At 62.3% G+C, this 56,406-nt stretch carries 53 protein-coding genes (2 of these 53 only partly in view); 27 read left to right on the forward strand and 26 right to left on the reverse strand.

From position 1 onward, the window contains the following. From MOV63_RS06665 to MOV63_RS06690, 6 genes are all read right to left on the reverse strand, one after another. Positions 1–276, reverse strand: partial view of an extracellular solute-binding protein gene (locus MOV63_RS06665; protein WP_247032834.1) — the 5' portion only. The gene continues 963 nt to the left of window position 1, outside the view; only the first 276 of its 1,239 coding nucleotides appear in the window; it begins with the start codon at positions 274–276; the stop codon falls past the left edge of the window. A 42-nt stretch (positions 277–318) separates the two neighbouring features. Beyond that, complete coding sequence (locus MOV63_RS06670; protein WP_293404999.1) at positions 319–1,389, reverse strand: ABC transporter ATP-binding protein; 1,071 nt, start codon at positions 1,387–1,389, stop codon at positions 319–321. Positions 1,390–1,407: 18 nt separating this feature from the next. Further along, on the reverse strand, positions 1,408–2,025 hold the full coding sequence (locus MOV63_RS06675; RefSeq protein ID WP_247032835.1) for an HAD-IA family hydrolase: 618 nt from the start codon (positions 2,023–2,025) through the stop codon (positions 1,408–1,410). A 691-nt stretch (positions 2,026–2,716) separates the two neighbouring features. Continuing rightward, the gene (locus MOV63_RS06680) at positions 2,717–3,496 is read right to left on the reverse strand and encodes an ATP-binding cassette domain-containing protein (RefSeq protein WP_038588066.1); all 780 of its coding nucleotides are present in this window, start codon (positions 3,494–3,496) and stop codon (positions 2,717–2,719) included. A 2-nt stretch (positions 3,497–3,498) separates the two neighbouring features. Continuing rightward, a complete protein-coding gene (locus tag MOV63_RS06685; RefSeq protein WP_038543895.1) occupies positions 3,499–4,563 on the reverse strand; it encodes an ABC transporter permease in 1,065 nt (354 codons plus the stop codon). A 141-nt stretch (positions 4,564–4,704) separates the two neighbouring features. Then, a complete protein-coding gene (locus tag MOV63_RS06690) occupies positions 4,705–5,730 on the reverse strand; it encodes a sugar ABC transporter substrate-binding protein (protein WP_038588060.1) in 1,026 nt (341 codons plus the stop codon). Between the two features lie 316 nt (positions 5,731–6,046). On the opposite strand from MOV63_RS06690, the gene MOV63_RS06695 reads away from it, so the two are divergent. After that, complete coding sequence (locus MOV63_RS06695; RefSeq protein WP_247032836.1) at positions 6,047–7,288, forward strand: ROK family transcriptional regulator; 1,242 nt, start codon at positions 6,047–6,049, stop codon at positions 7,286–7,288. Between the two features lie 64 nt (positions 7,289–7,352). Here MOV63_RS06695 and MOV63_RS06700 read toward each other — a convergent pair whose 3' ends face one another. Both MOV63_RS06700 and araD read right to left on the reverse strand, forming a co-directional pair. Next, positions 7,353–8,078: a ribonuclease activity regulator RraA gene (locus MOV63_RS06700; RefSeq protein WP_247032837.1), complete on the reverse strand. Its 726-nt coding sequence runs from the start codon at positions 8,076–8,078 to the stop codon at positions 7,353–7,355. 11 nt (positions 8,079–8,089) lie between these two features. Next, the gene (araD, locus tag MOV63_RS06705) at positions 8,090–9,820 is read right to left on the reverse strand and encodes an L-arabinonate dehydratase (RefSeq protein WP_247032838.1); all 1,731 of its coding nucleotides are present in this window, start codon (positions 9,818–9,820) and stop codon (positions 8,090–8,092) included. Between the two features lie 187 nt (positions 9,821–10,007). Here araD and MOV63_RS06710 point away from each other — a divergent pair, with 187 nt between their 5' ends. The 9 genes from MOV63_RS06710 to MOV63_RS06750 all read left to right on the forward strand — a co-directional run bounded on the left by MOV63_RS06710 (position 10,008) and on the right by MOV63_RS06750 (position 18,774). Next, on the forward strand, positions 10,008–10,676 hold the full coding sequence (locus MOV63_RS06710; protein WP_038543887.1) for a GntR family transcriptional regulator: 669 nt from the start codon (positions 10,008–10,010) through the stop codon (positions 10,674–10,676). 25 nt (positions 10,677–10,701) lie between these two features. Continuing rightward, positions 10,702–11,610: a dihydrodipicolinate synthase family protein gene (locus MOV63_RS06715; RefSeq protein WP_247032839.1), complete on the forward strand. Its 909-nt coding sequence runs from the start codon at positions 10,702–10,704 to the stop codon at positions 11,608–11,610. 107 nt (positions 11,611–11,717) lie between these two features. Next, positions 11,718–12,920, forward strand: coding sequence for a mandelate racemase/muconate lactonizing enzyme family protein (locus MOV63_RS06720; protein WP_247032840.1), 1,203 nt, complete (start codon positions 11,718–11,720; stop codon positions 12,918–12,920). Further along, on the forward strand, positions 12,920–13,792 hold the full coding sequence (locus tag MOV63_RS06725) for an SMP-30/gluconolactonase/LRE family protein (RefSeq protein WP_247032841.1): 873 nt from the start codon (positions 12,920–12,922) through the stop codon (positions 13,790–13,792). The genes MOV63_RS06720 and MOV63_RS06725 overlap by 1 nt, the downstream gene beginning before the upstream one ends. A gap of 29 nt (positions 13,793–13,821) precedes the next feature. After that, positions 13,822–14,712, forward strand: a complete 891-nt coding sequence (locus MOV63_RS06730; protein ID WP_247032842.1) for a hypothetical protein — start codon at positions 13,822–13,824, stop codon at positions 14,710–14,712. A gap of 210 nt (positions 14,713–14,922) precedes the next feature. Continuing rightward, positions 14,923–15,834, forward strand: coding sequence for an ABC transporter substrate-binding protein (locus MOV63_RS06735; protein WP_038543879.1), 912 nt, complete (start codon positions 14,923–14,925; stop codon positions 15,832–15,834). Positions 15,835–15,932: 98 nt separating this feature from the next. Continuing rightward, positions 15,933–17,099: an ABC transporter permease gene (locus MOV63_RS06740; protein WP_247032843.1), complete on the forward strand. Its 1,167-nt coding sequence runs from the start codon at positions 15,933–15,935 to the stop codon at positions 17,097–17,099. Next, positions 17,096–18,034, forward strand: a complete 939-nt coding sequence (locus MOV63_RS06745; protein ID WP_247032844.1) for an ABC transporter ATP-binding protein — start codon at positions 17,096–17,098, stop codon at positions 18,032–18,034. The genes MOV63_RS06740 and MOV63_RS06745 overlap by 4 nt, the downstream gene beginning before the upstream one ends. Beyond that, complete coding sequence (locus MOV63_RS06750) at positions 18,031–18,774, forward strand: ABC transporter permease (protein WP_247032845.1); 744 nt, start codon at positions 18,031–18,033, stop codon at positions 18,772–18,774. Before MOV63_RS06745 ends, MOV63_RS06750 begins: the two co-directional genes overlap by 4 nt. Here MOV63_RS06750 and MOV63_RS06755 read toward each other — a convergent pair. The 10 genes from MOV63_RS06755 to murA form a co-directional block, all read right to left on the reverse strand. After that, a complete protein-coding gene (locus tag MOV63_RS06755) occupies positions 18,771–19,691 on the reverse strand; it encodes a DMT family transporter (RefSeq protein WP_247032846.1) in 921 nt (306 codons plus the stop codon). The two genes, MOV63_RS06750 and MOV63_RS06755, sit on opposite strands and share 4 nt — an antisense overlap. Before the next feature lie 48 nt (positions 19,692–19,739). Further along, on the reverse strand, positions 19,740–20,855 hold the full coding sequence (locus MOV63_RS06760; RefSeq protein ID WP_247032847.1) for an anhydro-N-acetylmuramic acid kinase: 1,116 nt from the start codon (positions 20,853–20,855) through the stop codon (positions 19,740–19,742). Positions 20,856–20,865: 10 nt separating this feature from the next. Then, positions 20,866–21,891, reverse strand: a complete 1,026-nt coding sequence (locus tag MOV63_RS06765; RefSeq protein WP_247032848.1) for a serine hydrolase — start codon at positions 21,889–21,891, stop codon at positions 20,866–20,868. A gap of 12 nt (positions 21,892–21,903) precedes the next feature. Then, on the reverse strand, positions 21,904–23,649 hold the full coding sequence (locus tag MOV63_RS06770) for an ABC transporter ATP-binding protein (RefSeq protein ID WP_247032849.1): 1,746 nt from the start codon (positions 23,647–23,649) through the stop codon (positions 21,904–21,906). Continuing rightward, positions 23,646–24,485 carry an ABC transporter permease gene (locus tag MOV63_RS06775; RefSeq protein ID WP_038543861.1) on the reverse strand — a complete coding sequence of 280 codons (840 nt, stop codon included), beginning with the start codon at positions 24,483–24,485 and terminating at the stop codon, positions 23,646–23,648. The genes MOV63_RS06770 and MOV63_RS06775 overlap by 4 nt, the downstream gene beginning before the upstream one ends. Beyond that, positions 24,485–25,447 (reverse strand): ABC transporter permease, encoded by a 963-nt coding sequence (locus tag MOV63_RS06780; protein WP_247032850.1) that lies wholly within the window; start codon positions 25,445–25,447, stop codon positions 24,485–24,487. The genes MOV63_RS06775 and MOV63_RS06780 overlap by 1 nt, the downstream gene beginning before the upstream one ends. A gap of 36 nt (positions 25,448–25,483) precedes the next feature. Continuing rightward, positions 25,484–27,004, reverse strand: coding sequence for an ABC transporter substrate-binding protein (locus MOV63_RS06785; protein ID WP_247032851.1), 1,521 nt, complete (start codon positions 27,002–27,004; stop codon positions 25,484–25,486). Between the two features lie 77 nt (positions 27,005–27,081). After that, a complete protein-coding gene (murQ, locus tag MOV63_RS06790) occupies positions 27,082–28,005 on the reverse strand; it encodes an N-acetylmuramic acid 6-phosphate etherase (RefSeq protein WP_247032891.1) in 924 nt (307 codons plus the stop codon). Positions 28,006–28,186: 181 nt separating this feature from the next. Beyond that, positions 28,187–29,071, reverse strand: a complete 885-nt coding sequence (locus MOV63_RS06795; protein WP_247032852.1) for an N-acetylglucosamine kinase — start codon at positions 29,069–29,071, stop codon at positions 28,187–28,189. Then, a complete protein-coding gene (gene murA, locus MOV63_RS06800) occupies positions 29,068–30,324 on the reverse strand; it encodes a UDP-N-acetylglucosamine 1-carboxyvinyltransferase (protein WP_247032853.1) in 1,257 nt (418 codons plus the stop codon). Before murA ends, MOV63_RS06795 begins: the two co-directional genes overlap by 4 nt. Positions 30,325–30,552: 228 nt before the next feature. On the opposite strand from murA, the gene MOV63_RS06805 reads away from it, so the two are divergent. Then, entirely contained in the window at positions 30,553–31,404 is an 852-nt protein-coding gene (locus MOV63_RS06805; RefSeq protein WP_038543847.1) for a MurR/RpiR family transcriptional regulator, read from the forward strand. A gap of 9 nt (positions 31,405–31,413) precedes the next feature. Here MOV63_RS06805 and MOV63_RS06810 read toward each other — a convergent pair whose 3' ends face one another. The 5 genes from MOV63_RS06810 to MOV63_RS06830 form a co-directional block, all read right to left on the reverse strand. Beyond that, positions 31,414–32,064: a class I SAM-dependent methyltransferase gene (locus tag MOV63_RS06810; protein ID WP_247032854.1), complete on the reverse strand. Its 651-nt coding sequence runs from the start codon at positions 32,062–32,064 to the stop codon at positions 31,414–31,416. Between the two features lie 94 nt (positions 32,065–32,158). Continuing rightward, positions 32,159–32,779: a 2-dehydro-3-deoxy-6-phosphogalactonate aldolase gene (locus MOV63_RS06815; RefSeq protein ID WP_247032855.1), complete on the reverse strand. Its 621-nt coding sequence runs from the start codon at positions 32,777–32,779 to the stop codon at positions 32,159–32,161. Positions 32,780–32,791: 12 nt separating this feature from the next. Further along, on the reverse strand, positions 32,792–33,721 hold the full coding sequence (locus MOV63_RS06820) for a 2-dehydro-3-deoxygalactonokinase (RefSeq protein ID WP_247032856.1): 930 nt from the start codon (positions 33,719–33,721) through the stop codon (positions 32,792–32,794). Positions 33,722–33,723: 2 nt separating this feature from the next. Further along, entirely contained in the window at positions 33,724–34,647 is a 924-nt protein-coding gene (locus tag MOV63_RS06825) for a 2-dehydro-3-deoxygalactonokinase (protein ID WP_247032857.1), read from the reverse strand. Positions 34,648–34,659: 12 nt separating this feature from the next. Continuing rightward, on the reverse strand, positions 34,660–35,811 hold the full coding sequence (locus MOV63_RS06830) for a mandelate racemase/muconate lactonizing enzyme family protein (RefSeq protein ID WP_247032858.1): 1,152 nt from the start codon (positions 35,809–35,811) through the stop codon (positions 34,660–34,662). Positions 35,812–35,953: 142 nt separating this feature from the next. Between MOV63_RS06830 and MOV63_RS06835 the strand changes: the two genes are divergently transcribed. The 8 genes from MOV63_RS06835 to MOV63_RS06870 all read left to right on the forward strand — a co-directional run bounded on the left by MOV63_RS06835 (position 35,954) and on the right by MOV63_RS06870 (position 45,007). After that, positions 35,954–37,678, forward strand: coding sequence for an SMP-30/gluconolactonase/LRE family protein (locus MOV63_RS06835; RefSeq protein ID WP_247032859.1), 1,725 nt, complete (start codon positions 35,954–35,956; stop codon positions 37,676–37,678). Between the two features lie 17 nt (positions 37,679–37,695). Continuing rightward, positions 37,696–38,790: an ABC transporter ATP-binding protein gene (locus MOV63_RS06840; protein ID WP_247032860.1), complete on the forward strand. Its 1,095-nt coding sequence runs from the start codon at positions 37,696–37,698 to the stop codon at positions 38,788–38,790. After that, positions 38,787–39,593 carry an SDR family NAD(P)-dependent oxidoreductase gene (locus MOV63_RS06845; RefSeq protein ID WP_247032861.1) on the forward strand — a complete coding sequence of 269 codons (807 nt, stop codon included), beginning with the start codon at positions 38,787–38,789 and terminating at the stop codon, positions 39,591–39,593. Before MOV63_RS06840 ends, MOV63_RS06845 begins: the two co-directional genes overlap by 4 nt. Before the next feature lie 85 nt (positions 39,594–39,678). Then, complete coding sequence (locus MOV63_RS06850; RefSeq protein ID WP_247032862.1) at positions 39,679–40,950, forward strand: ABC transporter substrate-binding protein; 1,272 nt, start codon at positions 39,679–39,681, stop codon at positions 40,948–40,950. Positions 40,951–41,136: 186 nt separating this feature from the next. Next, positions 41,137–42,069, forward strand: a complete 933-nt coding sequence (locus MOV63_RS06855; RefSeq protein ID WP_247032863.1) for a carbohydrate ABC transporter permease — start codon at positions 41,137–41,139, stop codon at positions 42,067–42,069. A 1-nt stretch (position 42,070) separates the two neighbouring features. Then, positions 42,071–42,907: a carbohydrate ABC transporter permease gene (locus MOV63_RS06860; protein ID WP_247032864.1), complete on the forward strand. Its 837-nt coding sequence runs from the start codon at positions 42,071–42,073 to the stop codon at positions 42,905–42,907. Further along, on the forward strand, positions 42,904–43,815 hold the full coding sequence (locus tag MOV63_RS06865) for a dihydrodipicolinate synthase family protein (protein WP_247032865.1): 912 nt from the start codon (positions 42,904–42,906) through the stop codon (positions 43,813–43,815). Before MOV63_RS06860 ends, MOV63_RS06865 begins: the two co-directional genes overlap by 4 nt. A 10-nt stretch (positions 43,816–43,825) precedes the next feature. Further along, a complete protein-coding gene (locus tag MOV63_RS06870; protein ID WP_247032866.1) occupies positions 43,826–45,007 on the forward strand; it encodes a mandelate racemase/muconate lactonizing enzyme family protein in 1,182 nt (393 codons plus the stop codon). Between the two features lie 66 nt (positions 45,008–45,073). Here MOV63_RS06870 and MOV63_RS06875 read toward each other — a convergent pair whose 3' ends face one another. Then, entirely contained in the window at positions 45,074–45,733 is a 660-nt protein-coding gene (locus MOV63_RS06875) for an SGNH/GDSL hydrolase family protein (RefSeq protein WP_247032867.1), read from the reverse strand. A gap of 107 nt (positions 45,734–45,840) precedes the next feature. Between MOV63_RS06875 and MOV63_RS06880 the strand changes: the two genes are divergently transcribed. From MOV63_RS06880 to msrA, 8 genes are all read left to right on the forward strand, one after another. Next, positions 45,841–46,872: a LacI family DNA-binding transcriptional regulator gene (locus MOV63_RS06880; protein ID WP_038543825.1), complete on the forward strand. Its 1,032-nt coding sequence runs from the start codon at positions 45,841–45,843 to the stop codon at positions 46,870–46,872. 14 nt (positions 46,873–46,886) lie between these two features. Then, positions 46,887–48,488, forward strand: a complete 1,602-nt coding sequence (locus tag MOV63_RS06885; protein WP_247032893.1) for an FAD-dependent oxidoreductase — start codon at positions 46,887–46,889, stop codon at positions 48,486–48,488. 51 nt (positions 48,489–48,539) lie between these two features. Next, entirely contained in the window at positions 48,540–49,811 is a 1,272-nt protein-coding gene (locus MOV63_RS06890) for a sugar ABC transporter substrate-binding protein (RefSeq protein ID WP_247032868.1), read from the forward strand. 11 nt (positions 49,812–49,822) lie between these two features. Further along, a complete protein-coding gene (locus MOV63_RS06895) occupies positions 49,823–50,755 on the forward strand; it encodes a carbohydrate ABC transporter permease (protein ID WP_247032869.1) in 933 nt (310 codons plus the stop codon). Beyond that, positions 50,745–51,587: a carbohydrate ABC transporter permease gene (locus tag MOV63_RS06900; RefSeq protein ID WP_247032870.1), complete on the forward strand. Its 843-nt coding sequence runs from the start codon at positions 50,745–50,747 to the stop codon at positions 51,585–51,587. The genes MOV63_RS06895 and MOV63_RS06900 overlap by 11 nt, the downstream gene beginning before the upstream one ends. Positions 51,588–51,636: 49 nt before the next feature. Continuing rightward, positions 51,637–52,689 (forward strand): ABC transporter ATP-binding protein, encoded by a 1,053-nt coding sequence (locus tag MOV63_RS06905; RefSeq protein WP_247032871.1) that lies wholly within the window; start codon positions 51,637–51,639, stop codon positions 52,687–52,689. Between the two features lie 8 nt (positions 52,690–52,697). Continuing rightward, positions 52,698–53,390 carry a hypothetical protein gene (locus tag MOV63_RS06910; protein ID WP_247032872.1) on the forward strand — a complete coding sequence of 231 codons (693 nt, stop codon included), beginning with the start codon at positions 52,698–52,700 and terminating at the stop codon, positions 53,388–53,390. Positions 53,391–53,464: 74 nt separating this feature from the next. After that, the gene (msrA, locus tag MOV63_RS06915) at positions 53,465–53,986 is read left to right on the forward strand and encodes a peptide-methionine (S)-S-oxide reductase MsrA (RefSeq protein ID WP_046625719.1); all 522 of its coding nucleotides are present in this window, start codon (positions 53,465–53,467) and stop codon (positions 53,984–53,986) included. A 59-nt stretch (positions 53,987–54,045) separates the two neighbouring features. Here the strand turns inward: msrA and MOV63_RS06920 are convergent, their stop codons facing one another. Together MOV63_RS06920 and MOV63_RS06925 are read right to left on the reverse strand one after the other, a co-directional pair. Then, a complete protein-coding gene (locus tag MOV63_RS06920; RefSeq protein WP_247032873.1) occupies positions 54,046–55,479 on the reverse strand; it encodes an aldehyde dehydrogenase family protein in 1,434 nt (477 codons plus the stop codon). Positions 55,480–55,547: 68 nt separating this feature from the next. Next, positions 55,548–56,406: the 3' portion of a TRAP transporter large permease gene (locus tag MOV63_RS06925; protein WP_247032874.1), read on the reverse strand. The gene runs 422 nt beyond the window's last position; the window shows 859 of its 1,281 coding nt (coding positions 423–1,281); its start codon lies off the right edge, out of view; the stop codon is at positions 55,548–55,550.

Below are 56,406 nucleotides of genomic sequence, written 5' to 3' on the forward strand. Positions count from 1 at the left end.
CGTTTCCATGCCGCCATAGGTGCGGGTGAACATCAGGTCCGGTCCCGAACCGCCAGCAAGCGCGGTCGACAGGATCGTGTTGTAGTTCGTCGCTTCGAACGTTTCGAACTTGACTGTGATGCCCGGGTTCTTCGTCTCGAAAGCGGAGATAAATTTCTGGTACTGGGCTTTATCTTCCTGCCGCCAGCTCCAGAAGGTCAATTCCTGCGCCATTGCCGGCAAAGCTGTCGCCAGGGCTCCCAAGGCTACTATCGTGCTGCAAACTAGCTTTTTCATCTGGTTCCATCCTCTTGGTATTTATAGGAGACGAAAGTGCTTTCAGGCCGCCAACCTCTCCCTCGTTGCGCGACTGAAATAGTGGATTTCCTCTGAAGCCACCGTGATGACGACCGGCGTGTCCGGAGGCAGGTCGACCGAGGCCGAGGACCGGATGCCGACCAGCGTGCCGTCGCCGAGGCGCACATACACATATGTGTTCTCGCCCAGATATTCCGTGTAGACGACGCTGCCCTTGAAACCCTCAGTGCTTTCGTCCGTGGAGACCGTCATCGCATCCGGCCGGACGCCGATCACGAGATCCCGCTCGTCCGATTGCGGCAGGCGGGAAACATTGATCGATCCCGATCCGGGAAGGCCGAGATTGTTGCTGTCGCGTTCAACATTGAGAAGCGACATTCGGGGCGAGCCGATGAAGGTGGCGACGAACGTGTTGGCCGGCCGTTCGTAGAGTTCGCGAGGGCTGCCGAACTGTTCGACCTTGCCGTTGTTCATTACGACGATCCGGTCGGCAAGCGTCATCGCCTCGACCTGGTCGTGGGTGACGTAGATGGTGGTGCCGCCGATTTCGCGGTGAAGCCTGGCGATTTCCAACCGCACGTCGGAGCGCAGCGCGGCGTCGAGATTGGACAGCGGCTCGTCGAGAAGCAGGACCTTCGGCTTTCTGACCAATGCGCGGCCGATCGCGACGCGCTGACGCTGGCCGCCGGAAAGTTCGCGCGGCTTGCGCTTCAGGAGCGGATCGAGCCGCAGCATCTTGGAGGCTTCGTCGATGCGCTTTTCGACTTCGTCCTTTTCGAGGCCCATCAGCCGTGCGCCAAAAGCCATGTTTTCGTAGACATCCATATGCGGATAGAGCGCATAGGACTGAAACACCATGGCGATGCCACGGCGCGACGGGGCGACGTCGTTCATCCGGCGGTCATCGAGGTGAAACTCGCCGGAACTGATCGTATCAAGGCCCGCGATCAATCTCAGCAGGGTCGATTTTCCGCATCCCGACGGGCCGACGAAAACGACGAATTCCCTGTCGGAAATCTGGAGGTCGATACCGTGCAGCACGTCGACGGATTTGAAGCTTTTCTTGATGCCGCTGAGGGTCATTCGAGCCATGCCGAAACTCCGTACTCGTCAATTCAAAGTGTGCTCGGCGGCAAACGCCGTGAGCAATTCAGCCGTTTCAAACGGATCGCGATGAAGGATGCAATTCTGCCATCCGAGCTCGCGCGCTGCCACGACGTTTTCCTCGATGTCGTCGATGAAGATGACATCCTTTTCCGAACATCCTTCGACTTCCGACACCGCCTGAAAAATCATCCGGTCCGGTTTTTCAAGGCCCATGTCCTGGGAGAGGTATTCGTGATCGAAATAACCAGCGCCCAGGAGGTTGTCGCTAATATAGCGCCAGTGGATCGGCTGATTGTTGCTGAGGCAGACGACGCGATGATTTTTCCTGAGCTTGCGGACGAAACCGATGAATTCGTCAAAACCTTCGGCGACATAGGCATGTTCGGCTTCATAGACGCTTTCGGCCGGCACGCCGAATATTCCGGCGAGCGTCTGCACGTAATCGGGCTCCGTCGACCGCCCCAGCCGAAAATCGCGGAAGATCGCCTCCGGAACGTCGCTATACCGCAGGGACGGACCTGCGCCGCCGGGCTTCGATACCGCGCGGTCGCGGGAAGCCGGATCGAGCTTCACGAACACGCCGCCAATATCAAAAATGAAGAGCTTTTCGCGTTTCTTCATGAGCCGGTTCCAGCACCACTCCCTCATCCCTTAAGTGTTAACAACCTATTAGATAATTCCGCCCTGTCAATTAAGGATGGAATTTTTTATTCGTATCAGATGTTTTCAACAGGCTGTTGCCGCCTTCGCTTCATTTTGGTCGGGGATCTACTATGGGTATTGGTGCGGGATGTAATGAGCCGCAGGCGATAAGGCCTTAGAAATACGCCTGATTTGCGGGTGAGTCGGTCATCTCGCAACGGCAATGCCGCGTGGCGGAATGGAATATAAAATTCTTTATGTTTTTACTGATGGGAATTTTCTATCGTAATCGTTTTGGTCACAAGGATCGCCGATCGAACGATCGGCGGGAAGACCGATATTTGGGTGGCCGGCATCATAATGGCAGGCGGTTGATTGTGTTGGGGAAGCGCGGCCGCTCGGATGTTAGCGGCAGGACGGTCGTCGGTGGTGTTCGTGGCAGACGTCGTGTGTGAGAATGGCCTGTAGCCATCCCAGGACCACTACAGTCGGGCTGGCCAGGGGGCACGGCTGCTTCTCAAGGTCCGCAGCAGAATGCAATCGCCCTCCGCCGCGAGCGGGCCGCGGTGGAGAGGGCGGCGGAATATTATCGTGGGGTACCCGATCGCCTGTATCTCTTGGACCAGGCGACCGGAGGACGGCTCCGACGGGAGCTTGGTCGGGGCGATCGTTACGCCGCGACCGGCTGGGCGGGCGCCTTGGCGCCGGTCATGAAGGCGACGGCGTCGGACATCGTGTATTCCTTCGGATCGATCACGGTCAGCCGTCGTCCAAGCCGATGAATATGAATGCGGTCGGCTACTTCGAACACATGCGGCATGTTGTGCGAGATGAGCACAATCGGAATGCCGCGCGAGCGCACGTCGAGGATAAGCTCCAGAACTTTCCGGCTTTCCTTGACGCCGAGTGCGGCGGTTGGTTCGTCGAGGATGATGACCTTGGAACCGAAGGCGGCGGCCCGGGCCACCGCAACGCCCTGACGCTGGCCGCCAGACAGGGTCTCGACGGCCTGGTTGATGTTCTGGATCGTCATCAGCCCGAGTTCTGTGAGCTTGTCTCGGGCCTGCTTTTCCATGGTCGGTCGGTCGAGCATACGAAACCACTGTCCGAGCATGCCCGGTTTGCGGATCTCACGCCCGAGAAACATGTTATCGGCGATGGATAGCGCCGGTGAGAGCGCGAGGTTCTGGTAGACGGTTTCGATGCCCGCATCGCGGGCTTCGAGCGGCGACTTGAAGTGCACCGGCCGGCCTTCCAGGGTGATTTCGCCCTCGTCGGGCCGCACCGCGCCGGAGATCGCCTTGATCAGCGAGGATTTGCCGGCGCCGTTGTCGCCGATGACGGCGAGGATTTCGCCGGGGTAGAGATCGAAATCGGCGTTGTCGAGAGCGGTCACGCGTCCGTAACGTTTGACCAGGCCGCGGGCTGTGAGGATGGGTTCGACACTCATGATTACACCGAGACCTTTCTGATCCACTGATCGATGGCGACGGCGGCGATGATGAGCCAGCCGGTCAGCATGACTTTCCATTGAGGATCGGCACCGAGCATGTTGAGCCCCATCGACATGACGCCGACGAGCATGGCGCCGAACAGCGTGCCGAGGATGGAGCCGCGGCCGCCGAACAGCGAGATGCCACCGATCACCGTCGCGGTGATCGCCTGCAGGTTATAGTCGGTCACCGCGGAGGAGGGGGATATCGAACCGTTGCGGCCGATCGAAACCCAGGCGGCGAAGGCGGCGATGATGCCGGCGATCGTGTAGACGCTGAGCAGAACCTTGCGGGTCTGGATACCGGAGAGTTTTGCCGCTTCCGGATCGTCACCGACGGCGTAGACATGCCGTCCCCAGGCCGTATGGTTGAGGATGTACCAGAGCACTGCGACGAGCAGGACCATGGCGATGACGCCCAGCGTCAGGATTGCGCTGCCTACCTTGAAATTGAGAGCGAAGAGATGGAGGAGCGGCGCCTTTTCATCCACGTCGGTGTCGCGGATCGTCTCGTTGGCGGAATAGATGAAATTCGTCGCCATGATGATGTTCCAGGAGCCGAGCGTCACGATGAACGGCGGCAGCCTCATGACCGCGACAAGGAACCCGTTGAAGAAACCGCAGATGCCGCCGGTGATCAGTCCGACAAGGATCGCGATCCCCGCGGGCATGCCGTAGGTAACGGCGAAATTGCCCATGATGACGGCCGATATCACCATCACCACCCCGATCGAAAGATCGATGCCGGCGGTGAGGATGATCAGCGTCTGGGCAGAGCCGAGAATACCGACCACCGCGATCTGCTGAAGGATCAGCGTCAGCGTATAGGACGAGAAGAATCGTCCGCCGATGGCGATGCCGAAGATAATGATGGACAGGATCAGTACGATCAGCGGCACGGCAGCGGGTGTCGAATGCAGAAAATGCTGCGCGCGTTTTAAGAGAGAGACGTCCTGGCTCTCGAATGAGGCAACGCTTTTGTCGCTGCCGTCGAGAACACGCTCGAATTCCTGTGTTCCACTCATGTTTCCTCCTCCGCGCGCCGAATGCGCAGGAACCATCCGTTGAGTTCGCCCGGTCTTCGCCGGTTGCTTCCCAGCGGCGTATCGCTGGTCGAAAATGGCCGGGGATTTCGCCCCGGCCGGAATGGGGCTATATGATGGGGATCAACCCCAGCACTTCGCCGTACCTTCCTTGACGTCGATCGACTTGACACCGGGAACCGGTTTGTCGGTGACCAGCGAGACGCCGGTGTCAAAGAAGGACTTGCCTTCGGTCGGCTTCGGCTTTTCCTTGGTGTCGGCGAACTTCTTGATCGCCTCGATGCCGAGCGATGCCATCAGCAGCGGATATTGTTGCGAGGTGGCGCCGATCACGCCTTCCTTGACCGACTTGACGCCCGGGCAACCGCCGTCGACCGAGACGATCAGCACGTTCTTTTCCATGCCGACAGCTTTCAGGGCCTGGTAGGCACCGACTGCGGCGGGCTCGTTGATCGTGTGGATGACGTTGATGCCGGAATTTTTCTGGAGAAGGTTTTCCATGGCCTTGCGGCCGCCTTCCTCGTTGCCGTTGGTCACGTCGTGGCCGACGATGCGCTTGTCGGTTTCGTCACCGATCTTGTCCGGGTTCTTGGGGTCGATGCCAAAGCCGATCATGAAGCCCTGGTCGCGCAAAACGTCGACCGTCGGCTGGTCCGGGGTCAGGTCCAGGAAGCCGACCTTGGCATCCTTGGCCTTGTCGCCCATGGTTTCCTTGGCCCACTGGCCGATCAGCTTGCCGGCAAGAAGATTGTCGGTGGCAAAGGTGGCGTCGGCGGCGTTGATCGGGTCGAGCGGGGTGTCGAGGGCGATGACGAGGACGCCGGCATCCCGGGCCTTCTTGACGGTCGGCACGATGCCCTTGGTGTCGGACGCGGTGATGAGAATGCCCTTGGCGCCGTCGGCGATGCAGCTTTCGATGGCTGCGACCTGGCTTTCGCTGTCGCCGTCGATCTTACCGGCATAGGATTTCAGCGTCACGCCGAGTTCCTTGGCCTTGGCCGAGGCACCTTCCTTCATCTTGACGAAGAAGGGATTGGTATCGGTCTTGGTGATCAGGCAGGCGGACACGCCGGCGGCCTGGGCAGGGGCGGAAAACGCGACGCCCAGGACGAGGGCGCCGAACGCGGCGGACAATACGGATTTCTTCATGGTCTCCTCCCAGAGTTAAAATTGTCCGCCATGCGGACCAAACGTTCGGACACCGGTGCCACCGAGTTCGACAGGCGTCTCCTCCAAGCCGTCCTGTGCCCTTACACCCTAATTAAGAACGAGTTGAAATAGCCTGTCAATAATTAATTCCGATTGAATTATTTATTTCTCGTGCCATAGTTTGCCGAAGTGGAGGTTCAGAATCTGGCGATCCGTGTGCGGTGCACCTTTGGGTTTAGCTCGAGATATCAAAAGGATATCCCGCATTCCCGAATGAGGTTTCTCCGTCGATTCAAGGCTTCTGGGAGGAAGAGCCATGTCGGTTTCGGATAGTGTGGCGCAAGGCCACGCGCTGCTGGGCAATTTTACCGGCGGCTCAAATCAGGTGCGGGTGAGGGCCTATAACGAGCGGCTCGTGCTTTCGCTTGTGCGCCTGAACAGCTCGATGTCGAAGGCGGATATCACGCGACGCAGCGGGCTTTCCGCCCAGACCGTCTCGGTCATCATGCGGGCGCTCGAAAAGGACGGTCTACTGTTGCGCGGCGAACCGGTGCGCGGCCGGGTGGGGCAGCCTTCGGTGCCGATGCGTCTCAATCCGGATGCGGCCTATTCGTTCGGCGTGAAGATCGGCCGGCGTAGTGCCGACCTGGTGCTGATGGATTTCGTCGGTCATATCCGGCTGCAATATCACGAGACCTATGCCTATCCGCTTCCCGGGAAGATCATCGAGATCATCACGTCCGGCATTGCGCGGCTCGAAGGCCAGTTGAATGAGGTACAGCGCGGCCGTATCGCCGGGATCGGGATCGCCGCGCCATTCGAACTCTGGAACTGGGCCGAGGAGGTGGGCGCTCCACAAGGGGCGATGGAGGTTTGGCGCGGGTTCGATCTGCAGGCGGAAATCGCAGCTAAGGTCCAGCACGCGGTCTATCTGCAGAACGACGCGACCAGCGCCTGCGGCGCAGAACTGGTATTCGGCGTTGGCCCATCTTATCCGGATTTCGTGTATTTCTTCATCGGATCGTTCATCGGCGGCGGGATCGTTCTGAATTCCGCGATTTTCTCCGGCCGGACCGGAACCGCCGGCGCGGTGGGGCCGCTTCCGGTGCGTGGCAAGGATGGCGAAACGCGCCAATTGCTCGACATCGCCTCGATCTTCGTCCTGGAGAACCTTCTGAAAGAGCGGAACCTGGATCCGCAGCCGCTCTGGTATTCCGCCGACGACTGGATCGATTTCGGAGAACCGCTCGATCTGTGGATTCTCCAGACCGCGAATGCGCTCGCCCAAGCGATCGTCGCGGCAGCCTCGATCATCGATTTTGGCGCCGCCGTGATCGACGGCGGTTTTCCGGCCTGGGTGCGGCAACGAATTGTCGCCTCGACCATCGAGGCGGTGGCACGACTCGACCTTCAGGGCGTCATCATTCCCGATATCATCGAGGGAATGGTCGGCTCCCAGGCGCGGGCGATCGGCGGCGCCAGCCTGCCGATCTTTGCCAAATACCTCACCGACCAAAACGTGCTTTTCAAAGACCTGCGCGAGATGCCGACAGGTTAATTGACTGCCAGCCGGGTTCCATTGATCCCGACGCCGTTTCGTTTGATCGGTGGAGAAAGCAGCTTTAGCGGCCCTTGGCCTGGCGCCAGCGGGCGAAATCCGTCTTGGTCTCCTCCCTGGTCGCCGGATAGAGGCCGATGATCGAGCGGCCGCTCAGGACTTCCTCGGTGACGAAATCCTCGAATGCGGTCATCTCGACCACCTCGTCGGCGATCTCGTCGGCGATGCCGGCCGGAACGATAACAACGCCTTCATTGTCGCCGACAACCACGTCGCCCGGCCAGACTGCGACGTCGCCGCAGCCGATCGGCACGTTGATATCGAGCGCCTGATGGAGCGTCAGGTTGGTTGGGGCGGAGGGGCGGTTATGATAGGCGCGGATGCCGAGTTCGGCAATTTCGGGACTATCGCGAAATCCGCCATCGGTGACGACGCCGACGACGCCGCGTACCATCAGGCGCGACACGAGGATGGAACCGGCGGAGGCGGCTCGGGGATCCCTGCGGCTGTCCATGACCATCACATGGCCGGCCGGGCACTGCTCGACGGCGGCGCGCTGCGGATGCAGCGGGTTCTGGAACACCGAAAGCGGGTTGAGGTCCTCACGTGCCGGAATGTAACGCAGGGTGAAGGCTTGGCCGACCATGTTCTGCTGCTTATGGGAAAGCGGCCGGACATCCTGGATGAACTGATTGCGCAGTCCACGCTTGAAGAGCGCGGTGCAGATCGTCGCGCAGCTGATGCCCTCGTATTTCTTGCGCGTGGTCTCGGAAAGAACGTAGTCGGTCATGGGGTCTCCACTCAGAAAATGTCGGGCTCGCCGGCGGTCGCGCCGAATTGCCGTTCGAGGAAATCGAAATCGCAGCCTTCGTTGGCCTGCTTGATGTGCTTTGAGAACATCCAGCCATAACCGCGTTCATATTTATCGGCCGGGGCCACCCATTCGGCGCGGCGTTTGGCAAGCGTCTCTTCGTCCACCAGCATGTCGATCGAGCGGTTTGGCAGGTCGACGCGGATGATGTCGCCGGTGCGCACCAGCGACAGCGGCCCGCCGATATGGGCTTCCGGCGCCACATGCAGGATGCAGGCGCCGTAGCTGGTGCCGGACATGCGGGCATCGGAAATGCGTAGCATATCGCGAAAACCCTGTTTCAGGATCTTCTTCGGGATAGGAAGCATGCCCCATTCAGGCATGCCCGGGCCGCCCTTCGGGCCGGCATTGCGCAGAATCAGTACGTGATCGGCGGTGACGTCCAGATCGTCGCGGTCAATCATCGCCTTCATTTCGGGATAGCTGTCGAAGACGAGGGCAGGGCCTTCGTGAACCCGCAGCCGCGGTTCGCAGGCAGAGGGCTTCATGACGCAGCCGTCTGGCGCGAGGTTGCCCTTGAGGACCGCCAACGAACCTTCGTGATAGATCGGGTTCGACAAGGGGCGGATGACGTCGCTGTTGTAGACTTCGGCGCCTTTCAGCGTCTCGCCGAGCGGGAAACCGCTGACGGTCATTGCGTCGAGTTTCAGGAGATCCTTGATCTCCGACATCAGGGCGCGCAGGCCGCCGGCATAATAGAAGTCTTCCATCAGGTATTTGTCGCCGGTCGGACGAATGTTGGCAACAACAGGCGTCGTGCGTCCCGCCTTGTCGAGATCGTCCAGCGTCAGCGGCACGCCGGCGCGGCGGGCCATCGACAGGAGATGGACAACGGCATTGGTGGAACAGCCGGTCGCCATGGCGACGGTCGTGGCGTTGTGGACCGCGTCGGCCGTGATGATCTTGTCCGGAGTCAACTCATCCCAGACCATTTCGACGATCCGGCGGCCGCACCGCGTGCTCATGCGGATATGGTTGACGTCGGCGGCGGGAATGGAGCTTGCGCCGGGGAGGGTGAGGCCGAGCGCCTCGGCGATCGCGGTCATCGTGCTTGCGGTGCCGAAGGTCATGCAATGGCCGTAGGAACGGGCAATGCCTTCCTCGACGCCGGTCCATTGCTCTTCGGAAATCGTGCCGGCGCGGCGTTCGTCCCAGTATTTCCAGGCGTCCGAGCCGGAGCCCAGCCATTCGCCCTTGTAATTGCCGCGCAGCATCGGTCCGGCGGGCAGGAAGATCATCGGGAAACCAGCGCTGATGGCGCCCATGACGAGGGCAGGGGTGGTCTTGTCGCAGCCACCCATCAACACGGCCCCGTCGACCGGATGGGCGCGCAACAGCTCTTCCGTCTCCATGGCGAGAAAGTTACGGTAGAGCATGGAGGTCGGCTTCAGCGCGCTTTCGGAGAGCGACTGCACCGGCAGTTCCACCGGAAAGCCGCCTGCCTGAAGTACGCCGCGCTTCACATGCTCGACGCGGTCCTTGAAATGGGCGTGGCAGGCGTTGAGGTCAGACCAGGTATTGAGGATGGCGATGATCGGCTTTTTGCCCCAATCCTTCTCGTCATAACCCATCTGCATCATGCGGGAGCGATGTCCCGACGAACGAAGATCATCCGGCGCGAACCAGCGTGCGCTGCGGAGATTGGCTGCTTGCTTGGTCATGCTTGCTCTTCCAGAAATCCTGCCATCATTCCGGTGTCGATTATGTTTCGATCCGGGGACGGAGCTCCTCCCGCCCGGCATCAACTTAAACAGGCTTTGCGGAAATTGATATATCAAGTTTCAGATTTCTGCCTTGATATATCAAATTTCAGGTGGTAGATCAGCGCCATAAGCATGGAGGATATGAATGGGAGGTGACGACGCACTTCTGCCCGTGGAGCCGGTTTTTCTGAAAAGCCTGCGCGACCACGTCTATGGCCTAGTGCGCGACGCCATTCTTGCCGGCCGACTGAAGGGTGGCGAAAAGCTCAACGAGCGTCATCTCGCCAGTCAGCTTGGCATCAGCACGACGCCTCTGAAGGAGGCCTTGCGCGTACTCGAAGCCGAAGGTTTGGTACGATCGGAGCCCCGCCGTGGGATCTACATCACCTTCAATGCCGGCCAGGCGGAAGAGATGATGCTGGCGCGTGCCGCGCTCGAAAGCATGATCGCTCGCCAGGCCGCCAAGCGGGTGACGGATGAAGATATTGCCCTGATGTGCGAGCTCATCGTCGAGATGCGGGCCGGTCTCGAGACGGTGGATGTGCTGCAGTTCATCGCTCTCAACGAGCGCTTCCACAACGCCATCCATGAAGCATCTGGCTGCGGTTATCTGCGTCGCCTGCAGGGCGGCCAGAACATCTACACCCATGCGGCCCGTCTCAGCGTGCTGTCGGAGGAGCGGGAGCGCTTCCTGGCGGTCGAGGAACATCAGGCCATCGCCAACGCGATCGCCGCCCGCGAGCCGGATCTCGCCGAGCGGCTGATGCGCGACCACGTCATTCGCTCGGGCGAGAAACATCTTCTCCGGGTGTAGCAAGTCGGGAATGGGGGAAACGGACATGAATATCCGCGATTACAAGCGCGTCCTCACGGGCATTTCGGGCGTCCACGTGACTGCCTACGACAACCAGGGGACGATCGATCCTCACTTGACCGGCAAGATCATCCGCCGCATTGCCGACGCGGGCATTCACAATATCGTCTGCGGCGGCAATACCGGCGAGTTCTACAGCCTTCAGCATGAGGAAGTGCTTCGCCTGCAGGCTATCTGCGTCGCAGCTGTCGAGGGCAAGACAGTCGTCACCGCCGCAGCCGGCCGTTCGGTCGGCGAAGCGATTGCGACCGCCAAGTCGGCCAAGCGTGAAGGCGCTCAGGGAGTGATGGTCCATCACCCGCTCGATCCATTCGCCGCACCCTGCTCGCAGGCCGACTATTTCATCGCCATCGCCGAGGCTTCGGAACTGCCGCTCGTCGCCTATGTGCGGTCCAATGCAATGGCCGTCGACGATCTTGCCCGCATTGCCACCCATCCGAACATTGCCGGCGTCAAGTTCGCCTCGACCGACATGATGCTGTTTTCCGAATGCGTGCGGGCGACCGAGGGCACGGATGCGGTCTGGATCTGCGGTCTCGCCGAGGGCTGGGCGGCACCCTTTTACGCACTCGGCGCCAAGGGATTCACGTCCGGCCTCGTCAATATCGATCCGGCCCGGTCGCTGGCGATCTGGAATGCGCTCGAAGCGGGCGACTATGCCAGGACGCGGGCGCTGGTCGCCAAGATTGCAGGCTTCGAAACGTTGCGCACCAAGTTCAACAACGGTGCCAATGTCACGGTCGTCAAGGAGGCTTTGGCCTTGCGAGGCGAAAACCTCGGGCCGGTGCGTCTGCCGGGCCTGCCGGCGCTCGATGCCGCCGACCGCGATCGCCTCGAACAGATCTTAAAGGGCTGGGAACCTGTCGCCGCTTAAGCGTCGAAGGAGAGGCCTCGCGAATACCGGCGTTCCTGGCGCCGTTCACTGATCCCGCGCCGACGGATCACCCGCCGGCCCGTCCTTCGTTCATCCGGATAGACCCCATGAAAATCACAGCGCTCGAAACCGTCCAACTTCCCAGCCTGAACAATATCATCTGGCTTCGCATCCATACGGACGAAGGGATCATTGGCCTTGGCGAGACCTTTCGCGGGGCGGATGCCGTCGCGACCTACCTGCATGCGGAAGTCGCGCCGGCGCTGATCGGTAAGAACCCGCTGGAGATCGATCGGATTTCCAAACAGCTGACAGAAACCTATGTGGGCTTCCGTTCCTCGGGCGTCGAAATCCGCGCGGCATCCGCCGTCGATATCGCGCTCTGGGACATTCTCGGCAAGGTCACGAACCAGCCGATCCACCAGCTTCTCGGCGGCCTTTCGCGGCCATCGATCCGCACCTACAACACCTGCGCCGGTTATTCCTACAACAGCCGCGGCTCGCGCCGCTATATCGGCGACGCCGACAAGCCTCAAGGCCCCTATGACGATCAGGTCGCCTTCACCAACGATGCGGGGGCGCTTGCCGAAAGCCTGCTGTCCGAAGGTATCACCGCCATGAAGATCTGGCCGCTCGATCCGTTCGCGGTCGCCAGCGGCGGCAATTTCATTCATCGGGATGACCTCGAAAAAGGGCTCGAGCCGTTCCGCAAGATTCGCGACGCGGTCGGCAACAAGATGGAAGTGATGGTCGAGCTGCATTCGATGTGGGATTTGCCGTCGGCGCTGGCGATTGCCCGCGAGATCAAGGAATTCCGCCCCTTCTGGATGGAGGACCCGATCAAGATGCAGGATACGGAAGCGCTGGTGATCTATGCGGAGCGCTCGGGCCTGCCGGTCTGCGCCAGCGAGACGCTGGCAACCCGTGCCCAGTTCGTCGAACTGCTGCGCAAGAATGCCGTCGACTACGCCATGCTCGACATTTCCTGGTGCGGTGGTTTGAGCGAGGCGAAGAAGATCGCCACGATGGCGGAGGCATTCCAGCGGCCGATCGCGCCGCATGACTGCACCGGCCCGGTCGTGTTCACCGCCTCGATCCATCTGGCGCTCAACGCGCCGAACGCAGTCTTCCAAGAGTCGGTACGCGCCTATTACTCGACTTGGTACCGCGATCTCGTCACAGTCATGCCGCGTATCGAAAACGGCCAGATCTATCCGTTCGAAGGAGCGGGCCTCGGGCTGGAACTCAGCGATTACGTGCTCGACAATCCCGACGTCATCCGCCGCACCACCAAGGTCGGCGACCTGTGATGCGTTTCGAACCGGTCGGTCGCCTCAGTCTCGGGCTTGGCGAAGGCCCGGTCTGGGACGAAAGACGCAATCTCGTCTTTCTCTGCGACATCCCGACCGGCCGGCTGCTGGCGATCCGGCTCGGCGAGGGCCAGGTCGACGAGTGGGTTCTCGGTACCAATGTCTGTTCGCTCGGGCTTTGTGAAAGCGGCCGGCTGGTCGTGTCGCTGATGCGTGAGATTATTCTCTTCGACCCGGAGACCGGGGAGCGTCAGACGCTCGCGCATCTCGACGGCGAGCTTGAGACCAATCGGCTCAATGATGGCAAAGTGGGACCGGACGGCGCCTTCTGGGTCGGCACGACCGACCAGCGGCCGGAGCGGCAGCCGGTCTGTTCGCTTTACCGCATCGGTGCGGACGGCAAGTTTGCCGTCAAGAAGAGCGGGCTTTTGATCTCGAACGGGCTCGCCTGGTCGCCGGACGGCACGAGCATGTATCACTCGGATTCGGGCGGCCAGTGGATCGAGCGGCATGATTTCGACGTGGCTACGGGCGAGATCGGCGAAGGCGTCCGGATCGCCATGCCCGGCGAAGCGGATGGGCGGCCGGATGGCGGCGCGACCGATGCCGACGGCTTCTACTGGAGTGCCGGCGTTTCGGCCGGATATCTCAACCGCTATTCGCCGGAGGGCGTGGTGGTCGGCAAATATCCGCTGCCGGTGGCGACGCCGACCATGCCGTGTTTCTGCGGCCCTGATCTCAAGACGCTGCTCGTCACGTCGCACCGCTATCTTTCGCCGGAGAGGCTGGAGGCTTATCCCTTGAGCGGCGCGGTGCTGGTCGCATCCTCGCCGGTCGCCGGGGTGCCGGTCGCACGTATGAAAGGATTTTGACATGGATTTCGACAAGGCCAACAAGATCGATGACTGACGTATCCATTTACACGCTCGAGGCTGACCGTTGCGAACTGGTTGTCGATGCCGGCCACGGAGCCAGCCTCACCTCCTTCCGGTGGCGAAAGCCGGATGGTGACTGGTTCGAGATCCTGCATGCCTGCCCGCCGGCGCAGGTCGCATTGACCGGTGGCTCTTTCATCATGGCACCGTTCGCCAACCGGCTGGATGGAGGCCGCTTCCTGAACGCCGACGGACCGGTCGAGGTCCCGCTCAACCGGCCGGAACAGAACATGGCGCTGCACGGATTTTCCCGCGACAGGGCCTGGCAGGTTATCGAGGTCACCGAAAACACGCTGACCCTGGCCGACGACTTTACCGGCGAGGCGATCCCCTTCGCCTATCGGCTGGTGCAGCATATCTCGATCGGGCCGGGTGGCGCCGAACTGTCGTTGACACTGACCAACACTGCGAACCGCACGCTTCCCTATGGCATGGGTTTTCATCCCTGGTTCCGCAAGGAGGATGAAACCTGGCTGAACTTCGACGCCAAGATCGGTTTTGGCCGTGATCAACGGGGTTTGCCGACCGAGGCCGTTCCAGCCAGTAGGGGGGGCGACTTCGCCGACGGTCTCGATACGTCGAAGATGCCGTGGTTCGACGGGCATTTTTCGGAATGGGCACCACGCCGGGCAGTCCTCGAGTGGCGACGGGCCGGGGTCAGCATGACGCTTTCGGCGACCGGAGCCCTGACCAACCTGCATGTCTACGTGCCCGACGATCGGCCCATTCTCTGCGTCGAACCCGTCAGCCACGTGCCCGACGTCCACAATCGACGGGAACTGGCGCGATACGGCGACCTTGAATGGTTGGCACCTGGAGAAACTATCGCGGGGTCCATGGTTCTTCGGTTCTCCTAGGCGGAAGAAGACACCATCATTTCTGTTCTTGCTGCGGATCTTGTGAGCTAGACCGTTCGGCGGATAAAAATGCACCGCACAAAATATTTGTTGGATGCGCCCTTCCAGAACTCGCACATTGCATAAGTCGCCCTACATAACAGTGGCTTTTATGTGTTCCAGGCCAAGTCAAACGAGGTGGTGACTGGCGATCCGGAGGGAAATTCTGTCATGTCTTTGAAGAAAATGCTTTTGGGCATAGCTTTTGCGCTAGGCGTCTCGGCCACCATGGCGAATGCCCAGGTCGTGGTCTCGTCCAAGATCGATACCGAAGGCGGGGTGCTGGGCAATATCATCCTTGCCATGCTGAAGGCGAACAACATCCAGACCACCGATCGTATCCAGCTCGGAGCGACGCCTGTGGTGCGCAAGGCGATCACCGCCGGCGAGATCGACATCTATCCGGAATATACCGGCAACGGCGCCTTCTTCTTCGAAAAGGGCGATGATCCGGCCTGGAAGAACCCGCAAAAGGCCTATGAAGCGGTCAAGAAGCTCGATTACGACGCCAACAAGATCGTCTGGCTGACGCCGTCTTCGGCCAACAACACCTGGGCAATCGCGGTGCGCAAGGATGTCGCGGACGCCAACAAGCTGAAGACGCTGACCGATTTCGGCAAATATGTCGCCGGCGGCGGCAAGATCGTGCTGGCGGCGTCGTCCGAGTTCGTCAATTCGGCCGCAGCCCTGCCTGCCTTCCAGACCACCTACGGCTTTAAGCTGAAACCCGACCAGCTGATCACGCTCTCGGGCGGTGATACGGCTGCGACCATCGGTGCGGCCGCCAACCAGACCAACAATGCCAATGCCGCCATGGTCTACGGCACCGACGGCGGCATCGCGCCTTCTGGGCTCGTTGTTCTCGAAGACGACAAGGGCGTTCAGCCGGTCTATCAGCCGACCCCGATCATCCGCGAGGCAGTGCTCAAAAAGAACCCGACCATCGAGGCGGTGCTGAAGCCGGTCTTCGCCAAGCTCGACCTCGTCACGCTGCAGGACCTTAACGGTCGCGTGCAGGTGGGCGGCGAACCGGCCAAGGCGGTTGCCGAGGATTTCCTCAAGAAGAACGGTTTCCTGAAGTAATTCCTTTTCGGACCGGTTTCGTGTCAACATGGGCCGGGCGTTGGACGCCCGGCTTTTTCATCGATCATAGGGTCGGTTTATGAGGGGCATGGGTCGGTTTGAGAGTTCGGTTCGATAAGCTCGGCATCGTCATCGCCCTTCTAGCCGCCTACGGCGCGCTCTGGGCGTCGTTTGCGACGCTCAAGCCCAATCGGATAGTACAGGGCCAGGCGCAGGCGATGCTTCAGTCGCTGCCGGCTTGGGCGGGTTGGGGCCTTGTCATTGTCCTTGTTCTTGCAATCGCCGCGGCACTCTTTCGCACTTCCCCCTGGATCAAGCTCCTTGCAGCCGTCGTGGCGCTGGCGGCACTGACGCTTTCGATCGGATACGCGGCGACTTTCCTGACGCCGGCCGGCAATAGCTATGCCCGCGTCTCACCCGCCTCGGGCTTCTGGATCCTGCTGTTCGCCTTTGCGCTTCTGGCTGCCGATGCGATCACGCGGCTCGATCCGCCGCCGGCGATGCGGGTCCTGTTTCTGGTCCTGGCGGCGGCTGCGATCGGCGGGCTGCTGATGTCGGGAAGCTGGAACGGGCTGTCGATCATGAAGGAATATGCGGGCCGCGCCGACGTCTTCTGGATCGAAGCGGGCAAGCATGTTGAACTGGCGCTGGGTTCGCTGTTTGCCGCAGTCCTGGTCGGGTCGCCGCTCGGCATCCTCTGTCATCGGGTGGCACCGCTTCGGGATGGCGTGCTCAACACGCTGAACCTCGTCCAGACCATCCCGTCGATCGCGCTTTTCGGCCTGTTGATCGCGCCGCTTGGCTGGATCGCCGCCAATGTGCCGGGGGCTGCGGCGATCGGCATCCGCGGCATTGGGGTGGCGCCTGCCTTTGTCGCGCTGTTTCTCTATTCACTGCTGCCTGTCGTCGCCAACACCGTCGTCGGGCTTGCAGGCGTGCCGCGCGCGGCAAACGACGCTGCCCGCGGCATCGGCATGACCGGCCGGCAGCGGCTGTTCAAGATCGAGTTCCCACTGGCGCTGCCGGTGATCCTGACCGCGATCCGCATCGTGCTCGTCCAGAATATCGGCATGGCGACGATTGCCGCGCTGATCGGCGGCGGCGGTTTCGGCGTCTTCGTCTTCCAGGGCATCGGCCAGACAGCGATGGACCTTGTCCTGCTTGGCGCCGTGCCGACTGTGGCGCTCGCCTTTGCCTCGGCCGTCGTCCTCGACGCGCTGATCGAGATGAACTCCCGCGTCCCCAACGGAGCCAGATCCGCATGATCGAGATCGACGCCATTACCAAGCGCTATGACGGTATCGCCGTCGTCGACAATGTCTCGATGGTGATCGAGCCGCGCACCGTCACGGTCGTCGTCGGCACGTCCGGTTCCGGCAAGACGACGCTGATCCGGATGATCAACCGGCTGGTGGAGGCAACCGAAGGGGCCATCCGGCTTGACGGTGAGGACAACCGGTCCATCGCGGGCTACGAGTTACGGCGCCGGATCGGTTACGCCATCCAGGGCCATGGGCTTTTCCCGCACCGGACGGTGGCGCAGAACATTGCGACGGTGCCCGGCCTGCTCGGCTGGACGAAGGCCCGCACCGACGCCAAGGTCGAGGAATTGCTGACGCTCTTCCAGCTCGAGCCGAAGACGTTCGGGCCACGTTATCCGCATGAACTCTCAGGCGGCCAGCAGCAGCGCGTCGGGGTGGCGCGGGCGCTTGCGGCCGAACCGAACGTGCTGTTGATGGACGAGCCCTTCGGGGCGCTCGATCCGATCATCCGCGCCAAGGCGCAGGACGATCTGCTGGCGATCCAGAAACATTTCGCCACAACGATCGTCCTGGTGACCCATGACATGAATGAGGCATTCCATCTCGCCGACAAGATTGCCGTGATGGACAAGGGCAGGGTGGTGCAATATGGGCCGCCGGCCGAACTCGTCCGTGCACCGGCAACGCCGTTCGTCGAGACGCTGATCGGTGATGCGGAACGGCCGTTCCGGCTGCTTTCGATTGCAAAGGCTGGCGCTGCGGCAGAGCCGGGCGAGGCGGAAGGCGAGCCGATCCGCGAGGACAGGAGCCAGCAGGAGGCGCTTGCCGATCTCATCTGGAGCGGCCGCGATGCGCTTCCGGTCATCTCCAGGAGCGGCGCTCCGATGGGGCGGGTGACGCTCGACGCGATCCTCAAGCGCGCCGCGAGGCCACGATGAGGGCTTGGGTGCCGACCATCCTGCGCAGCCTTCTGCTTCTCGTGCTGATCGCCTTCCTGGTCTCGCCGGAAAATTTTGAGCCGCTGCTGAAGCCGCTCGTGCAGCCGAACGCACCGGCGATCTACAATCAGGGCAGCCTGCTCAGCCTGACGATCCTGCACCTGCGGACGGTCTTGATCGCGACGTTGGCGGCGACGATCATCGCCGTGCTTCTGGCGATCCTCGTTACCCGGCCGTTCGGGGTGGAGTTCCTGGCGCTTTCCCGAAGCCTCGTCAATATCGGCCAGACGTTTCCGCCGGTCGCTGTTCTGGCGCTTGCCGTGCCGGCTGTCGGTTTCGGCGAGAAGCCGACGCTGATCGCGCTGTTTCTCTATGGACTTCTGCCGATCTTTGAAAACACGCTGACGGCGCTCACCAATCTGCCGCGGTCTGTGATGGAGGCGGCGCGTGGTTCCGGCATGACCCCTTTCCAGCGGCTCATTCAGGTCGAGTTGCCGCTGTCCTTGCCGGTGGTTGTCGCGGGCATCAGGCTTTCAGTGGTGATCAGTCTCGCCACCGCGACGATCGGTTCGACGGTAGCGGCAAAGACCCTCGGCGAAGTGATCATTGCCGGACTGCAATCCAACAATCTCGCCTTCGTGCTGCAGGGCGGGCTGATCGTCGGCGCGCTGGCCGTGTTGATCTATGATGGGCTCTCGGCCATCGAGGCCATGATCGCCCGCCGGACGGGTGCGGCCTAACCGTGGCTGGAATCGGTCGGCACGACCGGTTCGACATCCTGTTTCAGGTTGCCGCGGTGGAAGATGAACAGCCCGGCGATGACGATGATGCCGGCGCCCGTCAGCGTCTGGACATCCGGGAAATCGCCGAAGAAAATCCAGCCGAGCACGATCGCCCAGAGCAGCAGCGTATATTGCAGCGGCGCCAGCACCGAGGCCGGCGCCAGTTTCAGCGAGCGGGTGATCAGCAGATGCGCGCCGCAGGAGACGATGCCGAGCAGCAGAAGGGCCAGCAGTTCTCCGGTATTGAACGGGCTCCAGTTGCCGACGGTCAGGAACGCGCCGGCCACGAGGCATGCAAGGGTCTGCCAGGTGACGAGGGTCGCATCCGGGGTCGAGCGCAGCGTGCGGTTCAGCACCAGCGTCAGTGCGAAGGAAAGACTGCCGATCAGCCCGAAAATCGACGGCAATGACAGCATTTCCGAGGAGGGACGTAGCGCGATCACCACGCCGATGAAGCCGATCAGGACGGCGAGCCAGCGCCGCCAGCCGATGCGCTCGCCGAGCAGGAAATGCGACAGGGCGGCCACGTAGATCGGGCCGGCCATGTAGAAGGTCATGACGTCGGCGAGTGGCATGTAGGCGACGGCGGCGTAGAAGAGGCCGGTGTCTGCGGTCGCCAGAACGATGCGCAGCACATGCAGCGATGGCTTCTCGACCTTGTAGAGCGCCGAAATCGGCTGGCGGGCGAGCATCGGGCCGAGCACGAAAAAGGCGCCGATCGACCGGATCAGCAGGACCTGTCCAACCGAAAAGCTCGCCACCAGCCATTTGCCCATGGCGTCATTCAAGGCGAACATGAAGTCGCCGAGCAGCATCAGCAGTATGCCTGCCATTACCGCATTGCTCGCTATCGCCGAGACCGCTCTCTTGTTCATGCTGCGCGAGCGCTCCCGACTCTGATCCTGCAATTTGAAAGTGCGGACTTACCCGGCGAGCCTGCCACCTTGCAAGGGCCTTGGTGCACCGGTGGTTGTGGGAAAACTGATCGGCAGGCCGCGCAACACGCGTACCGCGAGGAACGCGAAGCACTCGGCCTCGACCGCATCGCCGCGCCAGCCGAGCGTATCGGCGGAAACGGCCTTCACGCCGGCACGGCTTTCGAGCATCGACATGATCGTCGGGTTGTGACGGCCGCCGCCGCTGACGATCAGCCGCTTTGGCCGGTGCGGCAGCAGATCGAGCGCCTTGCCGACTGCAGATGCGGTGAAGGCCGAAAGCGTTGCCGCGCCGGTGGCGTCGTCGAGACCGTCCGCCATGGCGGCGGTGAAGTCGAAACGATCGAGCGATTTGGGATAGGGCGCCGTGAGATAGGGATGCTCGAGAAGCTTTGCGAGGCGTTCCTCGTCGACCTTTCCGGAGGCGCCGAGCGCGCCGTTGCGGTCCATCTCGCCAAGGCCGCGTGCCTTGATGAAGTCGTTGAGCGGCGCATTGGCCGGGCCGGTATCGAAGGCGATCATCAGATCCCTGCCATCCCACCAGGTGATGTTGGCGACGCCGCCGAGATTGAGCACGGCCGTATCGCCGCTGGTATCGACGCCGCGCAGCAGAGCCGAATGATAGGCGGCGGCAAGCGGCGCGCCCTGGCCACCCGCCCGCACGTCCGCCGAGCGGAAATCGTAGGCGACCCTGGTGCCGAGGATCGAGGCCATCTGCTCGCCATCGCCGAGCTGGCGGGTGTCGCCGAGCCTGTCTTTGGTGGGTGCCCGGTGCAGCACGCTCTGGCCGTGGAAACCGACGATGCCGATATCGGCCATGGTCAGCCCCGTGCTTTCGACCAGTTCCCTGACGGCGTAGGACTGCGCCTTTGTCAGCGCCTGTTCGGCCTCACGGAATATCGCCGGATCCGGTCCTTCGAAATTCCAGACGCGGGCCTGAGCGAGCGTCTCCTCCAGGAGGGTGCGGATTTCCGGCGGGTAGGGGGCGAGCGTATAGGCGCCGAAAGTGTCGATCGTCTCGCCGTCCGTCTTCAGGAGCGCCACGTCGATATTGCCGTCGAGGACGGTTCCGGTCATCAGGCCGACAGCCCAGATTGGCTCCATGATCAGCTCCTCAGGTTTGGTTCACGAGATTGCAGACCGCCTGCCGCAGGGCCAGGATGCCGCTGTCGAAATGGCGGGTCGGATGGATGCGGTTGGTGAGCAGGGTCACGGCACGGCCCCTGTCGAAATCGATCAGCAAGCTTGTGCCGGTAAAGCCCGTATGGCCGATCGTTCCGGGGTTGCACAGGTTTCCGCCCCACCAGTCGGCATAGGGATGCTCCCAGCCATGGGTCCGCCTGTTCGAGAGCGGCGCGCGCATCAGCGCGATCGCATTCCCGGACGCGCCGGTGCCGTCGAGCAGGCTTTCGGCGAAGTCCAGAACCGACATCACCGTGCCGAACAGGCCCGCATGGCCGGAACCCTGCAGCGCCGCGCAATTTTCGTCGTGCGCTTCGCCCGACAGGATCCGCTGCCGCCAGGCGCAGTCTTCGGTGGCGGCGGAATTTTCCGGATCGGCAGACCAGGCGAAGCCCGGGCCGGGGTCGAGGTCGCGGATCGTCTTCTTCGCCAGCCGTTCGAGCGCAAAGCCGAGCAGGATGAAGTTGATGTCGGAATAGACCGGCGGACCGGCTTTCCATTCCCGCTGCAGGATAAAGGCGCGGAGCAGGTCCGGATCGCGGCCGTAGGTGTAGATCGGCTCGACACCCGGGAACGGCGTCTGGTGGCCGAGGCACTGTCGGAAGGTGATCTTCCGCTCCCAGGCCTCTGCGTTGTATTGGCGCAGGTCCGGCAGCAGGGTGGTGAGCGGCGCGTCGAGATCGATCGTGCCGTCGTCGGCGAGCTTCAGGATGCGCGTCGTGGTGAAGATCACCTTGGTGAGCGAGGCGAGATCGAACCAGGTGTCCACGGTCATCGGACGTTCAATCGGAACGACTTGCGCCGAGCCGACGGCGCGGGTCATGCGCCCGTGTTTCAGGTCGACGATGCCAAGCACGCCGCCCGGAATTCGCTTGTCGGTGGCGGATTTTTCGAGCGGGGCGAAGGCCCGCCCGAAAACGGCGGCAAATTCGGGACTGGCGGAGGTTTTGTCTTCCATATCGTTACATCCTCAGGCTTCCGCCCGCGCCCGGTGATCCGGCCCACAGGTCTGCCATTCGGCGGGCGGCGGCTCGAAACCCGGTGGCCGAACCAGAGACGGGACCTGGCGCGTATCGAGTTCGAAATGCTGGTTGCGGCGCTCGATGCTCGGCACGGCGGAAATGAGCCGCTTAGTGTAGGAATGCTGCGGGTTGGACAAAATCGAGGCAGCATTGCCGATCTCGACGATCTGGCCCGCATAAAGCACGGCGATGCGGTGGGCGATACGCTCGACGACCGCCATGTCGTGCGACACGAAAAGATAGGCGAGGCCATATTCGTGCTGCAGGTCGACCAGCAGTTCCAGCACCTTGGCCTGGACCGAGACGTCTAGCGCCGAGACAGCCTCGTCGAGCACGACGATCGACGGATTGAGCATCAGCGCGCGGGCGATGCAGAGGCGCTGGCGCTGGCCGCCGGAGAACTCGTGCGGGTAGCGCAGCAGGCTGTTTTCGGGCAGGCCGACGCGCTTCAGCAGCGCCACCATTTTCGCCCGCGTTCCGGTGTCGATCCGGCCACCGGCGGCGATCACCGGTTCGGCGAGGATGCTGTCGATCCGCAGGCGCGGATTGAGCGAGGCGTAGGGGTTCTGGAAGACCATCTGCACGGACGGGTCGCTGCCGTCCACGATCGCTCCGTTGTTGGCGGAAAAGCTGCCGCGCGTCGGCTTCACGAGCCCCAGGATGGCGCGAGCGGTGGTCGACTTGCCGGAACCGCTTTCGCCGACGATCGCCAGCGTTTCGCCCGGCATCAGGTCGAAGCCGACATTCTCGACCGCATGGACCGAGCCGGGCGAACGGCTGAGAATGCTGCCGGCGACCTTGAAGCGCACCGTCAGGCCATCGACCGTCAGCGCGGGCGCGATCGCCTCGGATTGCGTGCGGTTGAAATCCGAACGGGCGGCGCGGCCGGATTCGAAATGCGGCACGGCGCTCAGGAGGTGCTGAGTATAGGGATGTTTCGGCTGGTCGAGGACGTCGCCGAGCGGTCCCTGCTCGACCGCTTCGCCGGCCTGCATGACCATGACCTTGTCGGCAATGCCGGCAACGAGGCCGATGTCATGGGTGATGAAGATCATCCCCATGTCGGTCTCACGCTTCAATTCGCCGAGCAGCGCCATGATCTGGGCCTGGACGGTCACGTCGAGCGCGGTCGTCGGCTCGTCGGCAATCAGCAGGCGCGGATTGCAGGCGAGCGCCATGGCGATCATGACGCGCTGGAGCATGCCGCCGGAAAGCTGGTTCGGCGTGTATTTGAGGCGCCGCGCGGCATCCGGGATGCGCACCCGATCGAGCGCGTCCTTGGCGGCAGTCGTCGCCTGACGCCCCGTCAGGCCGCGATGCAGGCGAAACGATTCCTCGATCTGGCGGCCGATCGTCAGCACCGGGTTCAGCGAGGTCATCGGCTCCTGGAAGATCATGCCGATCTCGGAACCGCGGATTTTTTCGAGCACAGGCTCTTCAGCCTTGGTGATGTCGAGCACGCTGCCATCGGCGCGTTTCAGCGTGATCGAACCGCCGATGATCCGGCCGCCGCCGAAATCGACAAGACGGTTGATGGAGAGCGCCGTGACCGATTTGCCGGAGCCGCTTTCGCCGACGATCGCCAACGTCTCGCCGGCGTCGAGGTCGAAGCTGACGCCCTTGACGATCTCGTTCTGCTTCGGATCACGCCCGAAGCCCACACGCAGACCGGATACCGAGAGAAGCGATGTCATGGCGCGGACCTCCGCGTCTTGGGGTCGAGGATGTCGCGCAAGGCGTCGCCGAGCAGGTTGAAGCCGAGAATGCTGATCATGATCGCGACCGCCGGGAAGATCAGCAGCCAGGGCGCGTTTTCCATCAGGTTGCGGCTGTCGGCGAGCATCAGCCCGAGAGAAGAGGCCGGCGGCTGGGTGCCGAGGCCGAGGAAGCTCAAGCCGGCCTCAGTCAGCAGCGACCAGGCGAGCGCCAGCGTCACCTGAACGGTCAGCGGTGCCACGAGGTTGAGGAGCAGATGCCGGGTCAGGATATAGCGCCGGCTGGAGCCGAAGGTGCGGGCAGCATCGACGAATTCGCGGGCCTTGATAGAAAGCGCCGGACCGCGCACGACGCGAGTGAAGATCGGCGTGTAGACGATGGCGATCGCAGCCACGCTCGTCCAGGTGCCGGGGCCGACAACGGCGATGATCAGGAGCGCGAGCAGGATGGCTGGGAAGGCGAGCAGCACGTCCATGATGCGCATCACGAGGCCGTCCCAGGCCTTTCCGAACCAGGCGGCCGTGAGGCCGAGCACAGTTCCAGCAACCGTCGCGATCGCCACCGAGCAGAAGGCGACAAGGAAGGACTGGCCGATGCCGTTCATCAGCCGGCTTGCGACATCGCGGCCGAACAGGTCGGTGCCCATCCAGTAGGCCGCGTTCGGCGCATGCAGCCTGTCGATGCGGAACTGCTGCAGCGGATTGTGAGGCGTGATGCCGGACATGCCGAGTAGCGCAACGACCACATAGATCACGACGATCGTACCGCCGATCCTGCCGCTGGAATGGCTGAAAATTGCACGCAGCATCGACATCAGTTGCCTTCTCCGAGCCGGATGCGCGGATCAAGCGTCACATAGGCGAGGTCGACGAGCAGGTTGACCACCATGAAGTTGAAGGCAATGAACAGTACGCAGCCCTGCACCAGCGCATAATCGCGCTGCAGGATGGCTTCGAGCACCAGTCGCCCGAGGCCGGGAAGAGCGTAGATCTGCTCGACCAGCACGGCGCCGCCGAGCAGATAACCGAATTCGACGCCGCTGAGCGTAACGACCGGGATCAGTGCGTTCGGCAAGGCGTGGCGCCAGATGACGCTGCGTTTAGGCACGCCCTTGGAGCGGGCGGTGCGGACATAGTCATCGGAGAGGACATCGAGCATGGCGGAGCGGGAGATGCGGGTGACGGAGGCGGCGAAGGCGAAACCGAGCGTGATCGCCGGCAGGATCATCTGGCCGAGATTGCGCAAGGGGTCGGTGAGGAACGGCGTGAACTCGCCCATGGCCGGCAGGATGCCGAAACCGGCCGATAGTGCGTAGATGATCAGCAGGCCGACGACGAAATTGGGGGTCGATTGGCCGATCATCGCGAAGATGCGCACCGCCAGATCGGAGATTTTTTCGTTGCGGGTGGCGGCGAACACGCCGGCTGGCAGGCCGACGAGAAGGGCCACGCACATGGACATCAATGCGAGCTGCAGCGTCAGCGGAAAACGTTCGAGGATGATGGTGAGCGCCGGCTTGCCATGGATCACGGAAATGCCGAGATCGCCCTGGAGGACGCCGAGAAGCCAGCTCCAGTATTGCACCAGGATCGGCTTATCGATGCCAAAATAGGCCGAGAGCGCCGCCCTCTGTGCCGGCGTCAGAAGACCGGCTTCGGTGCCGAGCATCGCGGTGATCGCGTCACCCGGCACCAATCGAATTGCGACGAACACGAGGATGGAGACCCCGAGCATCACGAGCGGAAACGTCAACAGCCGTCGCGCCAGGTAACTCATTCGCCCACCAACCTCGTATCCGTCATCCTTTCGCGACTACTGCAACGTGACCTTGCTCAGGCCGAACAGCGAGCCTTCCGGCGTCGGCACGAAGCCCTGAACATTCTTCTGCTGTGCGGTGTAGCTGTAGGACGTGTAGAGCCAGGCCCAGGGGGCGACTTCGACGAGGTGCTTTTCGAAATCGGCGAAGATGACCTTGCGCTTGGCAGGGTCGGTCTCTACGCGGCCCTTCTGCATCAGGCTGTCGAGCGTGTCGTCGATGTAATTGGTGACCTTCTGCAGGTTGCCGGTCTTGGTCCAGTAGCGGTTGTACATGGAATAGGGATCGGCACGGCCGCCGTTCAGCGCCACCGCCATGTCAAAGTCGCCCTTCAGCCAGGCGTCGACATAGACGTTGAGCTCCATCATCTTGATGTTGAGCTTGACGCCGATTTCGGCGAGCTGGGACTGCAGGACCTGCGCTTCAGCGGCTGCGGTCGCAGGCTCGCCATTGGCGGCGATCACGGTCGCGGTGAAGCCGTTCGCAAAACCCGCCTCAGCCATCAGCTTCTTTGCCTTGGCGATATCCTGCTTGTAGCAGAACAGCGCGCTGGCATCGGACGTGTAGCCGGGCATGGTCAGCGGGCCGGTGACCTTGCCTTCGCCGACCGAAGCCGTGTCGAGCACGTCCTTGCGGTCGATGGCGCAGGAGATTGCCTGGCGCACGGCGAGAACGTCCATCGGCTTGCGGGACGGGTTCATCTGCAGGACGTGGTAGGCGAGAACCGGCGTGCGGTTGAGGACGAGGCTGGTTTCCTTCGGCACGAGGGTTGCGACCAGCGGATCGTTGATCAGCGCGAAGTCGACCTGCTTGGTGCGCAGCGCCGCAAGGATCGCGGTCTCGTCCGGCAGAACGCTGATGTCGATGCCGTCGATCGCGATCTTGCCGCCGGCCCAATCCTTGTTGGCGGAGAGCGTTTCCTTGGAATTCGGCTCCCACTTGTCGAGCTTAAATGGGCCGGTACCGAGCGCCTTGGTGCCAATCGTGCCGGCCGCGATTTCAGCCGCCGGTACGATGGCGGCGTTGATGCTCGCCATGGCGGTCAGAAGCGGTGCGTCCGGCTGCGACAGCTTGAAGACGACCGTCGCCTGGTCCGGGGTCTCGATCGAGGCGATCGACAGGAAGTTGGCGCGGGCGGCAGCGGCGGTCTTTTCGTCGAGAAGGCGTTCGAACGAGGCCTTCACGTCGGCGGCCGTTACCGGCTTGCCGTCCTGGAATTTTGCGTTCGGGTTAAGCTTGAAGGTCAGTTGCTTGGCGTCGGCTGCAAATTCCCAGGAGGCTGCGACGGCCGGGACGATCTGCAGGTCCTTGTCGAGGCGGACGAGCGGCTCATAGATCAGTTCCAGCAGGCGGATCGAGGAAAATGCGGTCTGCTTGTGCGGATCAAGGCCGGTCGCATCCTGCTTCCAGGCCATTTTCAGCGAAGCGGCTGATGCCGGCGAGGCGATTGCGGTCGCGCCGATAGCGACGGCCAGCGCAAGGCTGGACAGCAGTTTAGTCGAAAGATGTCTTCCCATTTTTATTCTCCCTCTTTTGATATCTGTTCGTTGTCTCGACCCAGCCACATTCGAGCAGCGGCCGTCATTCAGCAGCTTTACGCTGTCTTCCCATCAATTGCCTTGCGGAGGAAGCCTCCGGCATCGTCGAGCGCCACGCGCGCCGTATCGACATCCATTCCCGTCAGCGCGATCAGGATCGCCAGTTTGACGTCGTTGCCGGTGAGGTCAAGCACGCGGCGTGCCTCTTCCGTCGTGCAGCCGGTCGCCTGCATGACGATGCGGGCAGCGCGGGCGACGAGCTTCTGGTTGCTGGCATGCAGGTCGACCATCAGGTTCTGATAGCTCTTGCCGATGCGGATCATGCTCGCCGTGGTCAGCATGTTGAGCACGAGCTTCTGGGCCGTGCCGGATTTCAGCCGCGTCGAACCGGTCAGGATTTCAGGACCGACTACCGGCGAGATGGCGATATCGGCGATATCGGCGATGACGGCGTCCGGGTTGCAGGACAGGGCGACTGTCTTCGCCCCGATCTCCTTGGCATAGTTCAGGGCACCGATGACGTAAGGGGTGCGGCCGCTGACGGCGATGCCGACAACGACGTCGGCTGCGGTCAGGCCGATGTCGACGAGATCCTGCCGGCCCTGTTCCGGGCTGTCTTCGGCGCCTTCGACGGCGTGCTGCAGGGCGTGGCTGCCGCCGGCGATCAGGCCGACGACCATGCCTTCCGGGACGCTGAAAGTCGGGGGGCATTCGGAAGCATCGAGCACGCCGAGGCGGCCGCTGGTGCCGGCGCCGATATAGACCAGTCGTGCGCCATTCTGGAAAGCGCGAACTATTTCGTCCACGGCCTCGGCGATCTGCGGGATCACCTTTTCGACTGCGGTCGCGACGCCCTTGTCCTCATCATTGATCTCGCGCAGGACATCGACTGTCGGCAGCAGATCGATATCCATGGAGCGGGGATTGCGGTCTTCCGAAACCAGTCTTTCCAGTTCGGATATCAGCCGTTCGTCGCTCATGACCCTGCCTTCGAGATCGGGGTGCAGCGCAGCGCTTCGCAGGATCTGCGTCATACGATGTTGCTCCTCACCCTTCGTTGCCTTTCCCAAAGGATTAGGATCATCCATTCCATGAGTCAATTGAGTATTGGAATATATTATTCCATTTCCTTCCTGGACCTACCGAGACGCGGGATCAGGGTCAGGAGGCTTGAAGGGCCTTGCGTGCGAGAATGATGGCGCCCGAGACGGCGTCTCCGTCGGCGGGCTTCAGGCGGCGGCGGACATCGGGTGCCAGCCAGGCCTCGAGCGGGCTCGACAGGCCGCCCAGCAGGGTAACGCGCGGAGCGCCCTGATCGAACAGCGTGCGGACCAGCGTGTCGATCTGTTCGGCGGCGCTTTGGACGATGCGGCGGCCGACGGAATCGCCCTGGTCCGCATGGCGCATCACCATCGGCGCCAGCGACGCATAGTCGGTGGCCGACGACCGGTCCATCCAGCCGATGGCTTCGTAAGGATCGTTCTGGAAACGTTGCATCACCTCGATCAGAAGAGCGGTCTTCTCGATCCGCCCGTCATGAGCCCGAAGCGCCAGCTGTACGGCTTTCAGGCCGAGATCTGCACCGCTGCCTTCGTCCGAAATGGGAAATCCGTAGCCGCCGAGGCGCAGGTCGCGGCCTCCTGCGAAACCGAGCCCGATCGAGCCGGTGCCGGCAATGACGATCGCGCCGTCGCGACCCGAATGCGCGCCGAGGCACGCACCCATGCCGTCGCTGACGAAATCGATGCTGGCGAACGGGTGCGGGATCGCCTTCAAGGCTTCGACGGAACCCTTGCGGCCGGTGCCTGCAAGGCCGACGCCTGCATGGGTGCGGGCCATCTCGTCGGGTCCGAACCCGGCTTCGTCCAGGGCGGCGTTAAAGGCGCGCGAGATCGAGGCCCAGGCCTGCTCGATACCGAGCCGCGTCGTGGCAGGCCCGGAAAGACCCTGTCCGAGTACAGCGCCGGATGCGTCCTCGATACGGGCGCGGCAGCCGGTACCGCCGCCATCGACCCCCAGGAAAAAGTATTCGGTTGCGGTCGTCATGCGCTGAGCCGCTCGATATCGGCTCCGCATTGGCCAAGCTTGCGGTCCAGTTGTTCATAACCGCGGTCGAGGTGGTACACCCGGTTGATGATCGTTTCGCCCGACGAGACCAGCCCGGCGAGCACGAGGGAGACGGAGGCGCGCAGATCCGTCGCCATCACCTGCGCACCCTTCAACGGCGCGCCGCCGCGCACCAGTGCGGTGGTTCCCTGGAGCGCGATATTGGCGCCGAGGCGCATCAGTTCCGGCACGTGCATAAACCGGCTTTCGAAGACGGTTTCGCGGATCAGCGATGCACCTTCGGCACAGGCCGCGAGCGCCATGAACTGCGCCTGGAGATCGGTCGGGAAACCCGGATAGGGCTCGGTGGTGATATCGGTTGCCTTCAGCGGTCCTTCGCGCGAGACGACAAGGCCGCGGTCGCTCGGCCAGATGCTGACGCCCATCGCCTCCAGTACCTGCACGATGGAGGCCATGTTTTCCAGCCGCGCGTTGGTGAGCTCCAGCATGCCGCCGGTGATCGCGGCTGCCACGGCGTAAGTTCCGGCCTCGATGCGGTCGGGGATGCCGTGATGTTTCGCCGGCTGCCAGGTGGTTGAACCCTGAACCAGGATACGGTGGGTGCCGGCGCCTTCGATGCGTGCGCCCATGGCGATCAGGCAGGCGGCGAGATCGGCGACTTCGGGTTCGCGGGCGGCGTTGAGGATTTCGGTTTCACCCTTGGCGGCGGTCGCGGCCATCATCGCGGTTTCGGTGGCGCCGACGGAGGGGGAGGGAAGCACGATACGGCTGCCCTTCAATCCGCCCGGTGCCGAGGCGACGATCAGGCCGCTCTCGATATCAATGTCCGCACCCAGCGCTGCCAACGCCTTGACATGCATGTCGACCGGGCGCGCACCGATGGCGCAGCCGCCGGGCAGAGATACGCGTGCCTGGCCGAAGCGGGCGAGCAGTGGTGCGAGGACGAGCACGGTGGCGCGCATTTTGCGAACGGTGTCGTAGGAGGTTTCCTTCGAGACGATTGCCTTGGCATCGACGATGGTGGAGTGGCCGGTGCGGGTGACGGCGGCGCCATGCAGCTCGACGACCCCCAGCATGTTTTCCACGTCGCTGACCTGCGGCAGGTTGGTGAGCTCGACCGGGTAGGGGCTGAGCAGCGTTGCCGCGATCTGCGGGAGCGCCGCATTTTTGGCCCCGGCAATGGTGACGGCTCCCTGGAGCCGATGACCGCCGACGATCCGTAATCTGTCCATGGCGAAACCTGTCGAAGAGGTGCGGTGAATCTCAAATCAATCTGCGCTTCCTCGAAACTAAACCACGGCGCGCCTCTGTCAATCATTCGGAATTTTTTATTCCTTTGTGCGGCATTATCTGCGATAATCCATCCTCGGCTCGGGAATGGAAACGCTGTTGCGGAGGATCGTTCCAGTGATATCCTCCACCGGACCCGAGGCCGTATCGCGGAGCTTCCGAAGGAACGCATGTCAGTCTTAAAGAAGATCAACGCGCAGCTCGAGGATATGGCACCGGCAGACCGGGAGATCGGCCAGTTCATCCTCGACAATCCGGACCAGATGCTACGGCTTTCCTCGGCAGCGCTTGCGGCCGAGACGGGGCGCAGCCAGTCGAGCGTCGTAAAATTCAGCCAGAAGCTGGGTTTTGCCGGATACCAGGAGCTGAAACTCGCCGTCAGCGAGGCGAAGGCGCAGGAATGGCATGCGCCTCCCGGCATGATCCACGGCTCGATCGAGGTCGGCGACAGCTACCTGACGATCCTGCAGAAGCTGATCGGCAGCAAGATGCTGTCCATGCAGCAGACGCTTGCGGTCAACAACGAGCAGGAGATCGAGCGGGCCTTGACGGCGCTCAACGATGCGCGACGCATCCATATGGCCGGCGTCGGGGCATCGTCGCTGGTCGCCCGCGATTTTTCCTACAAGCTGATGAAACTCGGGCGCAACGTGCTGCATGACAGCGACAGCCATGTGCAGATGGCGAATGTCTCGACGCTCAACAGCCAGGACGTGCTGCTGGCACTTTCCTATTCCGGCACCAGTTTCGAGACGCTGAGGATCGCCGAACTGGCGCGCCAGCGCGGCGCGACGGTGATCGCGATTACCGGTCTCAACGGCAATCCGCTGATGCAGGCGGCGGATATCCGACTCTATACGGTTGCGGACGAGGAGCGGGTGCGTTCGTCCTCCATCACCGCGCGCGATGCGCAGCTGATGCTGACGGACTTGCTGTTCATCCTGCTCGTTCAACGCCAGCCGGACGCCAATGAATATGTCCATAACAGCGAGCTTGCAGTTTCGGTCCTGAAAGCCAAGTGATCCCCGAGTTCACATGGCCATGCGATGTCTTAGGCGCATGACCTTGAAGAAGCCGTTCGGGAACACGCGACGGATTTCCGCCACCTCGAAATCGCCGCGGCGCTTTGCCCATTCGACAATCCGGGCGATCCGGAAGGACGAGCTCCACCCGACCCGATGCACCAGCGGCGCGACCGCATCTTCGATCGCCCCTTGCAGCCCCCGCCCGTCGCCGAGCTTGCTCGCAACGATGATCTCGCCGCCGAGGCGGAGCACGCGGGCGCACTCATCGAGAGCGCGTTCGGGATCCGGGATCAGCGTGATGACGAAGGGCAGGCAGACGGCGTCGAACGAACGATCGGCGAATTCGAGATTGTGCGCATCCATGACATGCAGCGACTGAACGTGGGCTAGCCCGGCGCGCGCGACCTTCTCACGCGCTTTGGCGATCATGTGTTCGGAAAGATCGATGCCGGTGACCCGGCAGTGTTTCGGATAATAGGGCAATACGAGCCCGGTGCCGACGCCGACTTCGAGGATGTCCCGTCCGACTTCGGCGGCGAGCCTTGCGACGGTGCGATGTCCGTCGCGCAGCAAGCCTCGATAGACCCGGTCATAGACCGGCGCCCACCGTTCATACACCTTCTGCTGATGTTCGGCGCTGTTGCGGATAACTGCCAAGATCGTCCCCTCCGGTTTGCCGCGAATTGGGCTGAAACTCAGGACGAAAACGATAGTTCCGCTTCACGACGGTTTTGCGACAGGGTGTTAGACGTCAGAGCGCGCGCATCGCGTCCATGAATTCTCTCGCCTTTTGCCCGATGGAGGCGATGTCGGCACCCGGCTTGTAAAGGGAGGAGCCGATGCCGAAACCGGCTGTGCCCGCCTGCGCGTAGACAGCCATATTCTCGGGCGTGACACCGCCGACCGCCAGAACCGGAATGTCCTTCGGCAGTACCGCCTTCCATGCCTTGATGACATAGGGCGGGATGGCTTCCGCCGGAAACGCCTTGATGCCGGTGGCGCCGGCCTCGATCGCCGCAAAGGCTTCCGTCGGGGTTGCGACACCCGGCAGGCTCACCATACCGGCTGCGCGGCTGGCCTTGATGACTTCGACATTCGCGTTTGGCGAGATGATCACCTTGGCGCCGGTCGCGGCGACATCGGCGACCTGGGCCGGGGTCAGTACGGTGCCGGCACCGATCAGTGCCTGGTCTCCAAAACGCTTGACGAGCTTTTCGATGCTTTTCAGAGGATCGGGGGAGTTGAGCGGCACTTCAATGATCCGCCAACCCGCCTCGATGAGTACCTCGCCCACCGCTTCCGCTTCTTCCGGCTTGATGCCGCGCAGGATGGCGACGAGATTGCATGCCTTGAGCGCCTCTTGGAAGGTCATCTCGAAACTCCTTTATTGCGCGGCTTCGGCCGCGATCAGCATGATGCCGCGTTTCGCGGCGTTTTCCGGAGCGGGTTCGACCGTCAGGCCGAACAGTGGCGCGATCCGGCCGTAGCGGCTGTTGAGCACGTTGTTGCCGACGATGCCGATCGTATCGCCGTTCTTGAACCAGCCGGCAGCGCGGGCCTGGCGGAATTCCGAGCCGATGACGAGGCCGGAGATGTAATCGAGGATATCCTCGGGCTTCAATTTGCCATCGAGAATGCCGGTGCGGGCGCTGAAGATCGCCGACAGGAAGGCATCGGCGGCGGCCGAATCGCTCGCTGCGAATTCCGCCCCGCGATCGAAGCTCTGCCAGTCCGGCTCGGCGCCCGGCTGCGGCTCGAGAGCCTTGGCGATGAAGGAATGCTTGGTCAGAAGCGAAAATACCTCGCCGGTCGCATACGTCTGGAAACCATCGATCCGGTTATCCCTGACCCGTGCCCATTTGCTATGGGTGCCGGGCAGGACCAGAGTCCGGTCGCGCTCGAGCCCGTAGCCGACGATCTGGGTTTCCTCGCCGCGCATCACATCCGGAAAGGGTTTTGCGGCCGGATCGCGCATGCCGGGCAGGAAGGTGATGACGGCGCCGTTCTGAAGAGTGAGTTTGCGCGTGCCGGCGGCAAGCTCGGCGATCCCGCCGGGCGTGTCCACATAGGGTACTTCGACCCAGCCGTTGCGGCTGGTGATCATGCCGCTTGCCAGGACGGGCAGGGGGCCATGTGACGAAAACCACTCACCCACGGTTTCCATCAACGCCTGCTCGAAGGCGCCGTTCTTGACGAACTGGATGCCGCCGCTCGACGTATCGCGGGTATCGAGCGTTTCGCCGGTTTCCGAAACCAGCATGGCGCGCAGCGAACTCGTTCCCCAATCGAGGATGATCGAGGTGGGTTTTGGCATGGTCACATTTCTCCCGAAGCGGCTTTCGCCCCTTCGATAGCCCGTGACGTATCGCCCTGTCGAGAGGCGACCCGGCGGAAACCGGCGGCGATGTCGGGCGTGACGAGATTTGTCTGCGCCCCGAAGATCTCGAGCGCCGTCTTGTAACGTTCGGCGAGCGCGGCGTGACCGACAATGTTGATTTTTCTCGGTTTGTCCTGCCCAAGCGCTTCCGAGATTTCCGCGCCGATCATCAGGCCGGTCAGATAATCGGTGATCTCTTCCGGCGCCAGACGATCGAACAGGACCAGGCTGCGCGCTGAAAAGACGCGGGCGAGGATGCGGCCGGGTAGGGTCTCTTGTTCAAGCGCTGTCTGGACCCCGCGGCGAAAGGCGTCCGGGCGCTCCTCGTAGGCTGCCGGGATGAGGCGCGAGACAAGCGAATCCTTCTTGAGCAGATTGAGGATTTCGCCCGACATGTAGGTGGTGATCGCGGTGATGCGGCCGCTCTCCATCGTCACCCATTTGGCATGAGGACCGGGCAGCACGAAGATGCCGTCGGTTTCCGTGAGGCCGAAGAGCGACATTTCCTCGCCGCGCATCACGTCGGGCAAGGGTTTGGTCTGGGCGATGCCGGGCAGGAAGATCAGCGGCGGCAGGCCTTCGACCTCACACGTAGTGGCTTGCGCCAATAGGTCCCTGGGGCCTGTCGGCACCGGGGCGAAGGGGCTTTCGATCCAGCCGTTGCGGCTGGTGACCATGCCGGAAAACAAGATTTTTTCCGCTCTGTCGATCCAGTCGCCCAGTTCCTCGCGGAGTGCGGCTTCGAAACCGTCGGCTGCGACCTTGGTCGTGCCGCGATCGCTCTTCTTTTCTCCGAGCACCGTGTCGTCGTCGAGAAGCAGCGCACGGAAGGCGGCGGAGGTCCATTCGATTGCAATATACATGGGGAGATAATCCTAATAGGCGGGCTTGACCGGGAACCAGTCCTTGCGCTCGGTATCGAGATAAGCGCCGGCAATGCCGGATACGCTGTATTTTTCCAGTAGTTCGAGATCCACTTCGACGCCGAGGCCCGGCCCTTCCGGCACCTCGAAGCGGCCGTCTTTCAAGACCGGCGGGTTGGGCGAGATCTCGCCGCCGAGATAGGCACGTTCGGTATCGATAGCGATCGACATGTTGGGAAGCGAGGCCGCGAGGTGGATATAGGCAGATTGCGACAGGGCCAGTTCGGCTCCGGAATGCAGCGTCACCGAAATGCCGACCGCCTCGCAGATTGCCGCCGCCTTGATCGTCTGCCAAAGCCCGCCGGCCTCGTGCGGATCGAGGAGCACGACATCGGCTGCATTGGCGCGGATGATGTTGCCGACATCGGACAGTGTGTAGGCGCTTTCGTCGAGCGCGATCGGCACCGTGGAGCGGGCGACGAGCGCCGCATGGCCGGCGAGGTCGTCGAGTTCCAGCGGCTGCTCCACGTAGGCAGGGTCGAAAGCCTTCAGTTTTTCGAGCTGGCGCTTGGCGGTCGCCGGGTTCCAGGCGCCGTTGACGTCGAGCCGCAGCGGATGGTCGCCGATCTCCTTTCGGGAGGTTTCGGCAAGCCTGATGTCGCTCCTTTCGTCAAAACCGATCTTCACCTTGAAGGTCGTGTAACCGATGTCGAGGAAACGCTTCAGGCGTTCCGAGAGACCTTTGGGATCATTGGTGAAGAGATAGGCGGCGGCCTCGACATCCTTGCGCCAGCGGCCGCCCCACATGGCATAAAGCGGCAGGCCGGCCTGTTTGCCGAGCGCATCCCACATCGCCATTTCCATGGCGCAGATCGCCATCACTGCGGCGCGCTTGTGGTGATAAAAGCCGGCGCCGAGCACATGGCGGTGGAAACGTTCCGCATCCGCGACCGGGTAGCCGATCGCCAGTGGTGCGACGACATCGGCGAAGACTGCGGGCACATTGGCGATCAGCGAGATTGTCTCGCCCCAGCCGATGATCCCGGCATCCGTCTCGATGCGGCAGATCAGCCGGGTCGTGCCGATTCGCCGCCCGGAACCCCAGAGAATGTCCTCGGTGAACGGCATACGGACCAGCCAATGGTCCACTTTGGTAATGCGCAAGATATCCTCCCATGAACGGCAACTTCCCTGCCGCTTCAGTTTCGCTGTTGACATGGAACTTAGTTCCAAGATAACTCTCTTGGCAAGAGCGAGACGGCATGCTGTGGGAGCAGCACTGAAAATCGTCGTCCAGGGAGAGGGCATGGCCAAGGTACAATTGGAAGCGATCGACAAGGATGTCGCCAATGATACCGGCAGCGTGCCGGGTGTTCAGGCGCTGACGCGCGGCATTCAGATTGTCGATGCCGTGGCGGCCGAAGCCCGCGGCCTGCGCTTCACCGAGCTGCTCGACCAGACTCAATTGCCGAAGGGCACGCTGCACCGGCTGCTGCAGGCGCTGGTCGACGAGCGGCTGCTCCACTTCGATACACGCGACCAGGTCTACCGGTTGGCGCCGCGGGTGTTCCAATGGGCTCATAAGGTGTGGGACAATTTCGATCTGCGCGGGGCTGCCGAACCGGAACTGGCGCGGCTTCGCGACCTGACGGGCGAGGCGATCCGTCTCGGCGTGCTCGACGGCGGCAGCGTTCTTTACATCGACCAGCGGGAAGTGCCGCAACCGCTGCGCCTCAACAATGGCGTCGGCTCGCGCGCAGCACCGCATGCCAGCGGCCTCGGCAAGGCGATCCTGGCGCATCTGACGCTCGAAAAACGCCGCGCGCTGCTCGACGGCATCGAACTGGAGCGACTGACCCCGAACACGATCGTCAATGCCGAGGAGCTGAGCCGCCAGCTCGATCTTACCAAGGCCCGCGGTTACGCCGTCTCGGTCGATGAGCAGCATATCGGCATTTCCTCGGTCGCCGCACCCGTCCTCAACCATCGCGGCGAACCGATCGGCGCGATCGGCATTATCGGCCCATCCTTCCGGCTGCCGGTCGACCGGCTGCACGCTTTCGGCCGCGACGTCATCGAGGCGGCGCGCCGCACATCCGGTAATTTTGGAGAGTTTCCCATGTCGCTTGCGGTCAAGCCGCGTCCTCTCGGCCCCGATCGCGCCGACGTGCGCTGCGTCATTCCGGCAAGCACGTTTCTCGGCGAGGGCCCGCACTGGTCGCCGGAGCACAAGAAGCTCTATTTTGTCGATATCCTGGCGCCGGCCGTGCATACGGGCGACCCCGCCAAGGGCACCTATACGTCCATGCAGTTGCCGGAGCTGATTGGTTTCGTGATACCCCGCGCGCGCGGCGGTTTCGTCGCCGCCATGCATGGCGAGATTCGCGGCATCGATCTTTCGACCGGCGACATCACGACGATCTCGCGGCCGGAGGCAGACCGTCCCGGCAATCGTTTCAACGACGGCAAGTGCGACCGTCGCGGCAGGCTTTGGGCCGGTACGCTCGCGATCGACACGACGCCGGACCAGGGGCGGCTCTGGAGGATCGATCCGGACGGGCGGTCGCGGGAGATGGATCGCGGTTTCCACGTCTCGAACGGTCTTGGCTGGAGCCCGGACGACCGCACCTTCTATTTCACCGATACCAACCGGCAGACGGTCTATGCCTATGATTTCGATATCGAAAACGGCGAAGTCGCCAATCGCCGGACCTTTATCACCGTGCCGGAAGCCGAAGGCAAGCCGGACGGCATGACGGTTGATGCGGAAGGTTTCGTATGGATCGCCCATTGGGACGGCTGGTGCGTTACCCGCTACGATCCGCAGGGCAAGGTGGAGCGGGTGATCAACCTGCCGATACCGCGCCCGACGAGCTGCGTCTTCGGCGGTCCCGACATGCAGACCCTGTTCGTGACGTCCGCCCGCATCCGGCTTTCGGCAGCGCAGCTTTCCGAAGCGCCGCTCTCGGGCAGTGTGTTTTCCATCGATACCGGCATCAAGGGCCAGGCAGCCCAGATGTTCGCGGGCTGAGAACTCAAGAGATACCCATGGCCAAGCTTGAACTCAAAGACATCCGCAAATCCTTCGGTTCGGCCGAAGTCCTCAAGGGAATCGACCTGACGGTCGAAGACGGCGAATTCGTCGCTTTCGTCGGTCCGTCGGGCTGCGGAAAATCAACGCTGCTGCGTCTCATCTGTGGTCTCGACGAAATCACCTCGGGCAAGATGGCGATCGACGGGGAACTGGTGAACGACGTGCCGCCGGCCAAGCGCGGCATTGCCATGGTCTTCCAGTCCTATGCGCTCTATCCGCATATGACGGTTGCCGAAAACATGGGTTATGCGCTGAGACTCGCTGGCACGCCGAAGCAGGAGATCGATGCCCGCGTCGTCCAGGCGGCCAGGAAACTCCGCATCGACACCTATCTGGAGCGCAAGCCCCGCCAGCTTTCCGGCGGTCAGCGCCAGCGCGTCGCGATCGGCCGTGCCATCGTGCGCGAACCGCGCATCTTCCTGTTCGATGAGCCGCTTTCCAACCTTGATGCCTCGCTGCGCGTCGAGATGCGCATCGAGATCGCCCGGATGAAGGATACGCTCGGCACGACGATGGTCTATGTGACCCACGACCAGATCGAGGCGATGACGCTGGCGGACAAGATCGTCGTGCTGAATTCCGGCCGCGTCGAACAGATCGGTTCGCCGCTCGACCTCTACAACAAGCCGGTCAACCGCTTCGTCGCGGGCTTCATCGGGTCGCCGCGGATGAATTTCCTGAGCCTCGGCGCCAGGAAGAGCGAAGGCGTCTTTACTGTTCCGGGCGGAGAAGTGCGTCTGCCGCGCGACCTGTCCTCCGCGCCGGCAGAGATCGGCATCCGGCCGGAGCATGTGGAGCTGGTGAGCCGCGGCGCCCCGGATTCGCTCGCTGGGACCGTCACCATGACCGAACATCTCGGCAGCGACACCTATGCCTATGTGGCGCTCGAAGGTTCCGATGAGATGGTCGTCGTGCGCCTGTCCGGCGATCGCGCCGTCAAGCGTAGCGAGCCGATTGGCGTCCATGTCGACCCGGCGATGATCCACGTCTTTTCCGCCGCCGGCCTTTCGCTTGCCTCCGCGCGTCCCGTTGCCCTGGAGGCCGCATGACCATCCATCCCGAACTCATTGCAAAGGTTGAGGTCGAGGCCGCGACATATCCGAGCCTCAAGGGCAGGGGCGTGCTGATCACCGGCGGAGGATCGGGCATCGGCGCGTCGCTTGTCGAGCATTTCTGCGCCCAGGGCTGCAAGGTCGGCTTTCTCGACCTTAATGCCAATGTGGCCGACGAGACGGCCGAAACGGTCGGCAGGAAGACCGGCAATACCCCGTTCTATCGTGCGGCGGATCTGCGTGACATCGACGCCCTGAAGGAAGGGATCGAGGCACTCCGATCCGAGATCGGCCCTATCCGAGTGCTCGTCAACAATGCCGGCAATGACGATCGCATGCCGCTCGAAGACGTGACGCCGGACTATTGGGACGAGCGTTTCCAGACCAATTTGCGCCATCAGTTCTTTGCTGTTCAGGCGGTCGTGCCGGAAATGGCGGAGGCTGGTGGCGGGTCGATCATCAACATGGGCTCGATCTCGTGGATGCGTGGTGCTGCCGGGCTGATCTTCTATACGACCGCCAAATCCGCCGTCATGGGCATGACCAAGTCGCTCGCCCGCGAATTGGGGACACGCAATATCCGTGTCAACTCGATTGCGCCCGGCTGGGTGCTGACCGAGCGCCAGGTGGAGCGCGCCAAGCGTGTCTACCAGGGCAAGTTTTCCGAATACCTCGAGGTTCAGTGCCTCAAGGAGCATCTGCTGCCGCCTGATATCGCCCGCATGGCGCTGTTCCTGGCGGCAGACGATTCCCGCCTCATCACGTCACAGACATTCATCGTCGATGGAGGCGTCGTCTAACAAAGGCAAGGCGGATACGGCGCTCGCCGCTTGACCTTTTTCGGGTTGAAACAGAGTTCCATCATCATCGTTTCGGGAGGATCTGATGAACACCTTTACCAGACTGATCGGCACCGCCGCTGTCGCGCTTGCGCTCGGCTCCGGTGCCGCCAAGGCAGCCGATCTCAGCTTCATGAGCTTCACTTACGCGGAAGAGGCCAACAAGGCGATCGTCCAGGGTGTCCTGGACAATTTTCAGAAGGCCGAGAAGCTGACGGTCGAGCCGCTCGGCTTCGCCTGGGGCGACATGCAGAAGAATATCTTTCTGCGCGCCCGGTCGAAGACTCTGCCCGATGTCGCCCAGCTTTCCGAACGCTGGCTGCCGACCTTCGCGAGCCTCGACAATCTTGTCGACCTGAACACGGTCTACGGCAAGGACAAGCTCCAGGCGGCTTTCGCGCCGGATGCGCTCGCCATGGGCAATATCAACGGCAAGCAGCTTGCGCTGCCGCTTCTGTCCGGTTCGATCGGCATGGTGGCCAATAAGGAAGTGCTTGCGAAGGCCGGCATCAATGACGTGCCGAAGACCGTTGATGACTTCAAGAAAGCTCTGATCTCGGTGCGCGACAAGGTGCCCAACTCGGTGCCGTACTCCATGGCGACCAAAAACAACGGCTCGATCCTGATCGACTTCATGGTCTGGAACTGGGTGCATGGCGGCCGGATCATTGACGACGCCGGCAAGGTCGTCGTCGACAGCCAGCAGAGCCGCGATGCGCTCGGCTTCATGGTCGGCTTGCTGAAAGACCGGTTGGCTGCTCCGGAAATCGACCGCCCGGACTCGCGCCGCCTGCTGGCGCAGGGCGCTTCGGCCTTCTATCTCGACGCCCCGCAGACGCGAACCTTCCTGCGTGATTTCTCCGGCAAAGGCCAGGCCTTCGATGCCAACGTGCTGCCGATGCCGACACCTGTGCTGAAGGCAGGTGACAAGTCTGTTTCCGTCCAGTGGGGACATCTGCTCGTGCAGTTCGCAGCCGCCGGCAAGGCCAAGGCGGATGATCCGGCCGACAAGTTCCTGACCTACATCATTTCGGACAAGGTGCAGACGGACCTTCCGTTGAAGATGAGCGCGCTGCCGGTCACCAAGTCCGCCCGCGCGGCGGTTGCCGACGACGCCTATCTCAAGAACTGGTCGGCTGCGACGGGAGACGCCCGCCGCAACGAAGTCGGCATCTGGTCCAATGCCGCCGACCTCACCAACATCATCGGCGAGGAAGTGCAGGGCGCGCTGCTCGGCCAGAAGTCTGCCGACGATGCCATCAAGTCCATGCAGGCTCGGCTGACGACCAGCATGGAGAAGGCGAAGAAGTCGGAATAGGTCGGTCGAGGCTCCCCCTCATCCGCCTGCCGGCACCTTCTCCCCGAGGGGAGAAGAGATATGCCGCGCTGCCGCCGTCCCTCCTCTCCCCAGCGGGGAGAGGGTGGCCGAGCATAGCGGAGGCCGGGTGAGGGGGCGTCGTGCTCTGTGCCTGCGGCATAATGATATCTACAGGAAATAGCCTCCATGGCCGTGATCGAAAACAATGTCGGAGCCTATCCGGTCTCGCCGCATGCGAACCGCGGGGGGCTGAAAGCCGGGCAGAACCGCATCGGGCTTCTTCTGCTGCTGCCGGCGGCAGTCGCCTTTGCCGCGGTCATCCTTTATCCGTTTCTGTCGGCGCTTGGCCTGTCGCTGTTCGAATACACCGTCGAGATGATGGAGCCGCGTTTCATCGGCTTCGAGAATTTTTATAAGATCGCGTCGGACCCGGATGTCTGGGCGGCGTTCTGGACGACGGCCATTTACGTGGTGTTGACGACAACGGGCACGCTGGTCGCCGGTCTCGGCTGGGCGCTGATCATGAACCAGCAGTTTGCCGGCCGTGCGGTGCTGCGATCGCTGTCGCTGCTGCCCTGGGTGCTGCCCTCGACGGTCAGCGCCTTCATCTGGGGCTGGATCTTCAATTCCCGTTACGGCGTGCTCAACGCCTTGCTGATGGAACTGGGGCTGATTGACTACCCACAGGCCTGGCTGTCGACGCCTGAAGGCGCGATGCTCGCCGTGGTGCTGACCAAGATCTGGCTCTCCATCCCACTCTTCATGTCCTTCTTCCTGGCCGGCCTGCAAAACCTCGACAAGGAGCAGATCGATGCCGCCCGCGTCGACGGCGCCGGAAACTGGGCGGTGCTGCGCGACCATATCCTGCCGCACCTGCGCCCGGTTCTGATGATCGTCGTGGTTCTCGGCGTAATCGGCAATCTGCAGCAGTTCGATACGATTTATGCGCTGACCGGCGGCGGACCGGTGCGGGCGACGACGGTTCTCTCCGTCGAGGTCTATCGCCGCGCTTTCGAGCAATGGGATATCGGCTTTGCCTCCGCTGTCGGCGTGCTCTGGGTTGCAGCGCTCCTACCGCCCGCCTTCCTCTATCTGCGCATGCTGGTGAAAGGAAACTGAGATGTTCGACCTTTCCTCCCGTCAGGCAAAAATCGTCTTTTTTGCCGCCCTTGCTGTGATCGGCTTCTTCCTGTTCTTCCCGCTCTACTGGCTGGTGATCTCGTCGCTGAAGGCGAATGCCGAGCTCTACCGGGTGGTGCCGACGCCGTTTCCGACGATGCCGAGTCTCGAGCATTTCATCCGGGCGCTGACTGCCGGCAAGTTGCCGATGTACCTGATGAACAGCCTGATCACTTCGACCTGCAGCGCCGCGCTGGTGACGCTGCTGGCGCTTTATGCCGGCTTCAGCTTCGCCAAATACCGTTATTTCGGCCGCCAGCCGGTGATGTTGTTCATGCTCTCGGCGCAGATGTTTCCGTTCGGCCTGCTGCTGATCTCCATCTATCCGCTGATGAGCGAGCTGAACCTGCTCGACACAAGGCCGGGCCTGATCCTCAGCTATATCGTCTTTGCGCTGCCGGTCTCGACCTACATGCTCTACAGCTACTTTACCCAGGTGCCGGACGAGCTGATCGATGCGGCGCGGGCGGATGGCGCGAGCGATCTCAGGATCTTCCATACGATCGTCATCCCGATCTCGATCCCGCCGATCGTCACGGTATTCCTCTATTCCTTCATGTGGTCCTGGAACGACCTTCTCTATTCGATGACGCTGATCGTCTCGGACGAGAAGCGCACCATCGGGCCTGGCCTGCTTCTCACCTATCTCAACGAGGTCAATTCCGACTGGGGCGGCGCCATGGCGGCATCGCTGATCGCGTCTGCGCCCATCGTTGCGGCCTTCATGTTCCTCCAACGTTATTTCATTCAGGGCGTCACCGCCGGAGCAGTCAAATGAGCAAGATCCTCGCCGGGGCTTTCCCCGTTCTTCCCACACCGTTCCGCGACGATGGTTCGATCGACGAGGCGGATTTCCTGTCGATCATCGATTTTGCGCTGGAGAGCAATGTGGACGGCGTCGTTTATCCGGGGGTCGCCAGCGAAGTGGACACGCTGACGCCGGAGGAGCGCAAGCGGCAGGTGGAACTGCTGGCGGAGCGGATCGGCGGGCGCATCCCGATCATTATCGGCGCCAGCGACCCGGATCCGAAGGCTGCGGCCAAGCACGTGGCGCAGGCGGCGAAGATCGGGGCAGGGGCGGCCATGGTGATGGCGCCGCTTTCGCTCGGGAACGACATCGCCGCGCAGACTGCTTATTTCAGGGAAGTCGCTGCCAATGCCGGCGTGCCGATCATGCTGCAGAACCAACCGAAGCCGATCGGCGCGGGGCTGACGCCGGAAGAGGTGGCGGCAGTTGCCAATGCCGTGCCTGAAATCCGCTACGTCAAGGAAGAGACCGCGCCCTGCGGCCAGCATCTGACCCGGATCAAGGCGGCGGCCAACGGTTCGCTTGACGCGATCTTCGGGGGGGCCGGCGGGCGTTACATCACCGACGAACTGGCGCGCGGTGCGGCCGGCACCATGCCCGCCGCCGAGCTTGCCGATATCCACGCTCAGATGATCCATGCCTGGCAGAAGGGCGATGTCGCGACGACACGAAAACTCTATAACGTCTCTCTGCCGCTCCTGAATTTCCAGGCCATCTTCCGCATGCACATGACCAAGGAAGTGCTGCGCCGCCGCGGTGTGATCAAGCACACCTTCGTGCGCGGCAAGGGACCGAAATTCGACGAGGGCGATGCCAGGGAACTGGCGTTGCTTCTGGCGGAGGCCGATCTGCCCTATACCAATCACAAGCCCAATTGAGCCGGAACCCATGCCAAAAAACGTCGTCGATGCGATCGTCTCGGTCGAGACCTTCATCATCTCCATTCCCCGCGAGGTGCCCTATCTTGGGCCGCTGAAAGAGGGCGAGGCGATCAACGCGCGCGGTTACCTGATCCGCAAGGGCAACCGCACCATCTATCCCTCGACCGACATGACGCTGCTGATCAAGGTCACCGGCGAGAGCGGCAAGGTCGGCTGGGGTGAGTGTTACGGCATCGTCGCTCCCGAAGCGACCAAGGCGATCATCGACGACGTGCTCGGCCCGGTCATCATCGGCCGCGATCCGGGCGATGCGGCGGTTATTCACGAGGATCTCTATGACCTGATGCGGGTGCGGGGTTTCTTCGGTGGCTACTACCTCGATGCGCTGGCGGGTGTCGATATCGCCCTCTGGGACCTGACCGGCAAGAACCTCGGGGTGCCGGTCTCCACTCTGCTCGGCGGGCGGCGGTACGATACGATCCGCGCCTATGTCTCCGGGCTGCCGAAAGCGACGCTGAAGGAGCGTTGCGATCTGGCCGTCCATTGGGTTGGCAAGGGCTACAAGGGCATCAAGTTCGCGGCGGTGGTCTCCGATGAGGATATCGTCAAGGAAATGGCGGCTCTGCGCGAAGCGGTCGGGCCGGATATCGACCTGATGGTCGACCTGCACTGGAAATTCGAGGCGGGCGAGGCGATCCGCATCATCCGGCGGCTGGAGCCCTACAATCTCTATTTTGCCGAAGCGCCGGTACAGCCGGAGAACCTCCAGGGGCAGGCGCGGGTTGCGGCCGGCATCGGCGTGCCGCTGGCGCTCGGCGAGGAATTGCGCACCACCTATGAATACAGGCCACGGTTCGAAAAGCGGGCGATGAGCATCGTGCAGCCGGAAATGGGGCATACGGGCATTACCGAGTTCATCCGCATCGGCCAGATGGCGCAGGCCTTCCACATGAACATCATGCCGCACGCATCGATCAGCGTCGGCATCTTCATGGCGGCCAGCCTGCAGGCCGCGTCGGCGCTGCAGAACGTGCCCTATCACGAATACCAGCACTCGATCTTCGACCGGAACCTCACCTATACAAAGGGCGACATGGCGTCAGGCGAGGGCACCTATGTGGTGCCGACCGGTGCCGGTCTCGGCGTCGAGCCGAAGGAGGAAGTGTTCGAGTTTGTCGTCAGACGGTGACAGGATCGACGTCGACTGTTGAAGGGGCTGTCGCCGGACGGCGACTGGGCGCAGCGCCTGAGATCATCACCGTGCGGCATCGCGGAACGCTTCGAAGATCACCCGGTGGCCGGCGTCGTTGGGGTGGGTGATGTCGGGCGAGGCGAGAAGTCCGTCGCCGTGCTCCATCATCCTTTCGTAGACCGGGGCATAGAAAACCGGGAATTGCCGGGCAAGCTCGCGGACCGCTTCCACATAACGCTCAAAGCCCTGGCGAGTCTGGCCGGTGAACCCTGCGCTTCCAACCGAGAACCCGGCATCCGGAATATAGGGCGGGCTGCCGATCGCGATCCTTTGCCCATGTCCGGCGGCGATCAACGCCTTCAGGATACGGCTATAATCCCGCACGAAGCCTGCGACGTTCATGGTCTCCGGAGCCGCGGTGTAGCGGGCGTCATTGTAACCATAGAGGATCAGGATCGCGTCCTCGTGCGGCCGATCAAGAAGTGATTCAAAAAACCTCCCGACTCCATTGTTCGGCCTCGGCTTTCCCTCGGCGAACCTTGAGCCCTGCAACACCGTTCCCGGGATGGCGTGATTGCGGATCGGGAAGCCATCGACCGCACCGGCAAACAGAGCCGGCCAGGCGAGTTCGGGGCGGGAGGCGTTGAAGCCGGCGGTGATGCTGTCGCCGAATACGCGGGTGCCGGAAATTGAAAGCGATTTCAGATGCTCCGCAAATATCATCAACTTTTCCTTCATTTTCCCGCTTGACAGCAGCCGGTGCAATCTTGTTTATACGTATTAGCTGCTAATACGCATTAGCAGTCAAGAGGAGACAGGGAGGATGTTGCGTGGCTGCGCCTAAGCGTTTGACCCAGCACGATATTGCGAAATTGGCCGGCGTCAGCCAGGCGACCGTTTCGCTTGTGCTGAACGGCGCACCGACAGCTCTGGCGCGTATTCCGCAGGAGACCCGCGAGCGCGTCCAGCAGGTCATCCGCACCACCGGTTATGTTGCCGATCCCATCGCGCGCCGGATGGCGAAGGGGCTCAATCGCATTCTCGGCGTGTTCACCTACGAGCCGGCGTTTCCAAGCGCCCAGGCAGACTTCTTCACGCCCTTCCTGCTCGGCATCGAGGAAGAGGCGCAGATCCAGAATTACGACCTTCTGCTTTTGACAGGGGCCGGCGTCGGGCAGGATCGAAAAATCTTTGCCGACGGCAACCGCCTGAGGATCGCCGATGGCTGCCTCGTGCTCGGCCGCGAATTCGACCGCGCGGAGCTGACGCGACTTGTATCCGGCGACTATCCGTTCGTGGCGATCGGCCGACGCGAGGACGCCGGCGGGCCGGTCCCCTATGTCGGCGGCGATTATGCGAACGGCACGCGGGCGCTCGTCGAGAAGGCAGGGGCGCTCGGGCATTCGAAGCTCGCCTATATCGGCCCACCGGGACCGGCGGAATCGACTGCCGATCGGTGGTCGGGCTTTGACGGTGCTCTCGGCGACGGTCTCGAGCTTGTCCTGCATATCGAAACGGCGGGACGTGCGGCAGACGAGATACTGGACGCTCTTTTCGGCAGCGGTGCGACTGTCGCCTTCTTTGTCGAGCTCGCCGATGCGGTGCGTGTCGAGGCGGCTGCGCGCGCGCGTGGCCTGTCCATCCCCGGTGATTTTTCGGCCGTCGTGCTCGGTAGCCATATCCGCGCGGAACGCAGCCATGTGCAATTCACCGCCTTCGACATCCCCCGCGAGGAGATGGGCCGGCAGGCGACAGCCATGCTGGTGCGCCGCATCGAGAGCGGCGATGCCGGCCAACAAATTCTTCTGACCTGTGAACCGGTCGAGGGGGAAACCCTTGGACCCGCAAAAAGACGGACATGATCAACGTGACAGAGATGCATACGGATATTCTGGTGGTAGGCGGCGGTCTCGGCGGTGTTGCGGCAGCACTTGGTGCATGCCGGGCCGGCCGCAGCGTGATCATGACCGAGGAGTTCGACTGGATCGGCGGCCAGCTGACCAGCCAGGCAGTGCCCTCCGACGAACATACCTGGGTCGAGCAGTTCGGCATCACCCGCTCTTACCGGAAGCTGCGGGAAGGCATCCGCCGGTATTACCGCGACCACTATCCTCTGACCGAGGGCGCCCGCGCCTGGGGCGACCTCAATCCCGGTTCCGGCTGGGTCAGCCGCATCTGCGCCGAACCGCGCGTCAGCCTTGCCGTCATGGAAGCCATGCTTGCGCCCTATCGCGGCGCCGGCAAGCTGAAGGTGCTGCAGCCCTATCGCCCGGTCGCCGCCGATGTCGATGGGGATACGGTTCGCTCCGTTACCGTTCGGCATCGCGACACCGGTCGAGAGATCACCATCTCCGCCGCCTATATCCTCGACGCAACGGAGCTCGGCGATCTGCTGCCGATGACCGGCACCGAATATGTGAAGGGCTTCGAGGCCCAGTCCGACACCGGCGAGCCGAGTGCGCCACCGCAAGCGCAGCCGGACAACGTCCAGGCCGTGTCGATCTGCTTTGCGATCGATCACGTCGATGGCGATCAGACGATCGACAAGCCGGAAAATTACGACTACTGGCGCACGTACCAGCCGCATTTCTGGGGCGGCCCGCTGCTTGGCTTCACCGCGCCGCATCCGCGCACGCTCGATTTCACCACCCGCTCGTTCGCGCCCAATCCGAATGACGATCCGCTCGCCGTCGATGCCGACCAGCGCAAGGGTGGCGGCGACGAGAACCTGTGGATCTTCCGGCGCATCGCCGCGCGCAATAACTTCGTGCCCGGCGCCTACGCCTCAGACATCTGCCTCGTGAACTGGCCGATGATCGACTACATGGAAGGCACGATCATCGACCTTTCCGAAGAGGACAAGGCAAAGCAGCTGAAATCGGCTGCCGACCTTTCCTACTCGCTGTTCTACTGGCTGCAGACCGAAGCGCCGCGCGTCGATGGCGGCCAGGGTTTTCCGGGGCTTCGCCTGCGCGGCGACATTACCGGCACCGAGCACGGGCTTGCCATGGCTCCCTATATCCGCGAGAGCCGCCGCATCAGGCCAGTCACCCGCATCGTCGAGCAGGACCTCTCCTATTCGGTGCGCGGCGAAAAGGGCGCGGTCAACTACCGCGACAGCATCGGCATCGGCATGTACCGGATCGACCTGCATCCCTCGACCGGCGGCGACAACTATATCGACGTGCCGTCCTGCCCGTTCGAGATTCCGCTCGGTGCACTTCTGCCTGAGCGGGTGAAGAACCTCATCCCGGCCGGCAAGAATATCGGCACCACCCACATCACCAATGGCTGCTACCGGCTGCACCCGGTCGAATGGAACATCGGCGAAGTCGCCGGCATGCTCGCCGCCCATTGCCTCGACAAAAACCTTACGCCGCATCAGGTCCAGGAAAGTGACGAGAAGCTCCAGAATTTCCAGAGAGAGCTCAGCCGTGAAGGCATCGAAATGCGCTGGCCGGATATCGCGGCCTACTAAGGACGGCCAATGGACTGTCTATCAAAACCAACCTTTGGAGGAGGAACGGGAATGAACTATCATCGGACTTTGAAATCTGCGGTCGCGGCATTGGCCGTGGCCGTGCCGCTCTGCTGGAGCGGCTTCGCCAACGCCCAGGACGCTGTCAACCTGCGCATGACCATCTGGAGCGCCAACGAGGCGCATCTGAAGCTGTTCAGCGACATCGCCGCGGGCTTCAAAAAAGACCATCCGAACGTGACGGTGACCTATGAGTCGCTGCCGTTCGATACTTATACGACGGCACTGACGACCCAGATCGCCGGCGGCAATGCGCCCGACATGGCCTGGATCTTCGAGACGGCCGCCTATGACTTCGTCAATTCCGGCGCGCTCTATCCGCTGACGGACACGCTCAAGTCCACCAAGGGCTATAATGCAGAAGAGCTGAGCGCCACAGCCGCCGAGCGCTGGACCAAGGACGGCAAGCTGTTTGCCTATCCGTTCTCGACCTCGCCGTTTGCGATGTTCGTCAATAACGACCTCATCAAGGCTTCCGGCGCCAAGACCCCGGCGGAAATGATCGCCGCCAACCAGTGGACATGGGACAACGCCATCGCCACCGCATCCACCGTCGGCAAGACTGGCAAGGGTGGCCTGATCGTCCGCGACTTCAACTATCAGATCTGGCAGAACCTTGCCTCCGTCTGGAACGGCTGGGGCGCATCGCCATGGAGTGCCGACGGCAAGACCTGCACGATGACCGAAAAGCCGATGGTTGACGCGCTGACCTTCATTCATGACGCCGTCTTCAAGAACAAGGCGATGCCGGGCCCCGGCGAAAGCGTCGACTTCTTCGCCGGCAATGCGGCAATGACGATCACTCAGATCAGCCGCGCCTCGCTGCTGCCGAAGGACAAGCCGTTCGCCTGGGATCTCGTGCCGCTGCCGAAGGGGCCGGCAGGCAACTATGCGCTGATCGGCCAGGCCGGCGTCGGCGTCATGCAGTCGGGCAAGAACGCCAAGACGGCCGCCGAATTCGTCGCCTATATGACGAACCCGGAAAACTCGGCCAAGCTCAGCCAGTTCTTCCCGTCGGCCCGCAAGTCGCTGCTGAACGCCGAAGTCCTGAAGAAGACCAATCCGCTGCTGAGCCAGGAGCAGATCGACAAGGTCGTGATCTCCGGCATCGCCACCGGCAAGGTCATTCCGGGCCATACCGGCTTTGCGCAGATCCAGCAGGTGGTTCGTTCGGGCCTCGATGCCGTCTGGCGTCCGGATGCGAATATCCCGGCAGCCCTCCAGCAGATCTGCGGCCAGATCGGCCCGCTTCTGAAGCGCTAAGGGAATAGCTGATGGCTGTCGTGCAGCAAACCGCCCATCCGGAAGGCCGCTCCTCATCGTCGTTCTGGACGGTCGCGCGGCGCGACAGCCTCGCCGGCTTTCTATTCATCGCCCCGCAGCTGATCGGGATCACGCTCTTCGTGCTGACCCCGCTCTGCCTCGTCTTCTGGTATTCGCTGCACGAGTGGAACGTGCTCGCCAATACCTTCACCTATACGGGCCTCGCGAACTACCAGATGCTTCTCGAAGACACGAGCCTGCCTTCGGTGCTCGGGGCGACGGCGATTTTTTCCGCCGGGCTGGTAATCTTCAACCTGAGCCTAGCACTGCTGCTTGCCGTGCTGCTCAACCAGAAGCTCGCCGGCATCACCATCTTCCGCACGCTGTTCTTCTCGCCGGTCGTCGTGTCGCTGGTCGCCTGGACGATCGTTTGGGGGTTCCTGTTGCAGAAGAACGGCGGCATCAACGGCGTGCTGCTCGTCTTCGGCATCGACGGGCCGAACTGGCTGCGCGAACCGGTGACGGCGATGATCTCGGTCATCGTGGTGCAGGTGTTCAAGAATGTCGGCCTCAACATGATCCTGTTCCTCGCCGCCCTCCAGGGCGTGCCGAACGAACTCTACGAGGCGGCCCGCATCGACGGCGCTCCGCGCTTCAAGCAGTTCCGTCGCATCACCCTGCCGCTGATCAGCCCGACCATCCTCTTGACCTCGATCATCACCATCGTCGGCTCGTTGCAGGTGTTCGCGCAGATCGCCGTGCTGACGCAAGGCGGGCCGGGCCTCACGACCACGGTGCTGGTCTATTACCTCTACCAGCAGGCCTTCCAGTTCCATTTCTTCGGTTACGGCTCGACGCTGTCGATCATGCTGTTCGTGATCGTCGCCGTGCTGACCTTCACCCAGTGGCAGATGCGCAAGAGGATCGTTTTTTATGAAAGCTGAACTCTCCCCGCGCAGACAAGTGTTTCTCTACGGCCTGCTCTGTGTCCTCCTGATCCCCTTCGTTTTCCCGACGTGGTGGATGGTGACATCGTCGGTGAAACCGATCAGCGACATTTTTGCGTTTCCGCCGCAGCTCATGCCGGAAAGCTACGACTGGACGACCTATGCCAAGGTCTTCGAACTGCAGCCCTTCGTGAAGCAGTACTGGAACTCGGCCTACATCGCGGCGCTGGTGACGATCGGAACCATGATCGTCTCCTCCATGGCCGGATACGCCTTTGCGCGGATCAAATTCCCCTTCGCCAATACGATCTTCATGGTCGTGCTGCTGGGGCTCTTGATCCCGTCGGAAGTGACGATCGTGCCGCTTTTCCAGATGTTCCTGAAGGCGGGCATGGTCAACACCCACTGGCCGCTGATCCTGGTGCCGATCTTCGGTGCGCCAAGCGTGTTCGCGACATTCGTGATGCGGCAGTTCTTCATTGCGCTGCCTGCCGAGCTCGAAGAGGCGGCGCGGGTCGATGGTCTCGGGCGGTTCAAGATCTTTCGAAAGATCGCCTTGCCGCTGGCAAGGCCGGCGCTCGCCTCTGTGGCGATCTTCACCTTCCTGCATTCCTGGAACCTCTATCTGGAGCCGATCGTGTTCCTGTCGAGCGCCGACAAATTCACGCTGCCGCAGGCGCTGACACAATATACCGACGCCTATGGCGGGCCGATGTGGAACATCCAGCTTGCGGCCGCGACCCTGACGGCGCTGCCCGTTCTCCTCGTCTTCATCATCGCGCAGAAGCAATTCGTCGAAGGGCTCGCGCATACCGGCCTCAAGGGTTGAAAAACTCACCTTTTGAAACACTGGGGCTGAAGAAACGGAAATCTGATTGATGGCTGAAGTTACCCTTTCCAATGTCCGCAAGAGCTATGGCGCCGTCGACATCATCCACGGCATCGACCTCGGCATCACCGATGGCGAGTTCGTGGTGCTCGTCGGCCCGTCCGGCTGCGGCAAGTCCACGCTGCTCAGGATGGTCGCCGGGCTGGAGACAATTACCGGCGGCGAGGTGAATATCGGCGGGCGGGTGGTCAACGACCTCGACCCCAAGGACCGAGACATCGCCATGGTCTTCCAGAACTATGCGCTCTATCCTCATATGACCGTTGCCACCAATATGGGCTTCTCGCTGGAGCATCGCGGCGGCAGCAGGGCGGAGATCGCCGAACGCGTCAAATGGGCCGCCGACATCCTTGGCCTCGCACCGCTGCTCGACCGTTACCCACGCCAGCTTTCCGGCGGCCAACGCCAGCGTGTTGCGATGGGCCGGGCGATCGTGCGCGATCCCAAGGTGTTCCTGTTCGATGAGCCGCTTTCCAATCTTGACGCGAAACTACGTGTCGTCATGCGCGGCGAGATCAAAAGCCTGCACCAGAGACTGAAGACGACCACCATCTACGTCACCCACGACCAGGTCGAGGCGATGACCATGGCCGACAAGATCGTCGTACTGAACGGCGGTAAGGTCGAGCAGATCGGGGCACCACTCGACCTTTACGACCGGCCGGCCAATCAGTTCGTTGCGGGCTTCATCGGCTCACCGTCGATGAATTTCCTCACTGGCACGATCACGACCGAAGGGTTCTCGGCGCCCGGCATCATGCTGCCGCTGCCTGAGGTAGCGCACGAGCACAAGGACCGAAAGGCGGTCTACGGCATTCGTCCCGAACATTTCGCCCTGGACGAGAACGGCGTGCCGGCGGAAATCGTGCTGGTCGAGCCGATGGGCTCCGAGACGCAGGTAACGATGAAGCTTGGCGAGACGCTGGTGACCGGCGTGTTTCGCGAGCGGGTATCGTTGTCGCCGGGGGCAACGATCCGGGTGCGGCCGGAACTCGGCAATATCCATCTCTTCGCCGCCGATGGCGGCCAGCGTCTGAACTGAGGCCCGTGATGCCGAATTACCCCGAAACCAAGCTCACCAAGGCGCTGCGCGGCGGCGAATTTCCGGTCATCGTCTCGCTCGCCCGCCACGACCTCGATCTTGCCAAGGCGGCGATCGGGGCGGGGGCATTTGCGATCAAGGTGCATCTCAACGCCTATCATCGCGCGACCGGCACGACATTCGGCAGTTTTGCCGAGGAGCGGCCGTTTTTCGAGACGCTGGCGCCGCTCGGGGTGCCGCTGCTGGTAATGGCCGGCCAGGAGACGGTGCCGACGCCGGGCGAGCTCGATGCCTTGGCGGATCTTGGTTTTGAAGGGTTCAATGTCTATTTCGACCATCTTCAGCCGCATCTGCTGCAGTCGAAGCTCCGCCCGATCCCGGCGCTCGGCGAGAATAGCACTGACGAGGACTTGAAGACCATCGTCGCCATTCCCGGCGCGATGATGGAGGCGTCTGTTGCGTCGTTTGCCGATTACGGCAGGCCGCTCGACGAGACCGACCTCGGCCGCTACAGGGAAATCACCTCGAAGGCCGGCATTCCGGTCATCGCGCCGAGCCAGAAGCGTTTCGTGGCCGCCGATATGGCAAGGCTGAAGGCGGCCGGCATCGCGGCGCCGCTGCTCGGTGTCATCGTCACCGGCACGACGCCCAAGAGCCTGGAGGAGGCGGTGCGTCCGATCGTCGAGGCGGCAACTGGCTGAGTGGCGGCGATGGATTGAATTTCTTCCGTCGGATCGCCATTTTAGGTGCAAATCCAAAACCGAAGGAGGAAAGCATGACGACGTCTACCGAACGGGCCGTTCTGGCCGGAGGTTGTTTCTGGGGCATGCAGGACCTGATCCGGCGTCTGCCCGGTGTGGTATCGACCCGCGTCGGTTATAGCGGCGGCGATGTGCCGAATGCGACCTACCGCAATCATGGCACCCATGCCGAAGCAATCGAGATAATCTTCGATCCGGCCAAGACCAGCTATCGCGATATTCTGGAATTCTTCTTCCAGATCCACGATCCGTCGACCAAGAACCGCCAGGGCAACGATATCGGCATGAGCTATCGTTCGGCGATCTATTACGAGAACGATGAACAGAAGCGCGTCGCCGAAGACACCATCGCCGATGTCAACGCATCGGGCTTATGGCCGGGCAAGGTGGTGACGGAAGTGGAGCCGGTTGGTGATTTCTGGCAGGCGGAACCGGAGCATCAGGATTACCTGGAGCGTTATCCGAATGGCTATACCTGCCATTTCCCGCGTCCGAACTGGAAGCTGCCGAAGCGCGCCAGCGTTGCTGCTGAATAACCCGTCTTAATTCACGAATTGAAGGCGCTGCCATTTCGAAATGGCAGCGCCTTTTTTGTTTAGGCCAGCGTGTAGGCGGTCTTCACCACGGTGAAGAACTCGGCAGCATACTTGCCCTGTTCGCGCGGGCCGAAGGACGATGCCTTGCGGCCGCCGAACGGCACGTGGAAATCGACGCCTGCCGTCGGCAGGTTGACCATCACCATGCCGGCTTCCGAGTTGCGCTTGAAATGCGTCGCGTGCTTGAGGCTGGTAGTGGCGATGCCCGCCGACAGGCCGAACGGCGTGTCGTTGGCGGTTGCCAGCGCTTCCTCGTAGTTTTTCACCCGGATGACGGATACGACCGGTCCGAAAATCTCTTCACGGGAGATGCGCATCTGGTTGGTGGCTTCGGTAAACAGCGTCGGCTGAAGGTAAAAGCCGGGCGTGTCGCGCTTGACGATTTCGCCCCCGAAAGCGAGCTTGGCGCCTTCCGATTTGCCGATATCGATATAGTCCGTATCCTGCTTCAACTGCTTGTCGTCGACGACCGGGCCGATATGGCTGCCGGCCTTCATGGCGTTGTCGACGTTGAGCGTCTTCAGCTTCTCGGTGAGTGCTGCGACGAACTTGTCGTGGATGCCTTCCGTCACGATCAGGCGCGACGAAGCGGTGCAACGCTGGCCGGTCGAGAAGAAGCCCGAATTGGCGGCGGCTTCGACGGCGACGTTGATGTCCGCGTCATCGAGGACGACCATCGGGTTCTTGCCGCCCATTTCGAGCTGGAACTTGCGGTTATGCTCGATCGAGGCCAGCGCAACGCGCTTGCCGGTGCCGGTCGAGCCGGTAAACGTGATGCCGGCGAGGTCCGGGCTGTCGAGCATGGTCTGGCCGACGACCGAGCCGCGGCCCATGACGAGGTTCAGAACGCCCTTCGGCAGGCCGGCGCGGTGGAGGATGTCGACGATCGCCCAGCCGCAGCCAGGCACGAGATCGGCAGGCTTGAAGACGACAGTGTTGCCGTAGCAGAGCGCCGGCGCGATCTTCCATGCCGGAATGGCGATCGGGAAATTCCAGGGCGTGATGATGCCGATGACGCCGAGTGGTTCGCGGGTGATCTCGACACCGATGTTCGGACGTGCGGACGGCACCAGTTCGCCGGTCAGGCGCAGCGCTTCTCCAGCGAAGAAATCGAAGATCTGGGCGGCGCGGGTAACTTCGCCGATCGCTTCGGGAAGGATCTTGCCTTCCTCGCGGGCGAGAAGCGCGCCGAGTTCTTCCTTGCGGGCGAGGATTTCGTCGGAAGCTTTCCGAAGAATAGCGTGACGCTCCAGGATGCCGGAACGTGACCAGGCCGGGAAAGCGGCCTTGGCGGCTGCTATCGCCTGCTTGGCGTCTTCGGCATTGCCCTGGGCATACATGCCCACGACATCGTTGGTATCGGACGGGTTGATGTTCTTGGAAGCGTCCGAGCCGACCCATTCGCCGGCGATCAGGTTCTGGTAGATGGTCATGGACCTCTCCTCTCATGTGAAAGGTCCCGCCAAGCGGCGGGACCGTCAGATAAAGCTTGTTCAGTCGCTCATTTGAAAACGTTTGGGAGCCAGAGCGACAAGGCAGGGATATAAGTCACGAGCAGCAATACTGCGATGCTGGCTCCGAAGAAAGGCCAGATCGTGCGCATCGCTTCACGTATCGTGATGCCGCCGACCGCGCAACTGACGAAGAGCACGGTTCCGACCGGCGGCGTGTTGAGGCCGATGCCGGCATTGAGGATCATGATGACGCCGAAATGGACAGGATCGATGCCGAAGGCTTTGACGACCGGCAGCAGAATCGGGGTCGAGATGATGACCATCGGCGCCATGTCCATGAACGTGCCAAGCACCAGCAGGATGACGTTGATCATCAGGAGCACGATAATCGGATTGTCGGAGATCGCTCCGATCGCCGCGATGATCAGCGTCTGGACCTGCAGGAATGCCATCAGCCAGCCGAACGCGGCCGCGGTGCCGATGACCAGCAATACCATCGCGGTGGTGCGCACGGCGCCCATGACGGCCTCGACAAAACCGTTCCAGTTCAGCTCGCGATAAACGAGCATGGCCACAAGGAACGCGTAGAGGACCGCAATGCAGGAGCTTTCGGTTGCCGTGAACACGCCGGAGCGTACGCCGCCGAAGATGATGGCGATCAGCAGGATGCCTGGCAGCGAAGCCAGAAAGTAATAACCGATGCGGGCAAAGCCCGGGAACGGATCGGCCGGATAACCGCGTTTGACGGCAACCCACCAGGCCGTGATCATCAGCGCTCCGGCCAGCAGCAGGCCGGGAATGATGCCGGCGGTGAAGAGGTCGGCAACGGAGACGTTGCCGCCGGCTGCGATCGAATAGAGGATCATGTTGTGCGAGGGCGGGATCATCAATGCGATGATCGCGGCG

It is taken from the genome of Neorhizobium sp. SHOUNA12A (assembly GCF_023006505.1).
Classification (GTDB): domain Bacteria; phylum Pseudomonadota; class Alphaproteobacteria; order Rhizobiales; family Rhizobiaceae; genus Neorhizobium.

Bases quoted from the DNA above. Each gene is read 5' to 3' on its own strand.
- MOV63_RS06670 (WP_293404999.1), bottom strand. From the start codon at position 1,389: ATGGCTCGAATGACCCTCAGCGGCATCAAGAAAAGCTTCAAATCCGTC.
- MOV63_RS06675 (WP_247032835.1), bottom strand. From the start codon at position 2,025: ATGAAGAAACGCGAAAAGCTCTTCATTTTTGATATTGGCGGCGTGTTC.
- MOV63_RS06680 (WP_038588066.1), bottom strand. From the start codon at position 3,496: ATGAGTGTCGAACCCATCCTCACAGCCCGCGGCCTGGTCAAACGTTAC.
- MOV63_RS06685 (WP_038543895.1), bottom strand. From the start codon at position 4,563: ATGAGTGGAACACAGGAATTCGAGCGTGTTCTCGACGGCAGCGACAAA.
- MOV63_RS06690 (WP_038588060.1), bottom strand. From the start codon at position 5,730: ATGAAGAAATCCGTATTGTCCGCCGCGTTCGGCGCCCTCGTCCTGGGC.
- MOV63_RS06695 (WP_247032836.1), top strand. From the start codon at position 6,047: ATGTCGGTTTCGGATAGTGTGGCGCAAGGCCACGCGCTGCTGGGCAAT.
- MOV63_RS06700 (WP_247032837.1), bottom strand. From the start codon at position 8,078: ATGACCGACTACGTTCTTTCCGAGACCACGCGCAAGAAATACGAGGGC.
- araD (WP_247032838.1), bottom strand. From the start codon at position 9,820: ATGACCAAGCAAGCAGCCAATCTCCGCAGCGCACGCTGGTTCGCGCCG.
- MOV63_RS06710 (WP_038543887.1), top strand. From the start codon at position 10,008: ATGGGAGGTGACGACGCACTTCTGCCCGTGGAGCCGGTTTTTCTGAAA.
- MOV63_RS06715 (WP_247032839.1), top strand. From the start codon at position 10,702: ATGAATATCCGCGATTACAAGCGCGTCCTCACGGGCATTTCGGGCGTC.
- MOV63_RS06720 (WP_247032840.1), top strand. From the start codon at position 11,718: ATGAAAATCACAGCGCTCGAAACCGTCCAACTTCCCAGCCTGAACAAT.
- MOV63_RS06725 (WP_247032841.1), top strand. From the start codon at position 12,920: ATGCGTTTCGAACCGGTCGGTCGCCTCAGTCTCGGGCTTGGCGAAGGC.
- MOV63_RS06730 (WP_247032842.1), top strand. From the start codon at position 13,822: ATGACTGACGTATCCATTTACACGCTCGAGGCTGACCGTTGCGAACTG.
- MOV63_RS06735 (WP_038543879.1), top strand. From the start codon at position 14,923: ATGTCTTTGAAGAAAATGCTTTTGGGCATAGCTTTTGCGCTAGGCGTC.
- MOV63_RS06745 (WP_247032844.1), top strand. From the start codon at position 17,096: ATGATCGAGATCGACGCCATTACCAAGCGCTATGACGGTATCGCCGTC.
- MOV63_RS06750 (WP_247032845.1), top strand. From the start codon at position 18,031: ATGAGGGCTTGGGTGCCGACCATCCTGCGCAGCCTTCTGCTTCTCGTG.
- MOV63_RS06755 (WP_247032846.1), bottom strand. From the start codon at position 19,691: ATGAACAAGAGAGCGGTCTCGGCGATAGCGAGCAATGCGGTAATGGCA.
- MOV63_RS06760 (WP_247032847.1), bottom strand. From the start codon at position 20,855: ATGGAGCCAATCTGGGCTGTCGGCCTGATGACCGGAACCGTCCTCGAC.
- MOV63_RS06765 (WP_247032848.1), bottom strand. From the start codon at position 21,891: ATGGAAGACAAAACCTCCGCCAGTCCCGAATTTGCCGCCGTTTTCGGG.
- MOV63_RS06770 (WP_247032849.1), bottom strand. From the start codon at position 23,649: ATGACATCGCTTCTCTCGGTATCCGGTCTGCGTGTGGGCTTCGGGCGT.
- MOV63_RS06775 (WP_038543861.1), bottom strand. From the start codon at position 24,485: ATGTCGATGCTGCGTGCAATTTTCAGCCATTCCAGCGGCAGGATCGGC.
- MOV63_RS06780 (WP_247032850.1), bottom strand. From the start codon at position 25,447: ATGAGTTACCTGGCGCGACGGCTGTTGACGTTTCCGCTCGTGATGCTC.
- MOV63_RS06785 (WP_247032851.1), bottom strand. From the start codon at position 27,004: ATGGGAAGACATCTTTCGACTAAACTGCTGTCCAGCCTTGCGCTGGCC.
- murQ (WP_247032891.1), bottom strand. From the start codon at position 28,005: ATGAGCGACGAACGGCTGATATCCGAACTGGAAAGACTGGTTTCGGAA.
- MOV63_RS06795 (WP_247032852.1), bottom strand. From the start codon at position 29,071: ATGACGACCGCAACCGAATACTTTTTCCTGGGGGTCGATGGCGGCGGT.
- murA (WP_247032853.1), bottom strand. From the start codon at position 30,324: ATGGACAGATTACGGATCGTCGGCGGTCATCGGCTCCAGGGAGCCGTC.
- MOV63_RS06805 (WP_038543847.1), top strand. From the start codon at position 30,553: ATGTCAGTCTTAAAGAAGATCAACGCGCAGCTCGAGGATATGGCACCG.
- MOV63_RS06815 (WP_247032855.1), bottom strand. From the start codon at position 32,779: ATGACCTTCCAAGAGGCGCTCAAGGCATGCAATCTCGTCGCCATCCTG.
- MOV63_RS06820 (WP_247032856.1), bottom strand. From the start codon at position 33,721: ATGCCAAAACCCACCTCGATCATCCTCGATTGGGGAACGAGTTCGCTG.
- MOV63_RS06825 (WP_247032857.1), bottom strand. From the start codon at position 34,647: ATGTATATTGCAATCGAATGGACCTCCGCCGCCTTCCGTGCGCTGCTT.
- MOV63_RS06835 (WP_247032859.1), top strand. From the start codon at position 35,954: ATGGCCAAGGTACAATTGGAAGCGATCGACAAGGATGTCGCCAATGAT.
- MOV63_RS06840 (WP_247032860.1), top strand. From the start codon at position 37,696: ATGGCCAAGCTTGAACTCAAAGACATCCGCAAATCCTTCGGTTCGGCC.
- MOV63_RS06845 (WP_247032861.1), top strand. From the start codon at position 38,787: ATGACCATCCATCCCGAACTCATTGCAAAGGTTGAGGTCGAGGCCGCG.
- MOV63_RS06850 (WP_247032862.1), top strand. From the start codon at position 39,679: ATGAACACCTTTACCAGACTGATCGGCACCGCCGCTGTCGCGCTTGCG.
- MOV63_RS06855 (WP_247032863.1), top strand. From the start codon at position 41,137: ATGGCCGTGATCGAAAACAATGTCGGAGCCTATCCGGTCTCGCCGCAT.
- MOV63_RS06860 (WP_247032864.1), top strand. From the start codon at position 42,071: ATGTTCGACCTTTCCTCCCGTCAGGCAAAAATCGTCTTTTTTGCCGCC.
- MOV63_RS06865 (WP_247032865.1), top strand. From the start codon at position 42,904: ATGAGCAAGATCCTCGCCGGGGCTTTCCCCGTTCTTCCCACACCGTTC.
- MOV63_RS06870 (WP_247032866.1), top strand. From the start codon at position 43,826: ATGCCAAAAAACGTCGTCGATGCGATCGTCTCGGTCGAGACCTTCATC.
- MOV63_RS06875 (WP_247032867.1), bottom strand. From the start codon at position 45,733: ATGATATTTGCGGAGCATCTGAAATCGCTTTCAATTTCCGGCACCCGC.
- MOV63_RS06885 (WP_247032893.1), top strand. From the start codon at position 46,887: ATGCATACGGATATTCTGGTGGTAGGCGGCGGTCTCGGCGGTGTTGCG.
- MOV63_RS06890 (WP_247032868.1), top strand. From the start codon at position 48,540: ATGAACTATCATCGGACTTTGAAATCTGCGGTCGCGGCATTGGCCGTG.
- MOV63_RS06895 (WP_247032869.1), top strand. From the start codon at position 49,823: ATGGCTGTCGTGCAGCAAACCGCCCATCCGGAAGGCCGCTCCTCATCG.
- MOV63_RS06900 (WP_247032870.1), top strand. From the start codon at position 50,745: ATGAAAGCTGAACTCTCCCCGCGCAGACAAGTGTTTCTCTACGGCCTG.
- MOV63_RS06905 (WP_247032871.1), top strand. From the start codon at position 51,637: ATGGCTGAAGTTACCCTTTCCAATGTCCGCAAGAGCTATGGCGCCGTC.
- MOV63_RS06910 (WP_247032872.1), top strand. From the start codon at position 52,698: ATGCCGAATTACCCCGAAACCAAGCTCACCAAGGCGCTGCGCGGCGGC.
- msrA (WP_046625719.1), top strand. From the start codon at position 53,465: ATGACGACGTCTACCGAACGGGCCGTTCTGGCCGGAGGTTGTTTCTGG.
- MOV63_RS06920 (WP_247032873.1), bottom strand. From the start codon at position 55,479: ATGACCATCTACCAGAACCTGATCGCCGGCGAATGGGTCGGCTCGGAC.